A 57,671-nucleotide genomic window follows, 5' to 3' on the forward strand; every position below is an offset into this window, starting at 1 on the left:
TGTGCCTGGCACATGGTAATAGATTGGAATTGTGGAGGTGGGTAAATGAAAAAAATGATTATTTCGTGGAGCGGTGGGAAAGACAGCTGTTTTATTTTAGACAAACTTGTCAAGCAAGGTTACGAAATAGCAGGATTGTTAACGACAGCGCCAAAAGAGTATGGCAGAAGTTTTGGACATGCATTGCAGTTAAAGATTTTAAGAGATCAGGCAGAAGCACTCGCGTTGCCGATTTATTTTATTGAAAGTGATATGAAAAGCTATACGGAAGCATTCGTCACAAAATTGAAAGAATTGCGTGATTCGATCGGAATTGAAGCAGTAGGATTTGGCGATTTATATTTGGACGGGCACCGAGAATGGGGAGAAAAAGTCGTAGCGGAAGCAGGACTTGAAGCCGTTTACCCGCTTTGGATGAAACAAGAACAAGCATTAAGTGTGTTGAAAGAATTTACCGAAACAGGGTACGAAGCAATCGTGACGAGGGTTGACCCGAAACGTTTTTCAGAAGAGTATTTAGGCCGTCCAGTCAATCGTAAGTTTTATGAAGCCGTGCAACAGTTTCCGATTTGTCCAATGGGAGAAAGTGGCGAATATCATACGCTAGTCGTTGATGGACCGTTATTTAACAAGCGGATAAACTTATTGGAAGCGAACATTCGTGCAATGGAGACGACTTTGCTTTATGATATCGAATCGTATGAACTGAACAAAAAAGCTGTAGAATAGGAGCTGATGTTGAATGAGAGAGCTATTGCAGGAGTTAACGAAACTTTCCGGACCTTGTGGGTTTGAACATGATGTCGCCCGCTACATATATGAGCGTGTATCAAAGATTACAGATGATGTATCGATTGATGGAATCGGAAATGTCATTGCGAAAGTAAATGGAGCAAATGATGGGCCTTCACTCGTCGTTTCTGCTCACATGGATGAAATCGGCTTTATCGTTAAGAAAATTGAGAAAAATGGACTCATTCGTTTTGAAAAATTAGGCGGTCATGATGACCGAATATTATTAGCTCAAAAAGTTCAAATCAGAACAGAGAATGGCATCCGGTATGGCGTCATTGGGACGATTTCTGCTCACATGATGAAATATGATAACCCGGAGAAAGTTAGAAAGCACTCTGAGCTTTATATCGATGTCGGTGTAGATTCAAAAGCAGAAGTAACGGAACTTGGAATTCAAATTGGAGACCCCATCACTTGGGCAGCAGGAGAAATTGAATTTGGCAAAAATAGAATCATCGGAAAAGGGTTCGACGATCGAGTTGGCTGTGCCATTTTATTAAATGCATTAGAAGAAACAGATTTCTCAAACGTTTACGGAACTGTGTACGCTGTTTTTTCTGTCCAAGAGGAAGTCGGTTTACGAGGAGCGAAAGTCGCCGGCCAGCAAATTCAAGCAGATCTTTCATTAGCTATTGATACAACAGCTGTAAGTGATACACCCGAGGCAATGATGGACGACACGTTAGCACTTGGTAAAGGACCAGGAATTAAAGTGATGGATTTCAGTTTAATTGCCAGTGTTTCTGTGAGGAAAAAAATGATACAGGTAGCTGAAGAGCAGCAAATACCGTATCAACTCGAAGTGTTTCCGGGGATTGGTACTGACGGGGGAGCAATCAGTCAGTCACAGGACGGGGTTCCTACAGGTGTCATTTCGATTCCATCGAGGTATGCTCACTCTCCTGTAGAAGTTCTTGACCTTTCAGATATTGAAAACTCAAAGAATTTATTAAAGCAATTTATGTTAAGTATGCGCGAAAAAAGTGAGTTTCGCTTTATATAATTGAACCCAGATGAAGGAGGTGCTCTCATAATACTTTTGAGACACCTCTATTTCTTTTTCAACGGACAAGTGATTATGTGAATTTTCGCAATATACAAAATAAAAGATTGACCTATGAATTTATTAAACTATACAATCATAATGAGTAGTGTTTCTCGTTTTTTCTTTAAAAAATGGAGGCGATAATGTGGCAGAATTGATTAACTCAACCATTGGACAGCTTTTAGAAGAAGTAGCTAGAAAACAGCCGGAGCATGAGGCTGTCGTATATCCCGACCGCGGGCTACGGTATACATATCGAGAGTTTGATGACCGTTGCCGCCAAGTTGCAAAAGGGCTAATGAAGCTAGGAATTGAACGAGGAGAGAATGTGGCGATCTGGGCGACGAATCGGCCGGAATGGGTTACGACACAATTTGCTACAGGAAAAATGGGTGCAGTTCTTGTTACGGTTAATACGAACTACCGAACAGCAGAACTTGAGTTTCTTCTTAATCAATCAGATGCAACGACGATTTTCTTAATGGAGTCTTATCGCGATGCTTCCTATATTGATATGCTCTATGAAATTGCTCCAGAATTAAAAACATCAAAGCCAGGTCAATTAAATTGTAAGCGTTTACCGAAATTGAAAAATGTGATCTTTTTAGGAGAAGAGCGCCATCCGGGAATGTGGCTTTGGTCAGATATCCTAGAATTCGCAAATGAGGTAGATGATGCTCAGTTAGAAAAGAGAATGAATGAATTATCGAGCGATGATGTGATCAACATGCAATACACATCAGGCACGACTGGTTTTCCGAAAGGGGTCATGTTAACGCACTATAACTTAGTGAACAATTCTGCTAATATTGCTGAATGTATGAAGCTGACACGAGAAGATCGAATGTGTATACCGGTACCGTTTTTCCACTGTTTCGGATGTGTGTTAGGAATATTAGCTTGTGTCAATGCAGGCTCGACAATTGTTCCAGTTCAAGAATTTAATCCAAGAGAGGTTCTTCAAACCGTTCAAGATGAGAAGTGTACTGCATTGCACGGTGTCCCGACGATGTTTATCGCTGAATTAAATGATAAAGAGTTTGATTCATTTGATTTATCGACATTACGCACGGGAATCATGGCTGGTTCTAATTGCCCGGTTGAAGTGATGAAAGGGGTCATAAATAAAATGGGCGCAAATGAGATTACGATCGCCTACGGACAGACGGAATCATCCCCTGTCATTACGCAGACGAGAGTGAATGACTCGTTAGAACGAAGAACGAACACAGTCGGGCGCGCCTTGCCGAACGTAGAGGTGAAAATCGTTGAACCATATACAGAAAACGAAGTTCCTCATGGTGTTCAAGGAGAGTTAATTACAAGAGGGTATCATGTCATGAAAGGGTACTATAAACAGCCAGAAGAAACGAAGGCAGCGATTACCGAAGACGGCTGGCTCCATACAGGAGACCTCGCAGTTATGGATGAAGACGGATATTGTCGTATTACCGGCAGATTAAAGGAAATGATTATCCGCGGAGGAGAAAACATTTATCCGAGGGAGATCGAGGAATTCCTATATCAGCATCCGAAAATCTTAGATGTTCAAGTCGTCGGTATCCCTGATGAAAAATACGGTGAGCAAGTGTCAGCATGGATTCGCGTAAAAGAAGGAGCACATTTAACAAGAGAAGAAGTACTCGAGTTTTGCGACGGAAAAATTGCTCGTTATAAAGTTCCTTATTACATTGAATTCGTCGACGAATACCCAATGACTGCATCTGGGAAAATCCAAAAATACAAGCTGCGCGAAAAAGCCGAGCAACAATTTAAATTATCGTAAAATAAGTAAAAAATATCCAGGTGCCTGGCACCTGGATATTTTTTACATTCGTCCTGTGTGGTGGGGTCTAATGGTGAAAGTCTCGTTCTAATTAGCTTGTTGGAGCGTGTTCTTTGATCAAACGATGCCGTTCACGTAAACTAGTAATAAAGAAGTGGTTGAAGGAGAGACGAGCATGAGTTGGCACATTAAATCTTTTGAGGATCTAACGAATCTTGAATGGCATGAAATAATGAAAGAAAGAATGGCTGTTTTTGTTGTCGAGCAAGGGTGTGCGTACATGGACATTGACGGGCACGATCCGAACTCATATCATTTATTTTTTAAAGAAGACAATGAAATCGCAGCTTATGCAAGGCTCATGCCGAGCGGAACGATTTATCGAGAGGCATCGATTGGACGAATAATTGTTAAAAAAGAGCATCGCGGCAAAGGATATGCACGAGAAATCATGGAGCGAGGCATGAAGTTTTTAATAGTAGAAATGAAAGAGAGCGAGATAAAGCTACAAGCTGAATATTACATAAAAGACTTATACGCTTCATACGGTTTTCAAATCATCTCTGACATCTTCCTCGATGAAGGGATCGAACACGTAAATATGCTGTACAAAGTGTGAGGGGATAAGAGAGCTAGCAATAGTATACATGAGTTGCCTGCAAATAAACTCATGCAGAGTAAAGGAGTGGCAAACATGACATGGAAAATCAAATTTTTCGATGAACTGACGACGACTGAACTGTACAACATCTTAAAAGAACGGGTTCAAATTTTTATTGTTGAACAACAATGTCCGTACCCAGAAATTGATGACAATGATCAAGTCGCTTACCATATTTTTAACGAAAAAGACGGAGAGGTTGCAGCTTATGCTCGTGTTCTTCCGAAAGGGACGACATATGATGAAGCAGCAATTGGCCGCGTCATCGTAAAAAAAGAGTATCGAGGGCATGGGCTAGGCAATGAACTGATGGAGCAGGCGATGAATTTACTCACAAACCGATTAGACGAAACAGAAATTAAGCTGTCTGCACAAGATTATATCAAACATTATTATGCGGCATTCGGCTTTAAGCAAGTATCTGACGTCTATTTAGAAGACGACATACCTCATGTTGATATGCTTTATAAGAAGGAATGAAGAAATCTTAGAACTACTCCCCGGAAAAATTCGGGGCTATTTTTTTGAATATCGTATTGACTCTCACGTTGCGTGATACTTTATATTCATAAGTGAAGGGAGGCTGAAATGATGAAAGTGAAAGAAGTTGCAGATCTCGTTGGAATAAGTGTGCGCACATTGCATCATTACGATGAGATTGGGTTGTTGACTCCGGAACAAACAACTGAATCAGGTTATAGAATCTATTCTGACGAGAATCTCGAGACATTGCAGCAAATTTTATTTTTTAAAGAGCTTGGCTTTCCTTTAAAAAAAATAAAGCAGATTCTCGATCGTCCGTCATTTGATAGAAATGAAGCATTAATTATGCACAAAAAAATGCTGATTGAAAAACGTGAGCGAATCGATAAAATGATTGCGACGATTGATAAAACGATTCTGCACTCGAAAGGAGAAGTAACAATGACAAATAAGGAAAAGTTTGAAGGCTTTGATTTTAGCGATAATCCTTATGAAGATGAAGCACGTGAACGATGGGGAGACGAAGCTGTCGATAACTCAAATAAAAAAATAGCGAACATGTCAAATGAAGAAAAAGCGAAGCTGCAGCAGGCTTGTAATGATATTTATCAAAAACTAGCAACGATTCGTCATCAATCACCAGAATCGGATGAGGCACAAATAGCAATAAAAGCATGGTATGACCTCTTAAATAACAATTTTGGAACGTATACGCTAGATGCATTTAAAGGACTCGGGCAAATGTATACAGCAGACGAACGGTTCACGAAAAACATTGATCAATTTGGTGAAGGGTTAGCCAAATTTATGAGTGAAGCGATGGCTGTCTATGCTGATAAAAACAAATGAGATAATGCCGTGGACGACGTTTGCGTCCACGGCATGTTTACATCATTTAAAATGGCTGGTCATTTTTCCATGACAGCAAAATTAAATACTCTTCCGGAAGGCATATTTACAATTTCTCCGACTGTAATATTTTGTTTTATTAAGTTGTTGCGGAACTCATCAAAATGATTTGAGAAGAACATTAAAGAAGGTGTACCAAGATTTAATTCAGGAGACATTTTAGCAACGAATTTTTTATCATGCAGGATGATGCTCGTTTCTGCCTCCATTGTTGGAGCAATTTCAATCCACCTCATCCCCTGGTCATTCATTTATTCAGAAATAACACGAAACCCTGCTTTTTCTGTCCAAAAATCCACTGCCTTATCTTGATTATTGACATACAACATAATTTGACCGACTTTACTAATCTCTTTTTTCACTCCATAAAATTGGGGTTTCAAATCTGATTTCCATTTGCAAAAAGAGCTTTCTAACGGATGGACCCTCATATCATCATCATAGTCTTTTTAAACCACAGGCTCTGCCTGTGTGAAAATAAACATTTAAGGGTTGTATTCGTTAGATCTCTTTAAAAGTAACGAATAGTTGGAAGGTGTATTGCTTGCTTTCACCCTAGGGCACATTTGCGACATCCGCTCTTACTTCACTTTGTTCGTAATCACGGTGTCTTCTAAGCCACGGACGAACGGTTGACTACTTCGATCAAGCTCGAAGGGATCTCAACTTGCCCGTTTTTCCGTAAGAAAGAGCATTGCTTCTTCGAAATACATCGATTTGTCTCGACGGATAAACGACAGAGCCATACTCGGTAGAGGAAGAGACTGTCGCACTGTACCTTCCACCTTTTGATGACACCTTTATTTGCGTGATGTTATTTATGATCATAAATGATGAATAATGATGGATACGAAATGAACATAAGTTTCTTTGATAACAAAAGCCCTATAATGCGATAAAATGAGCTAGGGTACAACTTCCCTGAACTCGTTTTTTCTATGAATTCGTATGTTATTTAAATGTCATCATTTATTCGAAAGAGCGCTAGGCGGTGACTCAGGCGGGGAAAGCAATCGTCGAAAATCCCCTAGGTGTACACAGTGTGACACCTAGGAAGTTGAGGCATTGCCCCGTCGAAAGCGTCCGGCTATAGCGATTTCGAAATCTATATGATTATGAAAAGAGATTCCCTCAAAAACCTTTTGGCACGGACCAAATTAAATTAAAACCGTCCGGTTTACGGGAGGATACTTATTTTGTAAAAGTCGTTCTTCTTTTCTGCAGTAATCTAAAATGAAAAGCTTAATCAAAAATTTTGTGATGCTGGTGCATCATCTTGCGATTGTTCCTTGATGAGCCTGCTTCCCTTTTTTAAAAAATAAAAAGCGATTAAAAAGCTTGCTGTAGCACCGTAGAAAAGAGCAGGATGAGAGAACAAATCCATAAGTAATCCGAGAAATCCGGGAGCTACGATCGAAGAAGCCATTGAAAATAAATAATACAACCCGGTGAAAAAGCCGATCTTCTCTTTTCCACCGAGGTCGGCGACTAACGGATAAGCTTGAACGTTAATACAAGCCCAAGCAATTCCCCCGATAAAAAGGAAGAGTTGCAGTAAAATGACACTATTGACCGCCGGAATCCAGGCATTTATCGAAGGAAGAAATGGAATGATGATAAATATGAGCGGTAATAATAAAAGTCCTGTCAGCATCATCGGGACCTTTCCGAATTTACTGCCTGCAAAGCCTGCCAAGATCGCAAAGATGACGAACGAAAGGCTGAAAAATCCGAGTGTAAACCCGGCAGTGCTTTCATCCATCAGCAAATGTTCGACTGCGTAGACAGTAAATTGAGCTTCGACACCAGCATAGCCGATAAAGTATATGAAAATGGCAACTAAAATGAAAAGGTGCCCTTTAAATTCAGGTTTCTTTAAAATCGTAAATACGTGAAAAATAGAATTTGCTGCTTTTACTTCATCGAGTTCCCCATCTGTTTTTCCTGAATAGGGAGGATTTCGATCTACTGTAAAATAGAGAAGAATGAAAGAGAAAAACAGTAAAAGGCCAGCAACTAAAAATGGATAAGAACGATCCATTCCATAAAGAGAAGATAATCCAAAAAGGGCAATGATCGCTCCGATTCCCCCCATAAAGTTAATAATTCCGTTGGCAGTCGAACGTTTCTCAGGTGGAGTATGGTCAGGCATTAGTGCAATAACAGGAGCTCTGTAAATCGTCATCGCAAGTAAAAAGATAATATCGACAATGAGAAGGAGCCACAACGCCATCGTTGCACTGTAGGGAATCAAAATAAAGAATAGCGCTGCGATCGGCATGCCTGCAACGAGGAAAGGCAGTCTATTCCCGATGCGAGTTTCAACGCGATCGCTCCACGTTCCGATTAAGGGGATGAGTAAGACTGCAAGTAAGTTATCAAGCCCCATAATCGCTCCCCTGATCGCTCTACTTTCAATATAATCTCCGAGAATAAGCGGCATGTAAGCATTGTAGAAAGTCCAAATTAACATTAAAGCGAAAAATCCAGTTCCTATGACAAATATTTTTTTATAAGAAAAAGGTCTGCCTGATGTCATGATACTCCACCTTTCAACACATCATCTTCATTAGTTAAACAAGGTGTTGCGCACGTCCACTGCTTTTTTCGGGTAATCTGTAATGACTGCATCACAGCCTCTACTCATTAATGCATGTAAATGACTTGCTTCATTAACTGTGAAAGGACGAATTGGCATATTTGCTTGTGCTGCACCTCGAATCAGCTCCGGTGCGGCCACCGGATAGTAGCAATGTAAGCTTTGTGCACCAACAGTCTTCGCATAATTCCAAGGTTCATAAAGACCTTCCATAAAGAGAATAGCGGTTTCAATTTCATTATTTAGTTTGTGCACTTTGGCTAAACTGTAATGGTTAAAGGAGGAGATGATGACGCGCTCGTTTAAGTCATATTTTTCGATGAGATCAAGAACAATTTTTTCAATATTAGGGTACCGTACGAGACCACTTTTAATTTCAATGTTTAATAGAAGCGGTGTGTTTACAAGCCAGCGAAACAATTCTTCTAAACTTGGTATCATAGCCCCAGAAAATGTAGAAGAAAACCAGCTTCCGGCATCGAGCTTTTGTAACTCATCGAAAGTGAAGTCTTTTACCCATCCTGTTCCATTTGTCGTACGATCGACTGTTTCATCATGTATGACGACAGGCACGTCATCTTCACTGAGCTGAACATCAATTTCCAATCCGTCAGCTCCTTCTTGAAGTGCTGCCTCGAAAGAATCCATCGTATTTTCAGGGTGTCTGCCTGAAGATCCTCGATGACCAAAAATAAGTGTTTTTCGTTTCATGTTATCTCACCTCAGACTATAAATATGTACTTTCTTCAACTATTCGAACAGTATAAAGACAAATCCTTCTTATTCGCTAAATATTTACAAAAACTTAACCGAAGTATCCAATATTCGATTCGATTATCCAATTAATGACCAAACTATCTACTTCGTTTTCTATTTATTCCCATGTGCCTGGCACCTGGGAATATGTGGGGATTTTATGCATGGTGCTGGGGCTTGAACCTTAGAGGGGAAAGAGTTGTAGTTTTAGCGGTGATAGGTCAAGTGATATCAAGCTATATTCAATGCTGATAACGTATCTTAGGTCCGAGCATATTTGTAGATCCTGGGATTACCCAGGGAAGAAGTATATGGAAAGTAATTTTATCAGACTTTATTTTAGAAGCAGGAAAATGACGATTTATGTTGAATAATTAAACATCTTTAAATGAATGCATTTAAAGGAGGAGACAAGTATTGATTTGGAAACCTAGGAAAATTCCTATAGTGATTTTGAAATTTGAAGCCTTAAAGCGAAGGACTCCACCAAATCATCCATACATTGAAGATGTGAAACATGAACTTGGACGTTGGCGGGCAGGTTTTGAAGGTGAAGAGTCATTAAACTATTATTTTTATCAACTCGATGATAACTTCTTAATATTGCAAGATCTTCGCATCCCCATAAACAGCCTTTATGTACAGATCGATGTACTAATTTTAACTCCCCACTGTTTTTTAATCCTAGAGATAAAAAATTTAAAAGGCCGTATTAATTTTGTATACACTTATAATCAGCTTATAAGAACAGTTGATGGAGTGGAGCAGATGTTTGACTGTCCAATTAATCAATCCATTATACACAAGGAATCTTTTACTGAATGGCTATCAAGTTATGGTTGTCCTTCAATACCAATAGAGTCAAAGGTTATTTTATCAAATAAGAGGACAATAATTGATAATAATGTAAATGATGAAATTGTAAGAAAAAACGTAATGAGAGGTCCGCAGTTGATACCATATGTTAAAAGTTTAAGGAAAAAATTTCCAGAATGTAAACTTTTAAAAAAAGAACTTATCGAAATTGCATCTCATCTGACAAAAATCCACGAACCTTTATTGCCAAAGCCTTCCGATTATAGAGTATCTACTGCAGACCTTATTACTGGTGTTCATTGCCCTAATTGTTTTGCCATTCCTATGGTGAAAAATAATAAAAGTGGTTGGTTTTGTAACCGATGTAACTATAATAGCAAAAATGCTTACTTATCAACATTAGTGGATTTTGCATTGCTTATTTCCCCATTAATTAGTAACTGTCAATTCAGGAATTTTTTTCATGTACAATCTCGCTTTGTTGCTCATAGAAGTTTAAACTCATTAAATCTCCCTATTATTCAATCAAATAAGAAAAATACTAAGTATGATCTTACTCCTTTAATATTAGAAAAAACTGAGAATCGCACATTGAGCGGCGAGAATCGCACATAGGGCGGTGAGAATCGCACATAGGGCGGTGAGAATCGCACATTGAGCGGCGAGAATCACACATAGAGCGGCGAGAATCACACATAGAGCGGCGAGAATCACACATAGAGCGGTGAGAATCGCACATAGGGCGGTGAGAATCGCACATAGGGCGGTGAGAATCGCACATAGAGCGGCGAGAATCGCACATAGAGCGGCGAGAATCGCACATAGAGCGGCGAGAATCGCACATAGAGCGGTGAGAATCGCACATAGGGCGGTGAGAATCGCACATTGAGCGGCCGGAGCCAAATGCTAAAACTAATGAATAAAACCCCATTTGCAAATAGCAGCAAATGAGGCGGGTAGACAAAGCGTTTAAAAGATATTTGGTGTGACGACACACATAATAGTCGACGGTTTATTCGATAAGTTTTTCCAAGTGTGCGGACGTTCGGACGGGAAGTGAATCGAATCACCAGCTGAAAGCTTGTGGACATCGTCGTCAATCGTATATTCGACTTCACCCTCAAGAATATAGTGGACCTCTTCACCGCTGTGTTGGAACATACGGTCCGTTGCACCAGGGTCAAGAACGACAAGTAGCGGTTCGAGGGTCCTTGTTGAAAAGTTTCCGCTTAAACGTATGTATTTTGCGGGTGAGCCATCGATTCGAAACGACTTTCGCTCACCCTTTAACGTCTTATAATTTGCGTTCGTCTCTGGTGTAAAGAAACTCGTAATCGGTACACCGAGAGCATCGGCAATTTTCTTTAAGGAACTGATAGCTGGAGAAGAAGTACCGCGTTCGATTTGTGATAAAAAACTGACAGACAATCCAGTGTGTGCGCTCAGTTCTTTTAATGTGAACCGTCGGCTCGTTCTCGTATTTCGAATTTGTTTGGCTAATTCTGACTCAGACATATGAAAATTGTCACTTCCTTTTTACGTTCCTTCACGGATGTTGAAGGGTTCCTCTCCCACTTTCTAACGGATAATGACAGGCTACATAATGATCAGGCTTCAACTCTCGAAATTCAGGAACTTCTTGTTTACATTTTTCATCCGCAAAAGGGCAGCGAGTGTGAAAACTGCATCCAGAAGGAGGGTTTACAGGACTTGGAATATCTCCTTTTAGAATAACACGTTCCCTCGTATCGCGCACTTCTGGATCGGGCACAGGAACAGCTGTTAACAGCCCTTCAGTGTATGGGTGCATCGGATGTGAAAATAAGTTTTCGCGAGTAGTCAGTTCGACGACTTTACCTAAATACATAACGGCAATCCGATCACTTATATGTTTAACAGCTGGCAGCCCATGAGCAATAAAAACGAGTGTTAAATCAAATTGTTTTTGTAGTCTTTTTAGTAAATTTAAAATTTGTGATTGGATTGATACGTCAAGAGCTGATACAGGTTCATCACAGACGATCAGCTTCGGGTTTAGAGCGAGTGCTCTAGCAATCCCAATCCTTTGACGCTGCCCACCGCTAAATTCATGAGGGAAACGCTGTGAAAACTCCCGACTCAAGCCAACGACATCCATCAGTTCAAATACTCTTTCCTTTAATGCCTCACCTTTGTGAGTCTGATGAGTCCGTAAAGGTTCAGCAATTAGTTCAAATACTCGCATACGAGGGTTTAATGATGAAAATGGATCTTGGAAAATCATTTGAATATCTTTTCGCTTTTGACGGAGCCTTTCCCCTTCGAGTTTCGTTAAGTCTTCCCCTTCAAAAACAACTTTACCTTCTGTTGGCTCAAGTAATCTCATAATTAAATTTCCAGTTGTCGACTTCCCACACCCGGACTCTCCAACAATTCCTAACGTTTCCCCACGGTTTACTTTCAAGTCAATGCCATCGACTGCACGTAAATATTCCCGTTCTTTTTTAAACCACCCTTCTGTGACGTCAAAATATTTTTTTAACCCTTCCAGCTCTAATAACGTTTCTGAATCAAGATTTTTGTGTTGTTCGTTCGTTTCCGTTTTTTGCGTACTCATCTGACATCACCTCCTCATCGTATAACCAGCAACGAACTTCACTGCCATCCTCTAACGTATCGAGTTGAGGTTCATGTAATACACAGTGATCCATTGCATGAGGACACCTTGGGTGAAATCGGCAACCATTTGGCATATCAGCTGGTGTTGGAACTGTTCCTTGAATCGACGTCAACTCTTCATTTAAATCTTGTATTTTCGGGGTACTATCTAATAACCCTCTCGTATAGGGGTGTTTAGGATCTTTAAATAATGAAAAAACATCGGACTGCTCGACAACTTGCCCTGCGTACATGACGATAACGCGGTCAACTAATTCAGCAACGACACCGAGGTCATGGGTAATTAAAATGATCGCAGTATCCATATCTTTGACGAGACCTTTCATTAACTCTAAAATTTGTGCTTGGATCGTCACATCTAAGGCAGTCGTCGGCTCGTCAGCAATTAATAATTTTGGATTACAAGACAAAGCCATCGCAATCATGACACGCTGGCGCATTCCACCGCTTAGAGAGTGGGGGAATGAGCTGTAAACTTTATCTGCTCGAGGAATGCCAACCTTTTTGAGCATCTCAATACTCATTTTCTTAGCAGTCGCTTTATCGACATGTTGATGTTCCAAGATCGCCTCGCGTAGCTGATTGCCGATCGTGAAGACCGGGTTTAGCGATGTTAATGGCTCCTGGAAGATCATCGCGATGTCATTTCCACGAATTTTTCTCATTTGCCGGTTCGTATACGTTGCTAAATCTTTATCTTCGAAGGTGATCTCTCCACCAACAATTTTTCCAGGTTTCTCTATAAGTCCCATGATCGAAAGTGAAGTGACACTTTTACCGGAACCTGATTCACCAACAATCGCAACGAGCTCTCCTTTGTTCACTTGAAAGGAAACACCGTCGACAGAAGGGACGACGCCATTTTCAGTAGAGAAATGTGTTTTTAATTCATTGACATTCAATAGTTGTTTTTCATCTGACATGTTAGCCCTCCTTTAGCGTCCTTGTGACCTTGGATCAAGCACATCCCGTAGCCAATCTCCGAGGAAGATAATTCCAAGAACAGTAATCGTAATGGCTAACCCTGGGAAAGTAGCTAACCACCAGTTTGTCGCTAAATAATCCCGACCATCTGACAACATTGATCCCCAAGAAACGTTAGGAGGCTGGACGCCCATCCCTAAGAAGCTGAGGGATGCTTCCAAAATGATCGTTGTTGCAACACTTAACGTTGAAATCACGATGAACGTTGAAAAGACGTTAGGCAAAATGTGCTTACGAATAATCGTTACGTTTTTCGTTCCGATCGATTTGGCTGCTTTCACGTATTCTCGTTCCTTCACTGAGAGCACTTCTCCACGGATCAGACGAGCATATATGACCCAATTTGTTACACCTATCGCAAAAATTAACGTCATAATTCCAGGATTTAATACTGCTAAAATCACGAGAATAAATAAAATGTTTGGAATCGATAAAAAGGCATCAACGAGTCGCATTGTCACGGTATCAACCCAGCCGCCGTAATAGCCTGACATTAACCCAGCTCCCATACCGAGAATGCCGGCGACTACTACTGAGAAAACACCGACTAAAAGGGAAATTTCTGTACCGTAAATGATTCTGCTTAATATGTCACGACCGAGATTGTCAGTCCCGAGTATGTGAGCAGACGTCCCATCCTCAGTCCAAGAAGGGGGAGCGAGCATATTCGCATAGTTTTGTTCATTTACATCGTAAGGAGCGAGTTGATCGGCAAAAATACCGACAATAACGACTGAAAATACGATGATAAAGCCAACTGTTCCGGTTTTACTGCGTAAAAGCAGTTTGATCCATCTTATGAATGGTGATGTTTGTTTATATTTCGTCTTCGTTTTCGGAGGAACAGTTCCTCCGGAAACGGATTCTGGAGTCATTTGCTGGCTCACAATAACGCCCTCCTTTTCTTAATATTTAATTCTAGGGTCCAATAGCCTGTATAATATATCAGCGATTAAATTGATCACAATGACGAGAAGAGCAATAATAAATACAGCTGCTTGGACGATGGCCATATCACGAGCATTGACCGCCTGAACTAAAAGTTGTCCGATTCCTGGCCAAGCAAAAACTTGTTCCGTAACGATAGCGCCGCCGACTAATGTAGAGGTTTGCAGAGCCATAATCGTAACGACAGGAATTAAGGCATTTCGAAAGGAGTGTTTGTATGTGACGATACTGTTCGCTACCCCTTTTGCTTTTGCTGTTCTGACAAAATCTTGTTGCAAGATCTCGATCATATTTGAGCGAGTTAATCTCGTCATTTCTGCTGCAACCGCCGTACCTAACGTAATGGCGGGCAAAATAATGTGCATGATCGTTCCTCGACCAGAAACCGGGAAGATTTGAGAATTGACTGCAAGTACTAAAATAAACATAATCCCAAGCCAAAAGTTTGGCATTGCTTTTCCTAAAACAGAAGATCCCGTTATAAATAAATCGACAAACGTGTTACGTCGTGTTGCTGACCAAATTCCGAGTGGAATGGCAATGATCGTCGCAAACAACATCGACGCAGCTGCTAACTCGAAGGTGGCAGGTAACCTCTCTAAAACGATTGACATGGCATCTTGGTTGTAACGGTAGGATTCTCCGAAATCACCTTGCAGTGCGTTCCAAAGAAATAATCCGTATTGAACGTGGAATGGTTCATTAAGTCCTAATGCTTCCTGAACTCTTGCGATATCTTCTGCAGAGGCTTCTTCTGGGAGCATGAGGGTAACTGGGTCACCAGCGATATAAACGAGACTAAAGACAATGAATGTCATAATAATTAAAACAGGAATGATTTGCAGGAACCGTTGAATTAAAAAACGTTTCAATGTTGTTCACCTCCAGAGGTGGAATATGTATTTGCTCTTGATTTTATTGGGAAGGACCATGCTGAAATAGCATGATCCTTCGATTTTTGTTCAGTTTTTCCTGATGTGGTCTTATTGCTGTCTGTTAATTTCATTTGCGTAATACATTTCGTCTAAACGCGGGTCAAAATCTACTAAGTCACTGACTCCATAATTCATATCAATAGAGTGTAAGTAAATGTGCGGCCGTTCTTCAGCGATAATTTCTTGTGCTCGCTGATACTGTGACAAACGCTCATCTGGATCCATATTCACTTCTGCATCGAAGAACAATTCATCGAATTCTTCATTTACCCAGTCCATTCTGCCTTCATTCAATGGGGACTCAGAGTAGTAATGGTCTAAAGCTTGTGCTGCATCAAATAGAGATGTTGCGAGCCCTAGCAGCATTAACTCTTCATTTGTATTCCCTTGATAATGCTCCATGAACTGACTCCACTCAAGGAATTGCAAGTCTAAGTCAATACCGACTTCACTTAACATTCCGACGAGAACTTCTGCAATGTCAGAATCCATTAAATAACGGCCTTGTGGAGCTTGCATTGTAATCTCAAGTCCGTCTTCATAGCCTGCTTCAGCTAGTAATTCACGAGCTCTCTCAGGATCATAAAGATAAGTATCGAACAAATCTTCATTTGCTCCGACATTTCCAGGCAGTACACGAGTTCTTGTCGGTGTACCAGAACCTTGCATCACTTGTTCGGTAATCGCTTCATTATTGATCGCTAAGTCAATCGCTTCTAATACGCGAGGATCAGATGTCGCAACACCTTCTGTTTGTCGAGCGATAATGAGCATCGTTCTGTTTGATGCTGCGTTAATATGTCTTGTCCCTTCGTTATCATCGATACGACTCCATTCGTTTGGAGGAACATCAGTCACAACGTGGGCATTTCCTGTTAATAATTCACCAACTCGTGTAGATGTTTCAGGAATTGCTCGGAAAACGACTTCTTCCCATTCAGTGAAATCTTCACCTAAGAAATAGTCATCATATTTTTCTAGCACGACACGGTCATCTCTTCTCCATTCAACATATTGGTAAGGGCCGGATCCAACTGGTTCACTTAAGAAGTGATCCATGCCATTTTCTTCAATATAATCTTTCGGTAGTATGCCTGCCCCAGTTTGAGCAAGACGATTTAAGATCGACGGCTGCGGTCCGTCAGTCGTCATTTGGATCGTAAATTCATCAAGCACTTCAATTTCGCCGAGCTGTGTGAATCGAGCGTGTTCTGATAACGTATCGTCATGAATGACACGGTCAAATGTGAATTTAACGTCTTCAGCAGTTAGCTGATCTCCGTTATGGAAGTACACATCATCGCGAATTGTAAATTCCCAAACGTCATCTTCAATCGCTTCATAATCTTCAACGAGATGTGGTTCAACTTCCATTGTGTCTTGATTTCGTTTAAATAAGTAATCAAACATGTTTACGTGCACGGCTTCAGTAGAAGTGTTACCGTGGTCATGAATATCCCACGATACCATGTCCGTTCCCATTGCGATGACTAATGTACTGTCATCCAATAGTTCCTCAGCCTCTGCCATATCGTCGTCAGTTTGTGAAGTCTCCTCGTCATTTCCATCGCCATTTTCATCGACAGGTTCTGAACTTGAGTCTTCTTCACCACCACAAGCAACGAGTAAAGCTAATGTACATCCAGTAATGAAACTAAGTCCCCTTTTAAATGTTTTTTTCATCCAATTATCCCTCCAATTTACAGTATTTGTACACTCAAGTGTACAAAGTGAAGTATAACTTCAACTGAATAAAACCTAGCGTAACATGATTTTTTAGAATTGCAAGACTATTTATGAAAATCGAATAGTATGAAAATAGGTCCTTTAGTAGGATGATACGTTGATACATCAGGGGGAGAAGGTGATTGCATAATAAATAAAATTTTTTTAATAAAATAAATATTTAGTTGGGTATTTGTAGAAAAAAGTAGAAAAAGCAAGTGGAATATAAAAGGAGGAGATATCCCATGTACCTACATGTCTTTAAAGTACTTCCAAGTATATTCCAGGTGCCTGGCACCTGGAATATACTTGGAAAACTAGAGGGGCATAGAAATGGCTGTCTTACACATGAAGACAGCCGAGGGAAATATTCTTAGTCGTTTGTGGTGGCAGTTAAACTTACTGCAACACTCTCTGTACCTTTCATTTCGTCAGCAATTTTTTTATTTTGTCGATTTAAATTTTCCACCGTAGCACTTACCTCCTCTATACTAGCAGAAGCTTCTTCAATAATTGAAGCGAGTTCACTCGTTGACTCCTCAACACTTGTGGAATTTTCTTTGACAGTCTCAGCTAATTGTTCGAAGGTAGAAAATTGCTCATTTAATGAACGTAAATAGTTGGCAAGTTCAGTAAAGTCATCATTAACTTGCCCGGCTTTTTCTAAGTTTTCGTTAACCATCTTACTGTTCACATTCATTTTTTCTAAAGCAAATTCGTTTGTTTTATTTACCTCTCGAAGGTTCGTTGTAATTTTTTCTGCGGTCATATTTGTCGTCTCTGCTAGTTTTCTAATTTCATCAGCTACGACAGAAAATCCTTTACCAGCGTCGCCAGCTCTGGCAGCTTCAATAGAAGCATTTAAGGCTAATAAATTTGTTTGTTCACTGACATTAATAATGTCTTGAGAAAATGTGTTTGTTTCGTTAATTTTGTTTGTTAACGAACGGAACGCATCACTTAATTCTTCAATGTGTGAATGGAGTTTTTCCATATTAGAAGATAAGGTAGCTGATTGATTATTTCCAGAAGCAGCAACCTCTGTTGAATTTTCAAATTCATCTTTTAATAACTTCGTTTGTTCCAGCATTCGTCCCATTTGTACATTGGTATCTTGAGAATATTGAGAAATACCACTGATTCTTTCACTTTGTACTGCGCTCCCTGATGCTACTTCCGTTAGGGCTGTTGATATTTCTCCTTGTGAGTGAACATTTTCTTGGACTCGCTCATTAATGCTAGAAATTCTTTCGATCATTTGACTGACACTTGCTTCTAGTCTTTGTTGTTCACTTTCTTTACGGATTGCTTCATTTTCACTTTCAATTAACAAGTTTTCGATATGGTCAAATTGTTTTGAACTAAGATAAATTAATACGTTTGCAAGAACACCAGTTAGCACGTATAAAAGTAAAATTGATGCAAAGTTTTCTTGTAAAATCATCGTATCAACCGTAGAGTGATACGTATTTAAATATAAACCGACTCCTCCTAAAATAAACCCAATCCAAAATACAGTTCGATACATATGAACAGTAGCTAAAATTAATAAGAAGAAAAAGATTAATGTTGTAGTTATCCCGCCACCGAAAATAAATATCGAGCCAATGGAAAAAATATAAACTGCCGCAATGACAATGAATGGAAATAATTGTTCCTTTTTAAACAACGAATGAATTAAAAAGTAAGCTCCAATCAAAAAGACTAGTTCCGAACCGTATAAAAGACTTCTCGCAACATCATTTTGAGATAAGGTTAAAATAAAACCACTTAATAAAGAAATTGAAAAAGTAATTAAGATTAAAACGTTCTTCTTTTTTACGTCACGAACTTTTAAATTTTTAACTGCTTCCATAAAACTTCCCCCCTGAAAATAAATAATCGGTGCTGGATTCTATATACTTTAAATATCGACGAAACCGTGACAAAAGTTTAGTTTACAAAGTTTTACCTCGAAAGCAATTGTTATTAAGGTGTATCACTATATAGAGACGGATATGAAGGCTGCTCAGCTATTTGCGTACGAAAAAATCGTTCGAACTCAGGGGGAGAGTTCGAACATATTGTTAAACGAAGTAAAAGACGAATCCTGAAATTGTTGACATACTTAAAACCGAAATGACAAACGCAACAATTAATTGTTTTTTAAAGATAGATTTTAATAATACTAATTCTGGTAAACTTGCACCAGCTGAGCTGATCATCATCGCCATTACTGGTCCGAGAGCCATCCCATTAACGATAAGTACTTGTGAGATCGGGATCATACTTGATAAACGGATGTACAAAGGAATACCGACAACTGCTGCGATTGGAATGAGCCACCACGCATCACCGCCAAAATGAGCACTAATAAATTCTGCAGGAACGACTCCATGAATGATTGCTCCTACTCCAGCACCTATAAGTAAATATGGATATACTGTTTTCATTAGTCCCCACGTTTCTGCCCACGCAGCTTTCCAGGAAAAGCCTTTATTTTTTCGTTCATAACCTGTCATCACAACCTTCTTTACAAACCTTTTCACTCCTAGCTTTTCTAACGTTAATCCGATGATTAATGAAAGAGAAGCGGTAATGATGATATATATAATGGTTACTTTCCAGCCCATGATGACCGACATAATCGTAAGTATCGTTGGATCCAACACTGGAGAAGCAAATAAGAACACCATGACAACACCGAAACGAACTTGGTTTTTCAATAAATTTACGACAATAGGTATCGTTGAGCACGAACAAAACGGGGTAATAAAGGCAAAAAAGAGTGCAATGAAACTGGCGAAAATCGGATTGGAATTTTTTAAACGATGTTCCAGCTTCTCATAAGGGATGTATGCTTGCACAAGATTAAGTAAAAATGAGACCCCGACAAATAAAATCGTTAATTGAGCTACAATCGTAACAAAATAGATAATCGTTTCTTTCATATAAATCGTCTCCTTTTTTATTTATAAATCAAAATAATTTGATATAAACATCAAAAAAAATTGATTAATAAAAGTAAATAATTGCCCAGCAGGAACAATTACTTTGCTGGGCGGAATAGGCAACAGAGTTGTTCAGAAAGTAAATGATCAATTACGTCGGTATTAACTCGATAATAGTTCCAAGTTCCTCTTTTTTCACGCAAGATAATATCTGCATCGAGCAAAATTTTTAAGTGGTAGGACAATTTTGATTGGGGTAAATCGAGTATGTCTGTCAAATCACACACACATACTGAGCCTTGTTTACACAAAATTGATAATAAGTGGAGCCGTTTTTCATCAGCTAAAGCTTTAAATCGTTTTTCATAAAAAGAGAAATCAGGCGTTTCTTGATTCACTTCAATTGGAATTGTTAGTTTCATGTTATGCTCACCTGCTAAATCAATATTTTTTGATGTTTGACTTTATCATACTACCAGCTTTTACTAAAATCAAGTCCGGAAAACCATTTTTTTTTTGATTATATTCTTTGTAAACCACGTAAACCACAGGCTCTGCCTGTGTGAAAATAAATCTTTAAGGGTTGTATTCGTGAGATTTCTTTAAAAGTAACGAATAGTTGGAAGGTATCTGCTTGCTTTCACCCCAGGGCACAAGTGCGACATCCGCTCTTACTTCACTTTGTTCGTATTCACGGTGTCTTCTTTGCCACGGATGAACGGTTGAGCTACTTCGATCAAGCTCGAAGGGATCTCAACTCGTCCGTTTTTCCGTAGGAAAGAGCTTTACTTCTTCGAAAATACACCGATTTGTCTCGACGGATAATCTGCAGAGCCATACTAGTAGAGGAAGAGACAGTCCCAGTACCTTCCACCTTTTGATGGCAACTTTATATGCGTTATGTCATTTATAATCTTAAAAGATGGATACGATATGAACATAAATATCTTTGATAACAAAAGCCCATTCCCATTTAAATGAGATAAAAATGAGCAGAGATAAATTTCCCACAACGTTTTTTCTTCTATTAGTATGTCATTTAACTATCATCATGTACTCGAAAGAGCGCTAGGCGGTGACTCAGGCGGGAAAAGCAATCGACGAAAATCCCCTAGGTGCATACAGTGTGGCACCTAGGAAGTTGAGGCATTGCCCGCTGAAAGCGTCCGCCTTATAGCGATTTCGAATTCTATATGATTATGAAAAGGGATGTCCTCAAAATTCTTTTGGCACGGACCAAATGAATAAGGTCCCTTAAGGGACTCTGGTGGTAAAGTGCCCTTATAGGGCGAAATGAAAACCACCCGTTTTACGGGCGGATACTTATTTAACAAATAGTTAGAGGAACAGATACTATTACGTTGAATTTATACAATTGAAAAAGAAAAAAGTGGGGGATTCATGTTGGACATAAGATTAATCGATCAAATGGATGCAGAAGAATACAAGAGATTACGGCTGCAAGCGCTGAAAACGAATCCAGAAGCATTTGCCTCAAGCTATGAAGAAGAGTATGACAATTCAGTAGAGTTTTATCAGAATGGGCTTCAATCCAATTATTCATACAGCTTTGGTGCATTTGAGGAAAATAAACTAGTCGGGACAGTGTCAATGATAAGAGAAACAAAACAAAAGATGAGTCACCGGGCAAATATTTTTGCGATGTATGTCACTCCGGCAATGCGCGGGTACGGACTAGGAAAAAAGTTAATGCAAAAGGCAGTCGATCAAGCCAAACAATTAGACGGAGTGGAGCAAATCTATTTAACAGTTGTCACAAAAAATAGTGCGGCGAAACGGCTGTATGCTTCATTAGGATTTGAGACATTTGGACATGACAGGCAAGCATTATACGTTAATGGTACATATTTAGATGAAGAACTTATGGTTTTATTTTTGTCCGACTAAATTTTTTTAAACCTATGGATAATAGATAAAGGTAGCACGAAAATATAAGGGTTTCGAGGATAACACAATTCGCTTGCTGAGAATCTTTTAACGAAAAGACTTATAATTGCTGATGAATGATAGGAAAGGAGGAGGAGAGACCATTTCTCTCGCCTTCTTTTTTTGGTTGAAAACCTTTCGAACTATGATGATGCCTATTTTTGCAATTCAAAAAAAGAATGGTAGAATGTATAACTGGAGTTTGACATCTTTTGATAGATTACTAGGATTTTAATAAAAGGAGGCGAGCCCTTCGCTCTAGCTGTAAGGGATAAGTTTTGCGAAAAAAGAATCCAGAGAAAAATTCATGGACGATTATGTTATCAACTGGTCCACAATCGTCGGTGAAAAAATTTAAATTTTCAAAAAGACTTTTTTACACTAGCCTTACCTTCGTATGTTTCTTATTGATCACGGTTGTTGGCCTTACATATTTTATTAACGATTTGACGGCAACACAATCAAAGCTGCATACCAAAATTGAGCAGCAACAAACAGAAATGGAAGAAGTACAAAATGAGAATCTCGCACTATATGAAGAAGCATCAGCTGTACAGGAAACGATTGAAGAATTTAAGGAATTCGAAGCGCGTCTTAGTGAAATGAATTTGGAGATGCCTGTCGATCTAGAAGGCTCAGATGGAAGTGGAGGAATTGAACTTCCAGAAGGATCTACTGCTGAAGAATATAGCAGTGAGGTGTTTGATAATTTATTGGAGCTACGTGATCAGCTGCCAGAACTGATGGATGATTTTGAGAGCACAATGGCATCACTCATTGAATACGAAGAACAATTACGTACAGTGCCTACGCTTTTTCCTGCTGAAGAAGGACGAATTTCTTCAGAATATGGTAACAGAAGAGACCCTATCACACAGTGGACACGTTTTCACTCTGGTACTGATATTGCAGCCCCTCTTGAAACGAGAATTTATGCAGCAGCTGACGGGACGGTCACCCATGCCGGTAGACATGGCGGTTATGGAGAAACAGTCATTATCGATCACGGTGAGACGTATGAAACATTATATGCCCATTTAAATTCAATTGAAGTTTCAGTCGGTGATGAGGTGAAAAAAGGTGATGATATTGGCGGTATGGGAACGACAGGACGCAGCACAGGTGTTCACCTTCATTACGAGATTAAAAGAAATGGGGAGCATATCGATCCGTATTTATACATGACCTTCCATCAAAGAGAAGAAGATGAATAATTAAACGCTTAGAGGAGAGAAAGTGACATGTTTTCAAATAAGAAAGATGAAAAGAAATTAAATGAAATATCAACTGTGGTCGGCGAAGAAACAACTTTTACAGGTACACTGGAGGTGAATTCGAGTATTCGTATTGACGGAAAAGTGTTTGGAGAAGTGAAGTGTTATGGAGATGTTACTTTAGGCAAGGAAGGATATGTTGAAAATGATTTGAAAGCGCGTAATTTATTTTTAGCTGGAAAAATTCAAGGAAACGTCAAAGTAGAAGGTAAAATACATATTTATGATTCAGGCAGGTTAGACGGGAAAGCAGAGATGAGCACGATCATTATTGATGAAAATGGCTATTTTAACGGTGAGAGCAAGATGCACGTTGATACTGATCATACCGGAAAAACCGGAGGAGAAAAGGCGAAGAAAAAAGAGGAAGCAAATATAGAGCAGCCTCAACCATAAAGAGTTTTAAGGCCCCCTCACATGATGAGGAGGTTTTTTATTTAGGTTTAAGAGGAGAAAAATGGGTATTTGTGCAATTATCAAGGAAAAATGAACCAGATTGACACTCCCATGTCTAAAGGCGGGCTACGACCTTCATGGGATTTCTCGTCCAGAAAAATCTGTAAATCTTGGACGACATACGGAAGAAAGAATAGCATCTAGCAACAAAAGACGAGGTATTTCTAATCATTTTCCTCTATTGAAAAAAATTGTATTGACTTCGTTTTCGAATGAGCACTATAATTCATGAGGTATTTATAAAAACGTCTAAAAATGGGGTGTTCACATGAAGAACCGTTTATATAAATTAACTGTAATTTTTGTTGCTTCGATCGTGCTCGGTTTTGCTTTTAATGTGTTCCTGCTTCCTCATGAAGTGTTAACTGGTGGAGTTACAGGACTCGCTATGGTTTTCGGACTGTTATCTCCTATTAATACTGGAATATGGATCGTTATTCTCAATATACCGATCCTCGTTATTGGCTGGAAGAAGCTAGGGAAAGAATTTATAGCAAATAGTTTTTTCTCTGTATTCGTTACATCCGTCTCAATGCTATATATTCCAGTCGTTAGAGTGACTGAAGATGCGCTGCTTTCCTCTGTTTTTGGTGGTGTGATTGCCGGGATTGCGATTGGACTCATTGTTAGATTTTACGGCTCAACTGGCGGGTTTGATGTGATTGGTCTCTTGTTAACAAAAAAACATGATATTCCCTTAGGAGGTCTAATCTTTGCATTAAATAGTGGTGTCGTCTTTATTTCAGGCTTTGTTTTTGCATGGGAATTAGCGCTGTACACAATGGCATCAATTTATATAACCGGGATTGTCATTGACCGTATTCATACGCGTCACATAAAAGTAAGCTTAATGGTTGTTACCGATCGTGGCGATGAACTGAAAAGTGAACTGCTTAGCAATTTAGTTCGTGGAATTACGGTTATCGAAGGGCAAGGCGCATATTCAAAAGCAAGGCGGGAAGTGCTGTATACTGTCATATCAAGGTATGAGCTTGCCACAGTCACAGCCCTAATTAAAGAAGCCGATCCAAATGCCTTTGTCAGTGTAAGCGAAACGCTAGAAGTAATGGGTAACTTTAGAAGAGAATGATTACACAAAATTGTCGGGAACCAGGTCCCGCACAATTTTGTGTAATTTTGTGTGAAGAATGTTCTTCGGTAAAATTCGAGGGCATTCTTCTTTTTTGTATAATCAGAAAACATATGGACATTTGAAGAACGTCGACTATTGGTGATAAACCATTTTTTTTTGCAGGAATTTTTATGTGAATGACGTATAGGTTAAACAATGGAGAAAAGGAGCAGATAAATAATGGGAGAAATAAAAATTAACGAACTTAGCACTGAGCAGGAGGTGGTGTCAGCATATCCAGTCATGAGCCAATTAAGGTCACATTTATCTGAAGAAAAATATGTTGAGCTTGTCCTTGATGCACAGGCAAATGATCAGTATAAAATGTTCGCTTTATATGAGAGTGGAGAGATTGCGGCCGTGACCGGGTTTAAGCCAATGATTACACTCTATTACGGTCGGTTCGTCTGGGTATGCGACTTAGTTACGGACAGTGTGAGACGTTCAAACGGCTATGGTGAAAAATTGCTGTCGTTTGTTCATCATTGGGCAAAAGAAAACGGCTATGAAAGTGTCGCCTTATCTTCAGGTTTGCAGCGAGAAGATGCCCACCGTTTTTATGAAGAGAAAATGGACTATAAAAGAGTCAGCTATGTTTTTAAAAAGGAAGTAAAATAGATGTTTTCTGAATTAGGTCATTCGTGAGGTAAGACGTCCCGTTCTGCACAACAAAATATTGCCATTTTTATAAGGTTATGCTCAAGTAAAAGTTAAAAATTCACGCGAAGGAAGAGGCGGGGAGCTTCATGATACAGATTAGCAAGGTTATACCGAAAACAGACGGATTTGAAGAAGCGGTACACGAATTTTGGAAGCAATGGGGAAATGAGAAAAACTACGATCTATACTATGATTGCATCGTTCATTCAGCTGATGCTGAAGATGCGATTCCGAGTTTTTATGTAGCGAAGAAAGACGAGAGGATTGTCGGCACATATGCACTCATTCGCAATGACTTCATCAGTCGGCAAGATTTATTCCCATGGCTTGCTTGTTTGTATGTCTCTCCTGAATGCCGCGGCCAGCAGCTTGGCAAACGGCTTCTTGGTCATGCGTGTGAAGAAGCCGCGAACTATGGCTTTCATCACCTTTATTTAAGTACAGATTTAGAAGGGTATTATGAAAAATACGACTGGACACATATTGCAAAAGGGTATGGTGTAGGAGGAGGAAATATTAAAATTTACCAAAAAGCGACGAGGTGATCCGTTGTAAGAGGTGACCAAACGATGACCTATTTCATTCAAATAATAACTCAAGAGCAAGCGGAAGAGATCGCCTACAACTGGCATTATGATGGGATGTACACCTTCTATGATTGGAAGCAGATGAAGAGGATTTAGATAAGGAAAGCAGAGGAGACGATTATTACGCTGTTTTAGAAAAGAAAGAATTGGTCGGTTTCTTTAGTTTTCACAAACTAGAGCATGAAATCATTGATAGTGGATTAGGTATGCATCCTCATTTCACTGGGAAAGGGAATGGTGCTTGTTTTGTCAAAGCTGGCTTAGCATTTGCTGAAAAATTGTATTCTCCATCCAAAATCACGTTATCTGTCGCAACGTTTAACGAAAGGGCGATCAAGGTCTACGATTACATTGGTTTTAAGCCGATAAGAACGTATTTCCAAGAAACAAACGGCGGAAATTATGAATTTTTAATAATGGAAAAAAAGAAGGAGCTATTGTGATGAAGTTGTACCGAGTCATTTTGCCAGTTTCGAATATTGAGAAGGCAACAGCGTTTTACGAGACCATTTTAGAAATGCCCGGTAAAAAGGTGTCAAATGGCCGACATTACTTCAATTGTGATGGAACTGTGCTCGCTTGCTTTGATCCACAAGCTGATGGTGACAGTTTTCAAGCTGTCCCGAACCCAGACCATATTTACCTTTCTGTTAACAATTTAGAACATACATAGTCACTCGTGAAAAATTCAGAGGCACCCTACGTGGAAAATGAGATTCAAACTCGTCCGTGGGGAGAAAGATCCTTTTATGCAAAAGATCCTTTCGGGAACCCACTCTGTTTTGTTGATGAAAAAACGATGTTTACCGGAGAAAAATAAATTTTTTTTCGTCGATTTGTAAGAAATCACTCTAGCTTTTCGTTATCGTTAATAACTTGTAAATAAAGGAGTGTTTTTTAGTGGCGATCATAGAAAAGGTAGATACGATCTGTTTAACTGTACAACAACTGGAGAAAGCAACTAGCTGGTATGAGGAAGTGCTCGGCTTAACTGTCGGATTTAAAGGGGAAGGATACTGTATTTTAAACATTCCGGGCGGAGGAATCCCGTTGACTCTTGAAGAAAAGAAAGGGGATAAAGCTGAAGGGTACAGCACGTATCCGATCTTTTTCACGAAAGATATTGAGTCCTCTTATACGGCATTAAAAGAGAAGAAAGTTAAAATGAGTGAACGTCAAAGTGACGGGACGAATCATTTTTTTGACTTGTATGATCTGGATGGTAACCGACTGCAAATATGTTATTGGACATAAATGACAACAGCTGGATGAGGGGAAAATGATGCTAAAATACACGATTTGTTTTTTAAAAAGGGACGATGAGATTTTACTCCTAAACCGAGAAAGAGCACCGTGGATGGGGAGATGGAACGGTGTCGGTGGTAAACTGGAGCGAGGCGAATCGCCTAAAGAATGTGCGTTACGTGAGATCGAAGAAGAAACAGAAATTGTGTTGACGGATATTACGTACAAAGGGGATATTATGTGGGATATAGATAATTCCTACTCTGGCGGAATGTACGCGTTTGTCGCGGAACTGCCAGTAACGCTTGACTTTCCAACACCTCGAAAAACAACTGAAGGTATTTTAGATTGGAAAAAAATAAAGTGGGTACTCGACCCGAAAAATGATGGCCTTGCAAATTTAAAATATTTTTTGCAGAAAATGCTTTATGAAGATGAGCGATATATCCACCATTTCACATATGAAAGTGATGATGTTCTCAACTTTTCATCAGTGCGAGTGGAACCGGAATGGAGTGGGGCGAGTAAGTGAATAAGAAAATCCATATTGTCGGCTCGGTTGGGAGCGGGAAGACGACATTAGCAAAGTCGCTATCACATGAATTCAACATACCTTATTATGAACTTGATAATGTCGTTTGGAGAAGAAGTGAATTAGGGGATATTCGTAACCCTCCTGAAAAATGGGAGGAGTCTTTGCGCAACATCGTTTCAACAGATAAATGGATTGTAGAAGGTGTCCATAATGAACAGTGGGTGCGCCCAAGCTTAAAAGAGGCAGATGTGATCCTCTTTTTAAATCTACCGCACCGGACGCGGAGAATCCGAATCGTTTCGAGATTTATTAAGCAAAAGTTTGGGCTCGAACCATCTCACTATAAACCGACATGGACGATGTTCTTTAAGATGTTTAAGTGGGATAAGCAATTTGAGCTGAAAGGTAAACCGAGAATTCTTGATGGAATGTCCGACTGTAAAGGGAAATTAGTCATTTTGCACAGCCGAAAAGATGTTACAAAGTATATGGATGCGTTAAAAAAAGAGTAAATGTCAAGCTCTCTCCATCGTTTTCAACATACAGGTCGCTGATCTTATATTGGAGAGAGACTAGGCACTTTGTTATTGAGTCATCTTCTCTGTTAAAGGGTAAGCGTATATAATTATAATCTCTCGATCGATGTCTATCCGTAAATAGTGTTTACATTCACGAGTTGCCGCACGGATGTGGTGACTTCGCCGTTCCCGCAGGACTCGGGGGTTTTAGTCGAAGATCTAATCTAGCGGTTTGCCTTGACGGACAGGACGTCCTAATGGTGGAAATGTGACAGGACGTATCGTTTTGTTTTGTACGGCCAGTTTTCTTCGTCGATAACCAAGAGCGATTGCACTTTTCTTATAAAGGAGTCACACTTGATCCGTGTTCATTTTCATCATTGATTGCACTTCAATAAAGCCGAGTTTTTTATAAATTTCTTTAGCGAAATTATCTTCAAAAACATTTAATCGAACCTCTTTATACCCTTGATTTTTTAGGTCTTTAACCGCTTCTTTCACCAAAACCTTCGATAATCCGTTCCCTCTATATTCTGGAAAAATGAAGACATCATAAATAAATCCAAAGCGATGATCTGTCATGTAGTCGATATTTTCTCCAATCAGCGTCCAGCCGATCATGGATCCATCATGATCTCGCAAAACCATATATTGAGCTCCCATAATTAATAGAGAAGATATAATGAACTCAGCTTTTTCTTGAGTAATGATATTACTTCCGTTAGCCATCCCTTCATTGGCGGAATCTGCCACCTTCGATAAAATAAGTGCTCGTTCCTCATCCGTAGCTAAATGTAGCATTCAATCCCTCCTATACGTCAGTCCTATCATATTCACGTCATACACGATCGTGACATCCAAATGATCTTAAAGCCAACTCATTCCCACATATTCCCATGTGCCAGGCACATGGGAATATGTGGGAAAATAGATAAAGAATAGATGGGAAATAAATGGTGATCGGGTGGAGAGTAATTTGGGTAAAGAGTGTAATTAGTGGTTGGGTTGGAATAGAAAACAGGATAAAAAGCTAGAACCGTCAAGAAAAATTTCGTGGACCTTGGCGGAAGATGAGGAGTGACTTAGGAGAGTTTTAAATTTTCAAAAAATTAATTGACAAAGAAAACGTTCAAAAGTAAAATGACATTAAAGATTAAACGAAACCGGTTTAGTAAATAGTCATAATGATGTTCCTCAACATAGTTTCTTAGGTTTGCAAGCTGACAGCAAGTTTATTTTCGTCTGCGCTCTATTACGTCAGGGAGGTGAAGCTGAAAAATTTTTTACCACTTTTGAAAGCGGTTTCGTAAATGACATTTTTTGTTTTGAAAGCGTTTACTTGTTGGACTGAAAAAATTAGGGGGGAAGAAAATGAAAAAGTATTTACTAGGATTAGCGTCCGTAATGTTAGCTTTAGGATTGGTAGCTTGTAGTGGAGATGATGACAGTGAAGCAACAGCAGATAATGGTGACGACACTGACACTGATACTGAAAATGGTGGAGGGAATCCAGATGCAGATGTAGAATTATCGTTCTGGCTATTTGGAGCAACGGGATATCCTGACTTGGCAGAAGAATACATGAATGAAAACCCTCATGTAAACATTACGTTCCAGGAAATTGATATGGAAGACCATCATAACAACTTATTTACCGCATTATCAGCTGGGAGCGGAGCTCCGGACATGGCAGCAATTGAAGTAGCTGAAATTGAAAGGTATCGAGGTGCCGAAGATCAATTTTATAATCTATATGATTTAGGAGCAGATGAATTAGCAGATCATTATCTTGATTGGGTTTGGTCAATAGGTCAAACGCCGGAAGAAGATTATTTATTTGGGCTGCCAACGGACATTGGACCGACTGTTATGTTCTATCGAGCTGACGTTTTTGAAGAGGCTGGATATGATTCAGCTCCAGAAGCTGTAGAATCATTGATTCAAACATGGGATGACTTTAAAGATGTCGCAGCGACCATATACGAGGAAACTGGAAAACCAATGACTGACAACCCTGAACTAATTTTTAATGCATTAAGAGATCAAAGCCCGGAATTGTACTTCAATGAAGAGGATGAACTTTTATTAGAAACATCTGATCATATTCGCAATGCTTATGATTATACGGTTGACATGATTGAATCGGACCTCGTTGGCAGCTATGAACTGTGGACACCTGAATGGGGCTCCGGGATGTCAGATGGTAGCTATGCAACTTTATTAGCTCCAGCATGGATGCAAGGGGTCATTAAAGATAATGCACCAGATGAGTCGAATTGGCGCATCGCCACTTTACCAGAAGGAGCCGGAAACTGGGGCGGTTCTTGGATTGCCATTCCGTCACAATCAGAAAACGCTGAAGAAGCTTATGAGTTTTTAAAATGGTTATTATCCCCTGACATGCAGTTAAAAGCGTTTGAACATATGGGATTATTCCCATCCACACCAGCTGTTTATGAGATGGAAGAATTCGAAAACTACACGGATGATTATTTTGGCGGACAACATACTGCACAAATCTTTGCAGAAGCAGCCGAGCAAGTCGAGCACAATTATACGGGACCAAATTATTCAGCAGTAAACGATGAAATGGTTGATGCCCTTTATAACGTTTATGACGGTGGAGACCGAGATGGTGAGTGGAATAGTATGATGGACCGTATTGAGCAAAGACTTAACCGTTAAACCTCATATAAAAAAGGGGGAGCAGTATCCCCCTTTTTATTCTAAGAAAAGGGGTGGATAAATGTGCAGACGAATACGAACCTAGAGGCAGATACAAAATATGCCGCACCTAAGAAACCGAAGCGTCAAAAATTTAGTCAGAAAACGAGAAACATGCTTTCAGGCTATTTGTTCATTTCACCGTTTTATTTACTTTTTGCTGTATTCGGATTGTTTCCGATCGTTTTTAGCTTTTATTTAGCATTTTTTCGCTGGGACGGTTTAGGAGATATGACTTATGTAGGTCTGAATAACTTTACGATCATCTTTCAGGATCCGTTGTTTTGGAAGTCCGTCTATAACACGATTATTATCGGCTTAATGGGGACCGCCCCTCAATTAGTTGTTGGGTTGTTATTAGCTTATGCGCTAAACTCTGCGCTTGTCCGCTATAAAAGTGTATTCCGCGTAGCCATCTTTCTACCATATGTCACATCCATCGTAGCAGTCGCAATCGTCTTCAGTGTCATTTTCAGTAATCAAGAAGGTGGACTCGTCAATTCCTTTTTAGGTCTGTTTGGTGTTGAACCAATTACGTGGACACGCTCAGAATGGGGAGCGAAAGTCGCTATCTCCGCGATGATTTTTTGGCGCTGGGTAGGGTATAATACGATCATTTATTTAGCAGGGATGCAAAGTATTCCAAACGATCTTTATGAGGCGGCAAAAATAGATGGAGCTTCTGTTCGGCAACAAATTTGGTATATTACGATACCGATGTTAAAGCCGTTCATCTTTTTTACCGTCTTTACTTCTACAATTGGAGCGTTACAAGTATTTGCTGAGCCACAAATTTTCCAAGGCAGGGGCGGCAGAGAAGAAGGAATTACGATCGTTTTATACCTTTATAGAGAAGCATTTGCTAGTAACTACTTCGGTACCGCATCAGCAACTGCAATTGTATTATTTTTAATGATTATCGTTTTGGCAGTGACAAATCTATTCTTGGCTAATCGAATTGGTCGGACACCAAGGAGGGGCACATGATGGAAAAGAAAAGTTCTGCAGAAGTCGGTGTGAAAAAATACTCTTTTTCAAAAATTACTGTTTATACGATTCTTATTTTGTTTGCACTCTCTTCCATTTTCCCTTTTTACTGGATGTTTGTCATGGCGACCAATCCTAACCGAGTGATCAATGAAACACCGCCGGCGATGTTGCCAGGAAATATGTTAGTCGAAAATTTTCAAAATGTCCTTGACAGTATTCCGTTTTTTGGAGCGTTATGGAATTCTTTTATCGTAGCAACGACAGTAACGATAGGTGTGTTGTTTCTATGTTCATTAGCAGGATTTGCATTTGCGAAACTGCAATTTCCAGGTAGAAATATTTTGTTTATCTTTATTTTAGCAACGATGATGGTACCACCTCAGCTAGGGTTAATCCCACAGTATTTCATCATTACGGAGCTTGGCTGGCTAAGCTCGCTGAAAGCGATTATTGTACCAGGGTTCATGAATGCATTTGGGATCTTCTGGATGCGTCAATACATACAATCCGCGATTCCAGAAGAATTAATAGAAGCGGCACGAATTGACGGCTGTTCGAACTTCAGAATTTATTGGAATATCGTCGTCCCAACGATTTTACCCGCATTTGCAACATTAGGGATTATCGTTTATATGACGATTTGGGGAGACTATTTATGGCCATTAGTCGTTCTACAAGATCAATCGAACCACACGATTCAAGTAGCACTTCGCTCACTTATGGACGATCGTGTTCGAGATTACGGAATGATCCTTTCGGGAACATTCTGGGCGACATTGCCTTTAATCATTGTCTTCTTATTTTTTAACAAACTGTTTATTAAAAGTATTACAGATGGGGCAGTCAAAAACTAAAGTAGGAGTTCACAATGAAGTTGACAATCAAAGAAATTGCCGAAATTGCTGGAGTTTCGCAATCGACCGTATCGAAGATTATCAACAATTATGACGGCGTTGCTTTGAGAACGAGAGAAAAAGTAAAAGTGATCATCGAAGAAAATCGTTATCGTCCCTCTTATTCGGCAAAAACATTGGCAGGCAATCTAACCAACTTTATTGGCGTCATTTACGCCGGGAAAGTCAATGCAGGGTTCAATCATCCATTTTTTGTAGATGTGATCAATACATTTAAAAAAACAATCGGTCCGATGGGGTATGATCTGATCTTTTTTTCAAATGAACTATTTCATCAAGAAAAGGAAGATTATTTAGCGCGCTGTAATCACTACCAAGTCGATGGCTGTATTGTCATTAGTGGTGAAGAAGTGGAACCGTCGATTTTTGAAATCGATAAAAGTGAGATCCCTTGTGTCGGGATTGATTTACAACTTTTTGGAGATTCGTCAACATACGTCATGACAGATAACGAGCAAATTTCAATTGCTGCAGTCGAGCACCTTTATCACAACGGCTATCAAAAGATCGCATTTATTGGAGGACATCATACGTCGCTCATATCGAGACTGCGTTTGGAAAGCTTTATGGAAACGATGAATAAATATGGCCTCGACGTAAGAGAAGAGTGGGTTTTAGAAGGGGATTTTTTTGAGGGAAGCGGTTATCAACGAATGATGGATTTGCTTGAAGGAAAGCAGATTCCAGAAGCAGTGTTTGCTAGTTCAGACTTGATGGCACTTGGAGTGATGAAGGCGATTAGTGATAAGGGGCTTAACGTCGATGATTTTGCGGTCATAGGGGTAGACGATATTTTAGCGGCACAGTACGTAAAACCGTCGTTATCATCCATTCGTCAGGATCAAATGTTGATCGGAAAGATAGCAGCGGAAATGTTAAATGATTTGATCGTTCATAACCATCGAAGAAACCCTGTGCTAATTGAACCAACGTTAGTCGCTCGGCACTCAACGAAAAGAAAGATTACTAGCGTATAAGTTTAAGAAACATTTTCAAAACAGAAATATGACAAGGGCTTACATTATAGGAGGGAAAGTCATGACAATCATTCAATTTCCGGAAAACATAAAGTGGGGGGCTGCAACAGCTTCCTATCAAATTGAAGGAGCGGCGAACAAAGATGGAAGAGGTCTATCCATTTGGGATACATTTGCAAAAACACCAGGTAAAGTTTTGAATGGCGACCATGGTGATGTAGCTTGTGACAGTTACCATCGTTATGAGGAAGATATCGCCTTAATGAAAGAGCTTGGAATTGATATGTACCGACTTTCGATTGCTTGGCCGAGAATTTTTCCAAAAGGAAAGGGTTCCGTTAATCAACTAGGATTAGACTATTATCATCGCGTCATTGATTGCTTAATTGCGAATGGAATTGAACCGATGGTCACGCTATACCATTGGGATCTACCGCAGGCGCTCCAAGATGAAGGCGGCTGGGACAATCGCGAAACGATCGATGCTTTCGTTCATTATGCTGAAACCGTTTTTCAAGCATTCAACGGGAAGGTGAAACATTGGATTACATTGAATGAACCGTGGTGTTCATCGTTTCTATCAAACTTTATTGGAGCCCATGCACCGGGTAATCAAGATTTACAATTAGCTGTAAACGTTGCTCATCATTTAATGATCGCGCACGGAAAAACGGTGAAAAAGTTCAGAGAGTTAGATATTGACGGTGAAATCGGTTATGCACCAAATGTTGAATGGAATGAAGCATACAGTAATAAGGAAGAGGATATTAAGGCGTGTAAACGAGCGAGTGCTTGGTTTATAGAATGGTTTTTTGATCCAGTATTTAAGGGAGAATATCCATCTATTTTAGTCGATTGGTTTAAAAAGAAAGGTGTTCAAGTAAACATTGAAGATGGTGATATGGAAGCGATTCATAGTCCGATAGATTTCCTTGGGATCAATTACTATACGGGCAGTGTGAGCCGTTATAAGGAAGGGGAAGGCTTGTTTGATCATGAACGTGTCGATAAAGGGTATGATCAGACAGACATTGGATGGAATATATATCCTGAAGGCTTTTATCATGTGTTAGTCTATATTAAAGAAAAATATGGCGATATTCCAATTTACATTACAGAAAATGGTTCTTGCTATAATGATGAGCCAGTTGATGGGAAAGTGAATGATACAGGGAGAATAGATTATTTAAAACAGCATCTCATTTCCTTGCATCGAAGTATTGAATCCGGTGTGAACATTAAAGGTTATTTAACGTGGTCGTTACTCGATAATTTCGAGTGGGCGGAAGGGTATAGTAAACGATTCGGAATTGTCCATGTTAATTACCGGACGTTAGAGCGGACGAAAAAAGAGAGTTTTTATTGGTATCAAAAGTTTCTTGAAACAAATTGGATCAAGCTTTAAAAGGACCTTGTAAACAAAACTGGGCTATCGTAAAAAAGTTTCTAGGCAAGCGAATTATGCTTGCCTAAAAACTCTTATGCTTTAGTACAAGTCTTAATGGCGAAAGCTTTAGTTGCAGTTATACGTTCATCCCAAATGTTTTGCGAATTCTGGTAATATAAAAAGTAGTGCTTTGAATGAATGACATTCAAGGGCACTACTTTTTTTCGTTTGATACAAATTTAGCTGCTCCACATGATTGGCGAACGACTAATTCTGGGTCGACGAATACTTTTCGTTCAACCTGTTGGTCTGAAATTAGTTGCTGAAGCATTGTGGCGGCTAATTCACCGATTTTTTCTTTGTTTTGTCTCATTGTCGTTAAAGGCGGATCGACGTATTGTGCGGCATGAATATCGTCAACTCCGATAATGGAATAGTCCTCAACATTTAACCCGTGCTCTCTAATCGCACGCATAATGCCTAAAGCCATTAAATCTGATCCGGCAAAAATTGCTTTCGGATGCTCCTTTAAGTGGAGAATTTCGTTCATTCTGACGTAGCCACTTTCTTCAAAAAAGTCCCCTTTTTTTACCCAATCAGTTCGAGTAGTTAAGTTTCTTTCGGTGATAATTTGTTTGAAGTACTGTTCTCTCAATCTGGCAACTTGAGAGGAGTCCTCCCCACCAATGTAAGCGATCTGTTCGTGACCAAGTCGTTTCAAATGTTGAATTCCCTCTGAAATGATTTTGTAGTTATCACTCATAATGTAACTTGAGTTATTACCAAAAAGTTCTAAATCGACACCGACGCAAGGAATCTCACTTTTGTCTAATTCATAAACGGTCGGTTCAACGTCGCCCCCACTAATGATGATGCAGCCATCTACGTTGTAATGGAGGCACCTTGCCAAATAATCTTCGTTTTCTTTATGGAACTGTTCATTTGAAAAAAACAAAAGGTCATATCCCATTTGACCGATCGTTTTTTTGAACATATTGACAACTTCAACGAAAAAATGGTGATTGAAATCAGCATTTACTTTCCCAGCGTAGATGACACCGATAACCATCGTTTCATTTGTCGCAAGCGTTTTAGCAGAATAGGATGGGCGATAATTATATTGTTCCATAATCTTTTTCACTCTTTTTTTTGTTTGCTCTCCGACATCATCATAATTGTTAATGATTTTTGAGACTGTTGCCCTTGAAACACCAGCGAGTTTGGCAATTTCCTTGATTGTCATTTTCATGTTCATTCTCCTCAGAATTTTCTATCATATCGCCAATTTTTATCATACCATAAATTTTTATGAAAGATGACAATGAACAATGATGGGAATTGTGACAACTCATCAGTTGTTGGAAATTATTTCTTTACTTTTAATACTATACATGGGTATAGTATTAAAAAAGGAAGGGGTAGATGAAATGAATCAATATCATGTAGGAATTCTATTATTTGACGGCGTTGACGCTCTTGATTTTGCTGGTCCGTATGAAGTGTTTAATTTAACGACATTTTCTAGTGATGATGTCAAAAAGCTGTTTATGAATCAATTGATGCCAGAACAAAAGCCATTTATCGTCAGTACAGTATCAGAGGATGGAAAAACAATTGAGGTGCATAATGGTTTGAAAGTCGAGCCTGATTACAGTTTTCACGATGCTCCTTCCTTTGATGTCGTTGTCATCCCTGGAGGTCCTTATGAAATGATTAAAGCAGTTTCTAATAACCAAACGATTATTTCATGGATTCAAGATCAGAAGGAGGAATCACTTGTGGCATCTGTATGCACAGGTGCATTATTCTTAGCGAAAGCAGGATTATTAAAAGGAAAAAAGGCGACAACAAATCGAGCAGCTCTTGACCTTTTAGAAAGAACGTACCCGGATGTCCAAGTTATTCGAGAAGTGAAATACGTCGATGAAGGCAATGTCATTACTGCAGCTGGTATTTCTTCCGGGATGAATATGTCTTTACATATTGTAAAGAAGCTATTAAATCGAGAAGCTGCTGAACGTACCGCGTATACAATTGAATTTGAAGAAAATATATAGGAATAAAATGAAAAAGACCTTACGTCTTGTAAGAATCGTAAGGTCTTTAAGTATGGAGTAAAAGCATTTGCAATAGGACATATGTTTTAAAAAATCATCATCACAGAGCCGATGATCGTTAAAGCGATAAAGTGATAACCAATTGTAATGAAATAGACGTGCAAAGCATTTTTCGAATTCGTACCGATTCCGAAAACAAAGTCTTTTGCATAGGCAAGAGAGACCATTACCCCGATAAGAGCACCAATTAATGCTCCGTCTCCGATCGTTTCAGCCCCAGTAACGTGAAGTAAAACAGCTAAAGCAACTGATGTCGCAATAGTGACGGCTGATAACAAACCTATCGGAAACTTAGGAGAGTCAATTTTGAGTAGTTCCACCCAGCGGTTTCCAAATAAGAACGGGGAATAATAAATCATGCCAATAACCATATACAAAATGATACCGATTAAAATTTGCCAAATCAAATCTATCTCCTCCTTTCAAACAGTCTACTATATTTTTAAAAGAGTTAATATATTTGGTTAGGTTTTCCATGGTCTATAAAATGTCTATTTCTAAGTAATCATAGATTTAACCTAACTTTTGTACAGGCTGCTCTACGTGAACCTTTTGACGTTTCTTCATTGAATATCCAAGCGTCACAAACATCGAGAGCCATAAAAAGATCGCAAAAGGTGCATATTCAAGTACAGGTACTTGAATAATTGCACTGCACAAAATCGCCAATAAGCTCCAAGGAATAAGTCCTGCAAAGACGACGGTTGAATCTGCAATGACCCTTGCTAAATGTTCCTTGTTAAAATGAGCTTGCCAGTGTGGCAGAAGTGAGCGGCCAGTCAAAATAATCGGGAATGATTGGTTAGGGGAGATTAATGAGACTCCCGCGGCTACACCAACTGTTTGAGCTGTATTTTTCGCAAGTGACGTTTTGTTTGTGAAAATTCGGTGAATGTATGGCTGAACCATTCCTGTATCCTCGATCATTTGGCAGTATGCTCCGACGAGCAGAATGAAAATGATAAACGATGCCATACTTTGCAGCCCGTCAAAGGATGAGATCCCAAAGATCATTGCGTGAACCCACTCACTTGCATGTTCACCACGGAAAATAAGAATGATACCAGCAGTAGCAATACCGAGAGAAAAACAAAGCTTCATATTTTTTCCGAGTAAAATCATGACGAGAAGTACGAATGGTGGGATCAAAGAAATAAGTAAACTTCCCGGATGTAATATGATCTCTTCCGTTGCTATTCCAGTCGTCATATTTTTATCAATACTAATGTCTAATAATAAAAAGATAAGTGCTGTAATTCCAGCAGTTATCACCATCGTAGGAAGGATTGTTTGAAAGTGTTTCTTTGTATTTAACTCTACAGAAAAAGCTAACAGCTGAAAGGAGCTTGATAAAGGTGATGTTCTGTCACCGACAAATGCACCAGAAACGAGAGCACCAGCAACTATTGTAAGTGGTAATCCGAGCATTTCTGCTGTTGCGATTAGTGGAACTCCGACAATGCTTAAGCTGCCTACTGCAGAACCGACGATGAGTGACATCATCGTCGCAATGAGAAATGTCATCACGAAAAAGTATTTAGGTGCAATAAGTGAAAGAAATAGCTGATTAAGATCGGTAATTGTCCCAGATAAAAACCATGTTGGCAGGATGATGCCAATAAATGCGAGGAGCCATGCGACATTTTTGTTTCTGACGACGCCAGTCCACGATGAACGGAGTAAATCGTTATATGTATAGCCATTTTTCTTCGAAAATAGTACAAGAAGAGCAAGTCCGGGAAGGATTGCACCTACGAGCGAAAAATCAACTAATATAGCTGTCATTAAAGAACTGACGGTAACTCCGAGAACAAGTACTAACTCAAAAATAGAAAAACGTTTATTCATCTAGAAACCTCCGAAACGAATAAGGGAATATAAACTACGAACTAAGTTTAACATGAAAAGCCAAGTGCCAGGCACCTGGAAAATGATTCCTAGGTGCCTGGCACTTGGAAGTAATTGGATTCAATTAGTTAGGAAAGTAAATGAGAAAAGTGGTAATAAGTAGATGTGTTAAATTGTTGATGTTTGAATAGATCTATGTGACTTTATGTCGGGGAGAGATTGAGATTATAATATGGATGATGGATAGAAAATAATACGTGTGGAGAAAGGGGGGGCATGATGAAATATGTAAATAAAGGTACTGTATTTTTGTCTCTACTTGTAATCAGCGTTCTAGCTGTTTTCATGACTTTTATCTTTATTGAAAAGGAATCAGATACATATGATTGGCTTATACACGACGATGCAATCGAGTTTATAGAGACTGGTGATGATTTTGAAAATCAATCTTGTGGACAGGTTAAAAATGCTACACAGGGGAGTTTCCGTTTGCCAGTCACTGAAGCAGATGAAACGATCGAAACATATTTAATAGATGATCATTTATCCGTAGAATTAGATTTTGGTACGTGCTCGACATATGGAATGACTCACATTTTATCGAGACATGCACCAGAGCATTTCATCGGTGATCCGACACCTGTTCAATCGTTTTTTGATCCAGGGTTGTCCATCGAACAATATGAAGAAATCATTGACGATATTATTGCTGAAAATGAAGAGGAAATAATGGATCAGGGCTTTACAGAAGACGGTGTAGTCGTTTATGGAGATATTGATGAAGGTTCCGTGCGCCTCGTCATAAAAGGCGGAAAAGTCATTACGATGTATCCGGATGGCTGGGGACTCGGTGATCACCAATAAGGATAAAGGCTGAGTTATTTTACACTCAGCCAGTTTATTTCATTAAACTGTTTCTCTTTCTATTAATTTAACGAAAATTTCTTCATGAGTATGCTCTTGCTCACCCCCATCCTTTCCTATAGCTTGGTGAAATAACTTTTTTCCTACTTCTATTAACGGAATTTCTAATGTCGTAATGTTCATTATTTTTGCGATCGGCTGATTGTCAAATCCCATTATAGCAAGGTCATCTGGAACTTTAATATGGTGCTTTTGACAGCACGTTAACACCCCTGCGGCAACTTGATCACTCGTTACTAATAAAGCAGATGGAGGTTGACCCATTTCTAATAATCGTTCAACGACACGCTCGCCATCTACAAAATCGTAGCAGTCGTAAAAAACATAATGTTGTTTAAACGGTTCATTTATTTCTTTTAAAAAATCACGATAAGCGGATTCTCTTTGCGTACTATTTGTACCTGATTTTCGACCTAAGCAATAGCCGACTCGTTGATGACCTCTTTTGTGTAAATACGTTAATGCATGGATAAAGCTTTTGTAGTGGTCAATGAAAGTTGATGATACTTCCTTTCCTCTAGCATCTTCACATAGAATGATCGGACCATACGCTTCAAACTCTTCGATGATGTCCCAATGACATATTCTTGAGCAAATAATAAGTGCATCAATTTGTTTATGTTTTAACATCATAAGTGCATCAAGCTCACGATCCTTTTCATAATTCGTTTGTATTAACACGAGGTGGTAGTTGTTCTTAACCGCCTCATTAGCAATACCTTCAACGAGAAGGCCGAAATATGGGAGGTTCGTAAAAGGAACGACGACACCGATTAGAAATGTTTTTCCTTTACTTAAATGAACAGCGTTTATATTAGGCTGGTAGTTATACATCTTCATAGCTTGTTCTACGGCTTCCTTCTTCTCTTTACTAACATACGGATGGTTATTTAATACGCGTGAAACCGTCGTTACAGAAACGCCAGCTGTTTTGGCGATATCTTTTATGTTTGCCATCGACTCACCTACTTCTAAACATCTTTTTTTTGCTCTCAAGTATGTTTCACATCTTTAGCTGAATGGACAAAGAAAAGGAGTACTATGAAACAGTCAGTCTACTTTATGATCATGTGTAAAATTACTCTACGCTATCCAATTCTCCTTTATCTACTAGACTAAACTAAATACATAACTTTTCACAAGGTGCCAGGCACCTGGATATGATTCCCAGAATACCCGCTACTTTTTTATTTCAGTTTTTTTGGTGGGAATAAATACCGTGTAACGAAATAGCTTGAAATTGAACATTGCAAAATTTCAAAATACATTATTGACATGTTCGTTATTACGAACTAAAATAAAGTTTATACGAAAGTAGTCGTTCACTCAAATAAATGATCCAACCCTTTTGTTCGTTATAGGGAACGATAAGGCTAGAAGGAACGAACTTACAAAATGAGTAGGTGAATAGCTTGGACCAAAAATCTTCGAAAGAAATCGAGATTAAAAAGATCGTAGAAGCGCTCAAGAAACGCTTCTGGATTATTATATTATTTACGTTAGCAGCAGGCGGCGCAGGTTTTGCATACTTCGAACATACGAAACCAACCTTATTATATGAAGCCTCATCCACGGTTATCATTCAAGAAGAAAACGTAAATATGGAAACATTAAAAGTATTAGTTAAAGAACCAATTGTATTAGAGCAAATTATTACGGAATTAGAACTTAATCAGACGGCTGAATCTTTGAGTCAGCACATCATAATTGAAGATATCAATTCTTCTCAAGTTATAAGGTTTACTGCGATTGATACAACCCCAGATAAAGCGGTGTCGCTTGCAAATACGACAGCTAACATTTTTCCGGAGGCAGTAAATAATACATTAGGGTACAACAATATGGAGGTCCTTTCCGAAGCTACAGTTGACCAGTCTCAACATCCAATAAACGTTCCTTCAAATCGGATGATTTATGGAAGTATTATCATTGGCCTGATTACGGGGGTAGGTATGGCACTGTTATTAGACAGTTTAGATAATAAACTGAAATCAGTTCGTGAAGTTGAAACTCTCCTTGAAACCCCAGTTTTGGGAACTGTTTCAAAGGTTAGTAGAAGAACGACCATTCAAAAAAAAGAAAAAAGAGCTAATCTTTCGAAAAGGAGTGAGACGATTGGTTAGTAAAGCTTTAAAAAAAAACGTAACTTCCTTTTATCAAAATCCGGAATCGACAATCTCTGAAGAGTTTAAGCGAATTAAAGTAAATATCGAGTTTGCGGCATTTGAAAACAAATCCAAAACAATTTTAATCACTTCTCCAAACAAAAGTGAAGGAAAGACTATGATTACGGCTAAGTTAGCGATTACTTTATCAAGAGAAGGGAAAAAAGTTTTATTAATTGATTCATCGATTCATAACCCAACGCTTCATAAAGTTTTTAAAATTAAAAATAACGAAGGTTTGACAAATGTTATTGCAGGCCAGCGAAAGTTGAAGGATACGATTAACCAAACGATGATTGATGACCTGAAAATATTAACAGTTGGACAAATTTCATATAACATAGAAAAGTTGTATCATTCGACTTCAATGGATGAAGTGTTAACAGAAGCTGTTAAGGATTTTGATTTTGTTTTAATAGATTCATCACCGGTACATGAAGGAAACATGACTAAAATCATTGCAAATAAATGTGATGGTGTCATCATGGTTGTGAGAAGTCATAAAACGGAGGATATATTAGCACAGGAAGCTAAAAAGGTGCTGGAAATCTCAAAATCCAAGCTGATAGGGATTATCTTAAATGCTAAACCGAGATCAATGTTTAAGTATTTTAGAAACAAATAATTTTTTTTTAACCTTCATATTCGTTATTAAGAACATTTTGTTCGTTATAGTGTTTTTGTCGGAGTGATTTTTGGTGATGTCTCCTTGCCTTTATCTAATGGAGGCACTCGGCCATGCTGTGGGTGAAAACCTTAGATGCGCGTCATCGAAAGTGTGGTGTGAGGATGGGTTAAATGCCCAAATTTGCTTTGTTTTTTACCAATAGAAGTCAAATACTTTGATGGGTAAAGAGGCTAAAGGATATAATCTCTTTTGCACGTTCATAATTTATTTACATGAAAATAATTTGAGAAGGGAGAAGGGCAATTGACATATCAAAAAAGGCTTCCTCTACTAATATTCGTCGACTCACTTATCGTAGTGACCGCCTTCATTATAAGTATATTTTTATTACATCATTACATTGAACTAATCTTATTTTTCGCTACGCTAGCCATTTTACTTATTTGCTATCATACGTTCTCATTTACTTATAAACTTTATAAAAAAGCATGGGAGTATGCCAGTATCGGGGAAGTACAAATGATTATAAAAACGGCTGTTATTTCAATTATGATAACTGGCGTTATGCAATTAGCACTTTTCCAACAACTTCATTTTCGATTACTGTTTATTACTTGTTTACTTCAAATTGCACTAATAGGAGGATCTCGCCTGTCTTGGAGAATGATGAGGGATAAAATACTTAATCAAAAAAGAACGAAGAAAAATGCGTTAATTGTTGGTGCGGGTGCTGCAGGAACAATGATCGCTAGACAATTAAAAAATAACAGTGAGTCTGGATTAGATCCCGTTGCTTTTATTGATGATGATATAAAGAAACAAAAGCTCGACATCTTTAATATTCCAGTTATCGGTGGAACGCAGCAAATTAAATCAGCTGCTCAAATGTACAATGCTGACATGATTATTATCGCGATCCCTTCTTTAAAAAGAAAAGAGTTAAATAACATCTATTTGGAATGTGCAAAAACGAAAGTGAAAACTCAAATATTACCGATGATTGAAGACTTGGTCACTGGAAAAGTATCTGTAAACCAGTTTCGTGAAGTTGAAGTTGAAGATTTATTAGGAAGGGATCCCGTTGAATTAGAATTTGAAGCAATATCAGAGTCAATTACAAATAAAGTCGTTTTAGTAACTGGCGCTGGAGGGTCAATCGGTTCCGAAATATGCCGGCAAATTTCAGAATTTAAACCTAAGACACTTATTCTGCTCGGCCATGGTGAGAATAGTATTTACAGTATTGAAATGGAATTGAGAGAAACATTCGGATTCAATTCAATGAAACTCGTAACTGAAATTGCAGATATACAAGATTACGAAAAAATAATGACGGTTTTTAACGACCATAAACCTCATGTTGTTTACCATGCTGCAGCTCATAAACATGTTCCATTAATGGAACGAAACCCAGAAGAAGCACTGAAAAATAATGTGATTGGAACAATGAATGTTGCAAAAGCAGCAAGTCTAAATGACGTTGAAACATTTGTTATGGTTTCCTCTGATAAAGCAGTTAACCCAACGAGTGTGATGGGAGCAACAAAAAGGTTAGCGGAAATGGTTATCCAATACATGGATACTGGGAGTAAAACAAAGTTTACTGTCGTCCGTTTCGGCAATGTTTTAGGAAGCCGTGGGAGTGTTATCCCACTTTTTAAAAAGCAAATTCAAAAGGGCGGACCGATTACCATCACCCATCCAGAAATGGTCAGGTATTTTATGACGATTCCAGAAGCTTCTAAACTTGTCATTCAAGCAGGGAGTTTGGCAAAAGGAGGGGAGATATTCGTATTAGATATGGGGGAGCCAGTTAAAATACTTGATTTAGCAAAAAATTTAATTAAACTCTCAGGTCATTCAGTTGAAGAAATCGGCATCCAATATACAGGGATGAGGCGGGGGGAGAAGCTTTATGAAGAATTGTTGAATGCAAATGAAATTCACGATCAGCAAATCTACCCTAAAATTTATATAGGAAAGAGTTCTAGTATTCTTATTGAAGAGATTACAGAGTTGATTGCCTCGTATTCATTATTTAATAAAAGTGCTTTAAGTAAACGAATTGTTCAGCTTGCGAACAAAGGTATTACAGAAAATGAGAAAAATGGAGCCGTTCTATCAGTCTAATATATTTTGATTACGATTGAAGGGAATAATTGATGACAATTCTTTATCTCAACCTTGTCGTTGTGTTTGTTTTTTCATTTGCTGCAAGATACTTTAAAGATTCGCAGCAGCTAAGTGAACACACAAATGTTCGAGCAAGTCTTTATTTTATGCTCATTGCAATGGCGTCTTTAGTTGTCGTAGCTGGTCTTCGAAATAATATCGGAGATACGTATGTTTATCGAAATATATATGAAACAAATGAATTTACGTGGGAATATATTCAAAGCCAAAAAGATATCGGATTTGGCGTATTACAGATGCTTTTAAAAAACTTTTCCGATGATGCTCAACTATTAATCTTTGTGACGGCATTAATTACAAACGTTTTGATCGTGTTTGTTTTATATAAATATACGAAGCTTTTTGAGATTAGTATGTTTGTCTATATTGCTTCGGGGATGTATTTAGTTTCAATGAATGGCGTTAGACAATATTTAGCTGCAGCGATCATCTTTGCTGCAACGAAATATCTCTTCGATGGCAGTTTTAAAAGGTATTTACTTACCGTTTTACTTGCATCAACATTTCACCAAAGTGCACTCGTCCTTATTCCAATTTATTTTATCGTAAGAAGAGAGGCGTGGACAAAGACATCCGCTTTGCTTATCTTATCATCGGTATTAATAGTTTTAGGATACAATCAGTTTTCCGAATTATTATTTTCTCTTTTAGGAGAAGGAGGTTACGGGGAATATCGTGATTTTAATGAAGGGGGGGCAAACATTATAAGAGTAGGTGTGAGTGCTGCACCACTCATTCTCGCTTACTTAGGAAGAGAACGATTTAGAGAGTTGTTTCCTAAAAGTGATTATATCGTAAATTTAGCGCTATTAGGCTTGATTTTTATGGTTATCGCGTCACAAAACTGGATTTTTGCTAGATTTTCTATTTATTTTGATTTATATAACCTTATCTTAATTTCATGGGTTGTACATTTATTTACAAAAAAGGATCAAAAATTCATTTATTATACGATCCTAGTCTGTTACTTCATTTTCTTTATTTATGAATATGTTTTTACACTAAATGTTGAATATAAAAGTGATTTCTTACAGCTTTGACAATGATCACATCATCTTCTTTAACGAATGTGAGGAGGGGAAGCGTGTGAAACGTGTTTTCGATGTCATTGTTTCATTGGTTTTATTAGTCATTTTATTGCCATTAATACTAATCATCGCTTTTACGATCCGTTTGAAGCTGGGGACTCCGATCATTTATAAACAGATGCGCCCAGGCTTAAAACATCAACCTTTTTATTTTTATAAATTTCGAAGTATGACTGATGAAACAGATGGGAAAGGGCATTTATTACCGGACGAACAACGGCTAACTAGATTAGGAATGTTTCTCAGGAAATATAGTCTCGATGAATTACCCCAGCTTTTAAATGTATTAAAGGGAGATCTGAGCCTTGTCGGTCCTAGACCGCTGTTAATGGAGTATTTACCTTTATACTCAACTGAACATCGACATCGACACGATGTGAGGCCAGGTATAACTGGTTGGGCACAAATTAATGGGCGCAACGGGATCTCTTGGGAAGAGAAATTTAACTTAGATGTTTGGTACGTTCATCATCAATCGTTTACTCTCGATCTGAAAATATTAATGTTGACCTTGGTTAAGGTCATTAAATCAGAAGGAATTAATCAGCCAGGAAATGTGACGATTGAGAGATTCAGAGGGTACACATCAAAGGTAAATAGCGGTCATGATTAATCAAGTCATCGTGATCGGTCAAGGAGGACATAGCAAAGTTGTTCATGATGTAATTAAATCGACTCCGTACTTAGAGGTGGCAGGATTTTTAGATGATAAATATGATGAGCTCGGTTTTAGAGGTAAGTACGTGTATGGCCCTGTTTCAGCTGCAATCCAGCTAAAACAGTCATACAGAAACATTTATTTTTTTATTGCGATAGGCAGTAATCGAGTGAGAGAAAAGATTTTCAAAAAACTTAACTTACCTTCAGAGTCCTATCTGTCATTGGCACACCAATCAGCTGTGATAAGTTCGAGTGCGAAAATAGGACACGGATCAGTGATTATGGCCAACGTCGTCATAAATGCTGACAGTCAAATTGGAAACCATTCAATTATTAATACAAGCTCTGTCGTGGAGCATGACAGTGTAGTTGAAGACTTTGTCCATCTTTCTCCATCTGTAACTTTATGCGGATCTACAGTCGTTCGGAATGGAGCTCTTGTAGGGGCAGGATCGAGTGTCATTCCTGGAATCCAAATTGGAGAATGGTCTGTTATAGGTGCCGGTTCATCGGTTATTAATGATATATCACCTTATTGCACAGCAGTCGGGGTACCTGCTCGGGAAACAGCAAATCAAAGAATGCAGAGGAACTGAAGTGATAAGATGAATAAAATGAAAATTTGCTTTGTCACAACAACGTCAATTACGATTAGAAGTTTCTTAATTGGTCAGGCAGATTATTTAAGTAAGCATGGCTATGATGTAACAGTTGTATGCGATGATGACAGTTTGCTAAGGGAAGAACTCCCAGAAGAGGTTCATTATACTCCGATCAAAATGAGACGGGGGCTTGATGGAATCGGAGCTTTGAAAACAATATACCTCCTATATCAGTTATTCAAAAAAGAAAGGTTTGACATTGTTCAATACTCGACTCCAAATGCTGCTTTATATGCAGCGACGGCTTCTCGTTTAGCACGAATCCGCGTCCGCTTATATTGTCAATGGGGGATTCGCTATGTCGGGTTTACAGGTTGGAAGAGAAAATTATTTAAACTACTTGAAAAGACCGTATGCAGCCTTTCAACAACGATAGAGCCGGATAGTAGAGGGAATTTGTTATTTAGCCGAGCTGAAGGGCTATATTGCGACAAGAAAAGCAGAGTAGTCTGGAACGGCAGTGCAAATGGTGTGGATTTACAAAAATTTGATATTACAAAAAAACACGACTGGAGAGCCGAAATTCGTAAGAAGCATAAGATTGCAGAGACGGATTTCGTACTTGGTTTTATAGGAAGGCTTAATAAGGATAAAGGAATTGATGAACTTTTATCGGCATTTAAACGTATTTCTATGAAATATCGAAATACGAAGCTTTTGATGGTCGGTTCAAAAGACCGGAACAGTAGTTTAGATGAAGAGCTTCTTTTCTGGTCGGAGAACAATGAATCAATTATTTACAGCGGATTCACAACTGAAGTTGAAAAGTATATTGCCACGATGAACATTTTTATTTTACCGAGTTATCGCGAAGGATTTGGGTCGGTTGTGATTGAAGCGGAAGCGATGGGAATACCTGTCATTGTTTCGGATATCCCAGGTCCAATTGATGCCATACAAGAAGGTGAAACGGGACTGGTTGTACCGAAAGCAACGGTAGATCCATTGGTTCAAGCAATTGAAACACTCATGACAAATAATGAGATGTATTCACGTTTGAGTAAAAATGCGAGTGAATTTGTTCAACAGAGCTTTGAACAAAGGAAGTTGTGGAAGTATATTTTAGAAGACAAAAATGCACTTTGTAAAGAACATGTTTCGCCAAAGGAGGGGCTAAATGGATAATATGAAACCGAAAGTATCGATTATTATGGGAATATATAACTGTTCCTCAACATTAAAAGAATCGATACATTCACTTCTAGAGCAAACGTATACGGACTGGGAACTCATCATGTGTGATGACGGATCAACGGATCGTACATTTCATATTGCAAAAGAATATGCAGATGAGTACGAGAATATCACGCTATTAACGAATGAAAAAAATCGGGGCCTCGCATTTTCGTTAAATCGCTGCCTTTCTATTGCCAAAGGAGAATACATTGCCCGACAAGATGGAGATGACCGCTCCTTACCGACTAGGCTCGAGAAAGAAGTCACTTTATTACATGATCATCCTGAATTTGACATTGTCAGTACAGGGATGATTTTTTTTGATGAAACGGGCTATTGGGGAGAAATTCGATCTGTTGAAAAACCAGAACCAATTGATTTAGTTGTGCAATCGCCATTTTGTCATGCACCTTGCATCGTTCGCAAGGAAGCTTTGTTGCGTGTAAATGGATACAGCTTCAAACGTCTGACACATCGTGCAGAAGATTATGATCTCTGGTTCCGTATGTACGCGAATGGTTCACGCGGCTATAACATCCAATCCCCACTTTATGAGGTGAGAGACGACCGTCAGGCAATTAGTAGAAGAAAGTACATGTATCGAATAAATGAGGCATACGTACGCTTTCAAGGTTATCGACGTTTAAAACTACCTGCGAAATGCTACTTTTATGCGGTCAGAACATTAATCATTGGTCTGATTCCAAAAGGAATATATAAGCGAATGCGAAGAAAAAAATACTCGCTGTCTTAAATATAGGTGTTGTGTTTTTCATGTCAAACATCAAAATGTGGAGGTGCTTGTTTCGTGGAAAAAACCGATAAAACTAAAATTTACCTCTCTCCTCCTCACCTTAGCGGATACGAGTTGAAATATATCAATGAAGCGATTGAATCGAATTGGATCGCACCGGTTGGACCGCACGTTGATCAGTTTGAAAAAGAAATCGCACATTTTGCTGGAACGAAAGAAGCTGTAGCCTTAAGCTCAGGAACGGCAGCTATACATCTAGCTCTCTTATTGTTAAACGTAAAGAAAGGTGACTATGTATTCTGTTCAAGTCTCACATTTGTAGCAAGTGCAAATCCAATTTTATATCAAGGGGCTCAACCAGTGTTTATTGATTCCGAACGTGATTCTTGGAACATGTCACCACAAGCGTTGGAGAAGGCTTTAAAGGATGCTCGCACTACAGGGAGCCTTCCAAAAGCAGTGATCGTTGTTAATCTGTATGGACAGGTCGCAAAAATGGAAGAGATTGTTGCAATATGTAATCAATATAGTGTGCCAATGATAGAAGATGCTGCTGAATCTCTTGGTTCTACTTATAAAGGACAGCATGGCGGCACATTTGGATGCTTTGGCATTTATTCTTTTAATGGAAATAAAATTATTACGACTTCAGGTGGCGGCATGCTCGTTTCGAATAATGTAAAGGCGATGAAAAGGGCTAGATTTTTAGCGACTCAAGCAAAGGATAGAGCTTCACATTATGAACATAGTGAAGTAGGTTTTAACTATCGAATGAGTAACTTACTGGCTAGTGTAGGCAGAGCACAGCTGCAAGTGATAGAGGAAAGAGTCCAGGCAAAGAGAGCAGTGTTTAATCGGTACTATCAAGAACTAGCTGACATCCCCGGTATTCAATTTATGCCTGAATTACGTGGTACTAGATCAAACCGATGGCTGACGGTCTTGACGATTGATGAACGATCCGGGTTTACAAATGAAGTATTATTAGGGTCACTGGAAGCAGAAAATATAGAAGCAAGGCCTGTTTGGAAGCCATTACACATGCAGCCGTTATTTAAAGGGGCTGCTTTTTATCCTCACAGTGAACTTGAACATGTTTGTGAGAAATTGTTTTATAAGGGAATATGCCTTCCTTCCGGTACAAATATGACTGAGCAGGAGCAAAATAGAGTGATTGAATGTATTAAAAGTCATGTGAAGGTCACCACTCCTTAGTCGAATCAGTACTGATTAACATATAAGGAGAAGTTTGTATGTATGATAGAAAACAAATAAAAGTGTTGCATGTTGTCGGGAAAATGAACCGGGCTGGAACGGAAACAATGTTAATGAATATGTTTAGACAGCTTAACCGTGATGAAGTAACCTTTGACTTTATTTTATACAGCCAAGAGGATGGCGATTATGATAACGAAATTAAACAGTTAGGCGGAAATGTCATCAAGCTGACGAAAACAAACTCGATTTTACAGTTAGTAAAGGTCATGAAACGCCACGGCCCATATGATGTCATCCATTCGCATACATTGTTTCATTGCGGGATTGCAAATGTTGCAGCTAAACTAGCAGGGATAAACGTACGAATTGCTCATGCTCATACAACATTAGATAACAGCAATCAGCTATCAAGAAAATGGTATATGACCTTAATGAGGTATCTCATTGAGAAATGTTCGACGCACTATTTGGCTTGCAGCAAAGAAGCAGGTCATTATTTGTTTGGAGAAAAAAACGTCAATAAGCCAAAATATGCTCACTTTCCAAATTTAATTGACTACAGTTATTTTTTTCAACATCGAGAAGCAGAAGTCCGGAAGTTTAAAGAGGAACATCATTTAGATGATTGTCTCGTCATCGGTCATATTGGAAGGTTTACAGAAGCAAAAAACCATCGCTTTCTACTGAAAATACTATCCTGTTTACTTGAACAGGGTCATAATGTTCGCTTAATGCTCGTTGGAGAAGGCGAACTTCGCCGCGATATAGAAGATCAAGCAAAAAAGAAAGGCGTTCATGAACAAATTGTATTTGCTGGGAAACGAGATGATATTCCAACGATGCTTCAAAGTATGGACATTTTTGTGTTTCCATCCATTTATGAAGGGTTCGGATTAGTTCTTCTAGAGGCGCAGGCAAGCGGGTTGCCTTGTCTCGTGTCAGAAGCGATCCAGCCGGAAGCAGACTTAGGAATTCAGTTGATGACTCAACTTTCATTAACAGAAGGAGTAGAAGTTTGGTGTGAGGAAATATTGGAGCATTCGCAACAGCGAGAAACCGACAAACACAAAATCTTAGATGCATTTGAAAAAAAAGAATACTCATTATCAACAGGGTTATTAAAGCTGTCAGCTATTTATCAAGAAAGTTGAATGGTTTTGGAGGCGCGTATGAAAAAAGTATTGATAGCTTCATTTGATTTGGAAGTTGGCGGAGTTGAAAGAAGTTTGATCAGTATGTTAAACAACTTTGATTATGAACGACATCTAGTAGACATGATGCTTTACCGTCATTCAGGTGACTTTATTCATTTGCTGTCACGAAACGTTCATTTGTTAGAAGAGGAAAAAGCTTATAAAACGTTCAGACTATCGATTCGTGAAACGATAAAAAGTGGAGCACTCATGATTGCGCTCGCGAGGATCTTTGCGAAGTATCGAGCACAGCGAAATCGATCACCTGAAACCGGTTATAGACAGATGCAATATATGTGGCGTTATTCCCTCCCTTTTTTACCTAAATCGAAAAAGCAATATGATATTGCGATTAGCTATTTGTGGCCACACTATTATGTCGCCGATAAAGTGAAGGCAAAGCAGAAAATCGCTTGGATTCATACAGATTTTTCAACTGTCGATACGGATAGGGCCATTGACCTTGCGATGTGGGAAAAATTCGATTTAATTGTTGCCGTATCAGACGATTGCAAATCTGCGTTTATTAAAAAATATCCAGCTTTAAAGGAGAAAATCATCGTTATTGAGAATATTACTTCTCCAGAAATGGTTCGGAATTTAGCAGAGGAAGTAGAGGCATGGCCGCTCACAAAAGATGAGCGTTTTAAATTGATAACAGTAGCGAGATATTCTTACGCAAAAGGTCTTGATCAAGCGATTTACGCAATAAAAAAATTAAAGGATAAAGGGTATACGAATATCGCTTGGTATCTCGTCGGATATGGTGAAGAGGAAGAGAAGCTGAAACAACTCGTTAGCGAACAAAACCTTGAAGACAGCTTTCTGTTTTTAGGAAAAAAAACAAATCCATATCCTTTTATGAAAGCAGCTGACCTATACGTTCAACCGTCACGATATGAAGGGAAGGCGGTTACGGTAAGTGAAGCGCAAATACTAGGGAAGCCAGTACTCATTACGAATTATCCAACTGCCAAAAGTCAAGTCCAGCATGGGGTTGATGGTTATATTTGTGATTTATCTGTAAACGGCATCGTTGATGGAATTGAACAATTGTATACGAATCATCAGTTAAGAAACTTGCTCGGTACGCATTGTAAAAGTGTTGATTTTCAAAATAGCAGGGAACTAGAAAAGCTTTATGATGTCATATGAGGAGGAACAATTATGGAATATAAAGTGAGCATTATTGTTCCTATATATAATGTTGAAAACTATATTCACCGATGTATTCAAAGCCTTGTGCTGCAAACATATGAGAATTTAGAAATTTTATTAATTGATGACGGCTCACCTGATCAGTGTGGGGAAATTGCTGACGAATATGCCACGAGAGACAGCCGAATAACGGTTTTTCATAAAAAGAATGGCGGTTTATCAGACGCAAGAAACTATGGTATGCGATATGCAACTGGAGAATTTATCCTTTTCGTAGACAGTGATGACTGGCTTGATCATCAAATGATTGAAAAAATGGTTAACTATAGTTTGAAGTATAAAGCTGAGGTTGTTCAGTCGGCTTTTTATTATGCATACGATGATCATTATCTTTATGACAACCGCTACTATTCAAAAGAAGATGAACCAGTAGTGCTAAATCACCATGATCTTATGGCAGAGCTAGTGATCAATGAAAAAGTGAAAAATTTTGCTTGGGGGAAACTTTTTAGAGCTGAATTAATTTTAGATATACCATTTGAAAAAGGTGTATTATTTGAAGATGTTTTTTGGGCTCATCAAGTTATGGAGCGAGTAAAAACGTATGTTATTTTGCATGAGCCGTTATGCTATTACTATCAACGGAGCGGCAGCATTGTATCGAATTATTCAACTCGAAACTTAGATATTTTAAAAGGACTGAAGATGAGGCACGACTTTATTCAAGCCAATTATCCAGAGCTCATAAACGAATCATACAAAGTCATTTTAAAAACTCATTTAGAACATTATCTTTTACTGTTTTTGAATCGAGATAAAGATCCGAAAGCGCTTCATCGGAAAAAAATTGAAAGGTATATCGAGTATAACGGTCCAGCTTTCAAAAAAGCTGTAAATCATGATCGCGATTTAACGAAGCAGCTACTATTTTTTCAAGTTCACCCTCTTTTCTTTATCGGATTTAAAGGGGGAAGAAAAGTATTAAGGAAACTGAAATTATTATCTGGACCAGTAAAACTCCAACGGTTAGATCATTAGATCCATTTTACAAATGGAAGAAACGGTTTTTCGTGGGGATGGGGGCGATGATCATGCTGACAATCGAAACAGTCAATGATCAGGAATTAAAACAGCGAATAAAAAATAAAACAATTGACATACCTCGTCACGATCAAAAGGTCGTGATTCATGACATTGAACCTCTTTCTTTAATTCGTAGTGAAAGACTCGATATTATCGCTAAATATATTTATGCGTGGTTTATCGAAAATAAAATCCAGAGTGATTGGGGCTTAAAATTATACGATGAACATATTCGCGTCTTGAATAATTATGAAGAAGGGGACGGATCAGGAAAAAAAGGGTTATCGAATTACCTTTCATCTTTTCATTCAACACTTGAATCTATGAAAGAGAAAGGGTTCAACTCCGATGAATCGTTGATTCCGATTGGTGAAAATCGAATTCCACTTGATGGTGCACATCGAATAGCGGCTGCCCTTCTTTATGATCAAAAAGTGAAAACAGTCACAATTAAACAAGAAGAACCAAATTATAATGACTCATTTTTTGTAGATAGAGGACTCGACGCTTTGGAAAGTAAATATTGTGATGCGATAGCTTATGAATATTGTAAGAAGAAACCTCATACGCATCTGTTTATTTTATTTCCTCATGCAGATTTTGAAGGAGCAAAAAAGGTTCTTGAAAAATTTGGATCAATTATATATGAAAAAAAAGTTTTAGTAGGAAACGAAGGTCCGAGAAATTTAATCATTCAACTGTATATAAAAAACGGTTTTCTTTACCATTCTGATAATGCATGGATTGAACAAAAAATAAAAGATTGTTTTATTGGAAAAGGAAGACTGCGAGTTTATTTAATTGAGACACAGCATTTGTATAAAATGAACCTCGAGTTAATGAAACTACACTATTTCAAAAGGAATATGTTTTATGTGACAAAAGATCATGAAAAAACGACAGAACTCGCACAACTTTTTTTCAATGAAAATAGTCTTCATTTTTTAAATAATGGGAGACCGTATCAAAACGCTTCATTAATGAAGAGGTTTTATGAATTTAAACGACTTATAAGCGATTCGAGCGTAAGTAATGAGGAATGTTACTTAGACAACAGTACGGTGTTAGCAGCTTATGGAATGACAGCAGAAACGAATATAGAGGTTGTGCCGCGCAAAATGGACGCTTCGGTTTTTAACGAACACCGAATGAGTGAGTCGGTTTTAAGTAGGTGTAAGAACGCAAATGACCATTGTATAACGGGAGATGATATTTTATTTAATCCAGAACATCATTTTTATTTTTATGGATTAAAGTTTGCATCGTTAAATGTCGTGAAAAAAATGAAGCTTCATCGTCGAGCTGAAAGAGATAAGAGAGATGTATGGAAAATGAGGCGTCGCTTTTTTACTGGCAATGTGTTATTTAAATGGCGAATCGCGATAAGACCGATTATCCAACAAATAAAAATCATTGTCCGGAATATTCGAAAGTCCATGAAAAGTATTAGTGGGAAATCGTTTCACATCTAAACAAAAGGATTAAATTTACTAGGCAGGGGATTGGTATGATGAAGAAAAACGTATTATTTGTCATCGATTCACTGGATTGTGCAGGCGCGGAAAAAAGCCTCGTCACGTTACTTCAGCTGCTAGATTACTCGAAATATTCTGTTGATCTTCAGCTTTTTGCACATGGGCATGTCCTCGAGGAACTTGTACCTGAAGAGGTCAACATACTAAAGCCATTTGAGTATACGACATTTACGAACATGAATGTAACGAATGCGATTGCCCATTCAATGAAAAAGAAAAACATGAACATGATCTACAGAAGATTACGCTACTCCATACAACTGAGGAAAAAGCAATATAACAATCGTCAGAAAGCACGGCTGTATTGGGAAAATGCATCAGCAGTAATCGGAAAAAATCAGAAGCATTATGACGTGGCGATTGCTTATGCCCAAGGGGTTCCGACTTTTTATGTAGCAGAGAAAGTGAAAGCAGATAAGAAATTAGCGTGGGTAAATGTAACTTATCGTTTGGATGACATTGATAAACAATTCCAGAAAAAATATTATGATCAATTCGATAAAGTCATTGCAGTATCACATTCTACAAAGGACATTTTTCTTGAAACATTTCCTTGTTACGCTGATGTCATTGATGTTGTTTATGATATTAATAACGCTCAGTTTATTTCGAGAATGGCGGAAAACGGAAAAGGATATGATGACCAGTTTGATGGAATTAGAATCTTAACCATTGGGAGACTGGATCACCAAAAAGGGTATGATATTGCGATTGATGCTTGCAAAAGGTTAAAAGAAATGGGCGTTCATTTTAAATGGTATGTACTAGGAAAAGGTCCTCTCCAAAAGGAAATTGAAGACGAGATTCGCAAGAAGAACCTTTCGGAACATTTTATTTTGCTCGGAGTAAAAGCAAACCCATATCCTTTTATTAAACATGCTGATATTTACGTACAAACATCGATGTTTGAAGGATTTGGTATTGCGATTGCAGAAGCGAGAATGCTGAATGTTCCTGTCGTTACGACAGAATTTGATGCTGTCTATAATCAAATGGTAAACGAAAAAAATGGGCTAGTCGTGAAAATGAACGAAATAGCGGTTTGTGAAGGGATCACCCGATTAATAAATAGTCAATCATTAACTGCTAGTATTATCGAATATCAAAAATCTGAAAAGAAAGGGAATCTTGAAGAGATTGACAAAGTATATGAGTTACTAGGGTGAAGCGACAGTATACAAAGGCGGGCAGATAAAATGAAACAAAGAATGATGTTTATGGTGATCAATATGAATGTCGGTGGAACAGAGAAGGCGTTATTAAATTTAATCGCTGAGCTGCCAAAGGAGCAATATGATATCACAATCTATATGCTGGAAAAGCAAGGTGACTTTTTACACGACATTCCTTCCCATGTTCATGTCGATTACGTTAAAGGATATCGTATGATTAAACCATTGGTGACAGACTCGCCAAAAAACGTGATCAAGAAACTGGTCAAAAATAGACAATTCGTAAAGGCATGGAAGATGCTGTTTTTATATGTGTTTGTCAAGGTGAAAAATGATAGGCGAATCTTTTTTAAATCGATACTGAAACAACAACAAGCTTTAACAACTAAATATGATGTTGCAGTTGCTTATGCGGGTCCGATGGATCTCATAAGCTTTTTTGTTGCGCAAAAAATAAAAGCGAAAAAGAAGATTCAATGGATCCATTTTGATGTGACGAAAATTTCTTTTGACCGCCACTTTAATAATGAGCTTTACAAACAATTTGATCACGTATATACCGTTTCAAGAGAAGCGAAAGAAAAGCTGGTTGACATACTGCCCTCTATAAAAAGGAAAATTGATGTCTGCCCCAACCTCGTTTCCCCTCATTTAATAAAGTCTTTAGCAGAAAAGGGTAAAAAATTAGCATCCTATCAAAAAGAAGTTAATATTTTAACAG

55 protein-coding genes and 2 pseudogenes (1 of these 57 only partly in view) are annotated in these 57,671 nt (G+C 38.6%); 40 read left to right on the plus strand and 17 right to left on the minus strand.

Annotated elements, in window-relative coordinates; genetic code table 11:
- Nucleotides 1–45 precede the first annotated feature (45 nt).
- The 6 genes from CD001_RS08580 to CD001_RS08605 all read left to right on the plus strand — a co-directional run bounded on the left by CD001_RS08580 (nucleotide 46) and on the right by CD001_RS08605 (nucleotide 5,619).
- Complete coding sequence (locus tag CD001_RS08580; protein WP_096187104.1) at nucleotides 46–729, plus strand: Dph6-related ATP pyrophosphatase; 684 nt, start codon at nucleotides 46–48, stop codon at nucleotides 727–729.
- A gap of 13 nt (nucleotides 730–742) precedes the next feature.
- Nucleotides 743–1,798 (plus strand): M42 family metallopeptidase, encoded by a 1,056-nt coding sequence (locus CD001_RS08585; RefSeq protein WP_096187105.1) that lies wholly within the window; start codon nucleotides 743–745, stop codon nucleotides 1,796–1,798.
- A 187-nt stretch (nucleotides 1,799–1,985) separates the two neighbouring features.
- Entirely contained in the window at nucleotides 1,986–3,626 is a 1,641-nt protein-coding gene (locus tag CD001_RS08590) for an AMP-binding protein (protein WP_407081100.1), read from the plus strand.
- A 175-nt stretch (nucleotides 3,627–3,801) separates the two neighbouring features.
- Nucleotides 3,802–4,245, plus strand: coding sequence for a GNAT family N-acetyltransferase (locus tag CD001_RS08595; protein WP_096187106.1), 444 nt, complete (start codon nucleotides 3,802–3,804; stop codon nucleotides 4,243–4,245).
- A gap of 75 nt (nucleotides 4,246–4,320) precedes the next feature.
- Nucleotides 4,321–4,767: a GNAT family N-acetyltransferase gene (locus CD001_RS08600; RefSeq protein WP_096187107.1), complete on the plus strand. Its 447-nt coding sequence runs from the start codon at nucleotides 4,321–4,323 to the stop codon at nucleotides 4,765–4,767.
- 111 nt (nucleotides 4,768–4,878) lie between these two features.
- The gene (locus CD001_RS08605; protein ID WP_096187108.1) at nucleotides 4,879–5,619 is read left to right on the plus strand and encodes a MerR family transcriptional regulator; all 741 of its coding nucleotides are present in this window, start codon (nucleotides 4,879–4,881) and stop codon (nucleotides 5,617–5,619) included.
- Between the two features lie 59 nt (nucleotides 5,620–5,678).
- Here the strand turns inward: CD001_RS08605 and CD001_RS08610 are convergent.
- The 3 genes and pseudogenes from CD001_RS08610 to CD001_RS08620 form a co-directional block, all read right to left on the minus strand.
- Nucleotides 5,679–6,008, minus strand: a pseudogene (locus CD001_RS08610) (VOC family protein).
- A gap of 917 nt (nucleotides 6,009–6,925) precedes the next feature.
- On the minus strand, nucleotides 6,926–8,218 hold the full coding sequence (locus tag CD001_RS08615; RefSeq protein ID WP_096187109.1) for an MFS transporter: 1,293 nt from the start codon (nucleotides 8,216–8,218) through the stop codon (nucleotides 6,926–6,928).
- A 30-nt stretch (nucleotides 8,219–8,248) separates the two neighbouring features.
- Nucleotides 8,249–8,989, minus strand: a complete 741-nt coding sequence (locus CD001_RS08620; protein ID WP_096187110.1) for a glycerophosphodiester phosphodiesterase — start codon at nucleotides 8,987–8,989, stop codon at nucleotides 8,249–8,251.
- Between the two features lie 462 nt (nucleotides 8,990–9,451).
- Between CD001_RS08620 and CD001_RS08625 the strand changes: the two genes are divergently transcribed.
- Nucleotides 9,452–10,465: a nuclease-related domain-containing protein gene (locus CD001_RS08625; RefSeq protein ID WP_096187111.1), complete on the plus strand. Its 1,014-nt coding sequence runs from the start codon at nucleotides 9,452–9,454 to the stop codon at nucleotides 10,463–10,465.
- A gap of 354 nt (nucleotides 10,466–10,819) precedes the next feature.
- Here CD001_RS08625 and CD001_RS08635 read toward each other — a convergent pair whose 3' ends face one another.
- The 9 genes from CD001_RS08635 to CD001_RS08675 form a co-directional block, all read right to left on the minus strand.
- The gene (locus CD001_RS08635) at nucleotides 10,820–11,365 is read right to left on the minus strand and encodes a cupin domain-containing protein (protein ID WP_096187112.1); all 546 of its coding nucleotides are present in this window, start codon (nucleotides 11,363–11,365) and stop codon (nucleotides 10,820–10,822) included.
- A 31-nt stretch (nucleotides 11,366–11,396) separates the two neighbouring features.
- Nucleotides 11,397–12,446, minus strand: coding sequence for an ABC transporter ATP-binding protein (locus CD001_RS08640; protein WP_096187113.1), 1,050 nt, complete (start codon nucleotides 12,444–12,446; stop codon nucleotides 11,397–11,399).
- A complete protein-coding gene (locus CD001_RS08645; RefSeq protein WP_096187114.1) occupies nucleotides 12,400–13,431 on the minus strand; it encodes an ABC transporter ATP-binding protein in 1,032 nt (343 codons plus the stop codon). Before CD001_RS08645 ends, CD001_RS08640 begins: the two co-directional genes overlap by 47 nt.
- A 12-nt stretch (nucleotides 13,432–13,443) precedes the next feature.
- Nucleotides 13,444–14,379, minus strand: a complete 936-nt coding sequence (locus CD001_RS08650) for an ABC transporter permease (RefSeq protein WP_257009753.1) — start codon at nucleotides 14,377–14,379, stop codon at nucleotides 13,444–13,446.
- An 18-nt stretch (nucleotides 14,380–14,397) separates the two neighbouring features.
- Nucleotides 14,398–15,312 (minus strand): ABC transporter permease, encoded by a 915-nt coding sequence (locus CD001_RS08655; RefSeq protein WP_096187115.1) that lies wholly within the window; start codon nucleotides 15,310–15,312, stop codon nucleotides 14,398–14,400.
- A gap of 111 nt (nucleotides 15,313–15,423) precedes the next feature.
- A complete protein-coding gene (locus CD001_RS08660) occupies nucleotides 15,424–17,058 on the minus strand; it encodes an ABC transporter substrate-binding protein (RefSeq protein ID WP_096187116.1) in 1,635 nt (544 codons plus the stop codon).
- Between the two features lie 415 nt (nucleotides 17,059–17,473).
- A complete protein-coding gene (locus tag CD001_RS08665; RefSeq protein ID WP_096187117.1) occupies nucleotides 17,474–18,955 on the minus strand; it encodes a methyl-accepting chemotaxis protein in 1,482 nt (493 codons plus the stop codon).
- A 211-nt stretch (nucleotides 18,956–19,166) separates the two neighbouring features.
- Nucleotides 19,167–20,030 (minus strand): permease, encoded by an 864-nt coding sequence (locus CD001_RS08670; RefSeq protein WP_096187118.1) that lies wholly within the window; start codon nucleotides 20,028–20,030, stop codon nucleotides 19,167–19,169.
- A gap of 98 nt (nucleotides 20,031–20,128) precedes the next feature.
- Nucleotides 20,129–20,452 carry an ArsR/SmtB family transcription factor gene (locus CD001_RS08675; RefSeq protein WP_096187119.1) on the minus strand — a complete coding sequence of 108 codons (324 nt, stop codon included), beginning with the start codon at nucleotides 20,450–20,452 and terminating at the stop codon, nucleotides 20,129–20,131.
- Nucleotides 20,453–21,431: 979 nt separating this feature from the next.
- On the opposite strand from CD001_RS08675, the gene CD001_RS08680 reads away from it, so the two are divergent.
- The 11 genes and pseudogenes from CD001_RS08680 to CD001_RS08730 all read left to right on the plus strand — a co-directional run bounded on the left by CD001_RS08680 (nucleotide 21,432) and on the right by CD001_RS08730 (nucleotide 28,378).
- Complete coding sequence (locus CD001_RS08680; protein WP_306454065.1) at nucleotides 21,432–21,938, plus strand: GNAT family N-acetyltransferase; 507 nt, start codon at nucleotides 21,432–21,434, stop codon at nucleotides 21,936–21,938.
- A 317-nt stretch (nucleotides 21,939–22,255) separates the two neighbouring features.
- Complete coding sequence (locus CD001_RS08685; protein ID WP_096187121.1) at nucleotides 22,256–23,191, plus strand: M23 family metallopeptidase; 936 nt, start codon at nucleotides 22,256–22,258, stop codon at nucleotides 23,189–23,191.
- A 27-nt stretch (nucleotides 23,192–23,218) separates the two neighbouring features.
- Complete coding sequence (locus CD001_RS08690) at nucleotides 23,219–23,647, plus strand: bactofilin family protein (RefSeq protein WP_096187122.1); 429 nt, start codon at nucleotides 23,219–23,221, stop codon at nucleotides 23,645–23,647.
- 328 nt (nucleotides 23,648–23,975) lie between these two features.
- Entirely contained in the window at nucleotides 23,976–24,797 is an 822-nt protein-coding gene (locus CD001_RS08695; protein WP_096187123.1) for a YitT family protein, read from the plus strand.
- Between the two features lie 222 nt (nucleotides 24,798–25,019).
- Nucleotides 25,020–25,457: a GNAT family N-acetyltransferase gene (locus tag CD001_RS08700; protein ID WP_096187124.1), complete on the plus strand. Its 438-nt coding sequence runs from the start codon at nucleotides 25,020–25,022 to the stop codon at nucleotides 25,455–25,457.
- Nucleotides 25,458–25,585: 128 nt separating this feature from the next.
- On the plus strand, nucleotides 25,586–26,044 hold the full coding sequence (locus tag CD001_RS08705; protein WP_096187125.1) for a GNAT family N-acetyltransferase: 459 nt from the start codon (nucleotides 25,586–25,588) through the stop codon (nucleotides 26,042–26,044).
- A 24-nt stretch (nucleotides 26,045–26,068) separates the two neighbouring features.
- A pseudogene (locus tag CD001_RS08710) lies at nucleotides 26,069–26,529 on the plus strand (GNAT family N-acetyltransferase).
- Nucleotides 26,529–26,759 (plus strand): VOC family protein, encoded by a 231-nt coding sequence (locus CD001_RS08715; RefSeq protein WP_096187126.1) that lies wholly within the window; start codon nucleotides 26,529–26,531, stop codon nucleotides 26,757–26,759. Before CD001_RS08710 ends, CD001_RS08715 begins: the two are co-directional and overlap by 1 nt.
- A 227-nt stretch (nucleotides 26,760–26,986) precedes the next feature.
- Entirely contained in the window at nucleotides 26,987–27,340 is a 354-nt protein-coding gene (locus tag CD001_RS08720) for a VOC family protein (protein WP_179298669.1), read from the plus strand.
- A 25-nt stretch (nucleotides 27,341–27,365) separates the two neighbouring features.
- On the plus strand, nucleotides 27,366–27,863 hold the full coding sequence (locus CD001_RS08725) for an NUDIX hydrolase (protein ID WP_306454066.1): 498 nt from the start codon (nucleotides 27,366–27,368) through the stop codon (nucleotides 27,861–27,863).
- On the plus strand, nucleotides 27,860–28,378 hold the full coding sequence (locus CD001_RS08730) for a P-loop NTPase family protein (protein WP_096187129.1): 519 nt from the start codon (nucleotides 27,860–27,862) through the stop codon (nucleotides 28,376–28,378). Before CD001_RS08725 ends, CD001_RS08730 begins: the two co-directional genes overlap by 4 nt.
- Nucleotides 28,379–28,735: 357 nt before the next feature.
- On the opposite strand, the gene CD001_RS08735 is transcribed toward CD001_RS08730, so the two are convergent.
- The gene (locus CD001_RS08735) at nucleotides 28,736–29,185 is read right to left on the minus strand and encodes a GNAT family N-acetyltransferase (RefSeq protein ID WP_096187130.1); all 450 of its coding nucleotides are present in this window, start codon (nucleotides 29,183–29,185) and stop codon (nucleotides 28,736–28,738) included.
- Between the two features lie 570 nt (nucleotides 29,186–29,755).
- On the opposite strand from CD001_RS08735, the gene CD001_RS08740 reads away from it, so the two are divergent.
- The 5 genes from CD001_RS08740 to CD001_RS08760 all read left to right on the plus strand — a co-directional run bounded on the left by CD001_RS08740 (nucleotide 29,756) and on the right by CD001_RS08760 (nucleotide 35,394).
- A complete protein-coding gene (locus tag CD001_RS08740) occupies nucleotides 29,756–31,069 on the plus strand; it encodes an ABC transporter substrate-binding protein (RefSeq protein ID WP_096187131.1) in 1,314 nt (437 codons plus the stop codon).
- 153 nt (nucleotides 31,070–31,222) lie between these two features.
- Nucleotides 31,223–32,095, plus strand: coding sequence for a carbohydrate ABC transporter permease (locus CD001_RS08745; protein WP_096190534.1), 873 nt, complete (start codon nucleotides 31,223–31,225; stop codon nucleotides 32,093–32,095).
- Nucleotides 32,095–32,952, plus strand: a complete 858-nt coding sequence (locus CD001_RS08750) for a carbohydrate ABC transporter permease (RefSeq protein ID WP_096187132.1) — start codon at nucleotides 32,095–32,097, stop codon at nucleotides 32,950–32,952. Before CD001_RS08745 ends, CD001_RS08750 begins: the two co-directional genes overlap by 1 nt.
- Before the next feature lie 14 nt (nucleotides 32,953–32,966).
- On the plus strand, nucleotides 32,967–33,989 hold the full coding sequence (locus CD001_RS08755; protein ID WP_096187133.1) for a LacI family DNA-binding transcriptional regulator: 1,023 nt from the start codon (nucleotides 32,967–32,969) through the stop codon (nucleotides 33,987–33,989).
- A 61-nt stretch (nucleotides 33,990–34,050) separates the two neighbouring features.
- A complete protein-coding gene (locus CD001_RS08760; RefSeq protein ID WP_096187134.1) occupies nucleotides 34,051–35,394 on the plus strand; it encodes a GH1 family beta-glucosidase in 1,344 nt (447 codons plus the stop codon).
- Between the two features lie 196 nt (nucleotides 35,395–35,590).
- Here the strand turns inward: CD001_RS08760 and CD001_RS08765 are convergent, their stop codons facing one another.
- On the minus strand, nucleotides 35,591–36,625 hold the full coding sequence (locus tag CD001_RS08765; RefSeq protein ID WP_096187135.1) for a LacI family DNA-binding transcriptional regulator: 1,035 nt from the start codon (nucleotides 36,623–36,625) through the stop codon (nucleotides 35,591–35,593).
- Nucleotides 36,626–36,803: 178 nt separating this feature from the next.
- Here CD001_RS08765 and CD001_RS08770 point away from each other — a divergent pair, with 178 nt between their 5' ends.
- A complete protein-coding gene (locus tag CD001_RS08770; RefSeq protein WP_096190535.1) occupies nucleotides 36,804–37,433 on the plus strand; it encodes a DJ-1/PfpI family protein in 630 nt (209 codons plus the stop codon).
- An 86-nt stretch (nucleotides 37,434–37,519) separates the two neighbouring features.
- Here CD001_RS08770 and CD001_RS08775 read toward each other — a convergent pair whose 3' ends face one another.
- Nucleotides 37,520–37,900, minus strand: a complete 381-nt coding sequence (locus CD001_RS08775; RefSeq protein WP_096187136.1) for a DUF1761 domain-containing protein — start codon at nucleotides 37,898–37,900, stop codon at nucleotides 37,520–37,522.
- A 106-nt stretch (nucleotides 37,901–38,006) separates the two neighbouring features.
- Complete coding sequence (locus CD001_RS08780; protein WP_096187137.1) at nucleotides 38,007–39,341, minus strand: Na+/H+ antiporter NhaC family protein; 1,335 nt, start codon at nucleotides 39,339–39,341, stop codon at nucleotides 38,007–38,009.
- Nucleotides 39,342–39,617: 276 nt separating this feature from the next.
- On the opposite strand from CD001_RS08780, the gene CD001_RS08785 reads away from it, so the two are divergent.
- Nucleotides 39,618–40,205, plus strand: coding sequence for a hypothetical protein (locus tag CD001_RS08785; RefSeq protein ID WP_218839245.1), 588 nt, complete (start codon nucleotides 39,618–39,620; stop codon nucleotides 40,203–40,205).
- A 42-nt stretch (nucleotides 40,206–40,247) separates the two neighbouring features.
- Here CD001_RS08785 and CD001_RS08790 read toward each other — a convergent pair whose 3' ends face one another.
- Nucleotides 40,248–41,222, minus strand: coding sequence for a LacI family DNA-binding transcriptional regulator (locus CD001_RS08790; protein WP_096187139.1), 975 nt, complete (start codon nucleotides 41,220–41,222; stop codon nucleotides 40,248–40,250).
- A 455-nt stretch (nucleotides 41,223–41,677) separates the two neighbouring features.
- Here CD001_RS08790 and CD001_RS08795 point away from each other — a divergent pair, with 455 nt between their 5' ends.
- The 15 genes from CD001_RS08795 to CD001_RS08865 form a co-directional block, all read left to right on the plus strand.
- Nucleotides 41,678–42,388, plus strand: coding sequence for a YveK family protein (locus tag CD001_RS08795; RefSeq protein WP_179298670.1), 711 nt, complete (start codon nucleotides 41,678–41,680; stop codon nucleotides 42,386–42,388).
- Nucleotides 42,381–43,055, plus strand: a complete 675-nt coding sequence (locus CD001_RS08800) for a CpsD/CapB family tyrosine-protein kinase (protein WP_179298671.1) — start codon at nucleotides 42,381–42,383, stop codon at nucleotides 43,053–43,055. The genes CD001_RS08795 and CD001_RS08800 overlap by 8 nt, the downstream gene beginning before the upstream one ends.
- Before the next feature lie 306 nt (nucleotides 43,056–43,361).
- Entirely contained in the window at nucleotides 43,362–45,188 is a 1,827-nt protein-coding gene (locus CD001_RS08805) for a nucleoside-diphosphate sugar epimerase/dehydratase (RefSeq protein ID WP_096187142.1), read from the plus strand.
- Between the two features lie 32 nt (nucleotides 45,189–45,220).
- Complete coding sequence (locus tag CD001_RS08810; protein WP_096187143.1) at nucleotides 45,221–46,291, plus strand: EpsG family protein; 1,071 nt, start codon at nucleotides 45,221–45,223, stop codon at nucleotides 46,289–46,291.
- Nucleotides 46,292–46,337: 46 nt separating this feature from the next.
- Nucleotides 46,338–46,952, plus strand: a complete 615-nt coding sequence (locus tag CD001_RS08815) for a sugar transferase (protein ID WP_096187144.1) — start codon at nucleotides 46,338–46,340, stop codon at nucleotides 46,950–46,952.
- Nucleotides 46,945–47,595, plus strand: coding sequence for an acetyltransferase (locus CD001_RS08820; RefSeq protein WP_096187145.1), 651 nt, complete (start codon nucleotides 46,945–46,947; stop codon nucleotides 47,593–47,595). The genes CD001_RS08815 and CD001_RS08820 overlap by 8 nt, the downstream gene beginning before the upstream one ends.
- Nucleotides 47,596–47,604: 9 nt before the next feature.
- Nucleotides 47,605–48,786, plus strand: a complete 1,182-nt coding sequence (locus CD001_RS08825) for a glycosyltransferase family 4 protein (RefSeq protein WP_096187146.1) — start codon at nucleotides 47,605–47,607, stop codon at nucleotides 48,784–48,786.
- Nucleotides 48,779–49,591, plus strand: coding sequence for a glycosyltransferase (locus tag CD001_RS08830; RefSeq protein ID WP_257009755.1), 813 nt, complete (start codon nucleotides 48,779–48,781; stop codon nucleotides 49,589–49,591). The genes CD001_RS08825 and CD001_RS08830 overlap by 8 nt, the downstream gene beginning before the upstream one ends.
- Nucleotides 49,592–49,645: 54 nt before the next feature.
- Nucleotides 49,646–50,806 (plus strand): aminotransferase class I/II-fold pyridoxal phosphate-dependent enzyme, encoded by a 1,161-nt coding sequence (locus CD001_RS08835; protein ID WP_096187147.1) that lies wholly within the window; start codon nucleotides 49,646–49,648, stop codon nucleotides 50,804–50,806.
- Nucleotides 50,807–50,844: 38 nt separating this feature from the next.
- On the plus strand, nucleotides 50,845–51,960 hold the full coding sequence (locus CD001_RS08840) for a glycosyltransferase family 1 protein (protein ID WP_096187148.1): 1,116 nt from the start codon (nucleotides 50,845–50,847) through the stop codon (nucleotides 51,958–51,960).
- An 18-nt stretch (nucleotides 51,961–51,978) separates the two neighbouring features.
- Nucleotides 51,979–53,157 carry a glycosyltransferase gene (locus tag CD001_RS08845; protein WP_096187149.1) on the plus strand — a complete coding sequence of 393 codons (1,179 nt, stop codon included), beginning with the start codon at nucleotides 51,979–51,981 and terminating at the stop codon, nucleotides 53,155–53,157.
- A 12-nt stretch (nucleotides 53,158–53,169) separates the two neighbouring features.
- Nucleotides 53,170–54,198, plus strand: a complete 1,029-nt coding sequence (locus CD001_RS08850) for a glycosyltransferase family 2 protein (RefSeq protein WP_096187150.1) — start codon at nucleotides 53,170–53,172, stop codon at nucleotides 54,196–54,198.
- A 53-nt stretch (nucleotides 54,199–54,251) separates the two neighbouring features.
- Nucleotides 54,252–55,715, plus strand: a complete 1,464-nt coding sequence (locus tag CD001_RS08855; protein ID WP_096187151.1) for a hypothetical protein — start codon at nucleotides 54,252–54,254, stop codon at nucleotides 55,713–55,715.
- Between the two features lie 35 nt (nucleotides 55,716–55,750).
- Nucleotides 55,751–56,944 (plus strand): glycosyltransferase, encoded by a 1,194-nt coding sequence (locus CD001_RS08860; protein WP_257009756.1) that lies wholly within the window; start codon nucleotides 55,751–55,753, stop codon nucleotides 56,942–56,944.
- 30 nt (nucleotides 56,945–56,974) lie between these two features.
- A protein-coding gene (locus CD001_RS08865) for a glycosyltransferase (protein ID WP_096187153.1) crosses the window boundary here: on the plus strand, nucleotides 56,975–57,671 show its 5' portion. It continues 500 nt past the right edge of the window; the window shows 697 of its 1,197 coding nt (coding positions 1–697); it begins with the start codon at nucleotides 56,975–56,977; the stop codon falls past the right edge of the window.

Source organism: Evansella halocellulosilytica (assembly GCF_002335745.1).
Classification (GTDB): domain Bacteria; phylum Bacillota; class Bacilli; order Bacillales; family Salisediminibacteriaceae; genus Bacillus_CA; species Bacillus_CA halocellulosilytica.

Excerpts from the sequence above, each read along its gene's own strand:
- CD001_RS08580 (WP_096187104.1), top strand. The coding sequence starts at position 46 with ATGAAAAAAATGATTATTTCGTGGAGCGGTGGGAAAGACAGCTGTTTT.
- CD001_RS08585 (WP_096187105.1), top strand. The coding sequence starts at position 743 with ATGAGAGAGCTATTGCAGGAGTTAACGAAACTTTCCGGACCTTGTGGG.
- CD001_RS08595 (WP_096187106.1), top strand. The coding sequence starts at position 3,802 with ATGAGTTGGCACATTAAATCTTTTGAGGATCTAACGAATCTTGAATGG.
- CD001_RS08600 (WP_096187107.1), top strand. The coding sequence starts at position 4,321 with ATGACATGGAAAATCAAATTTTTCGATGAACTGACGACGACTGAACTG.
- CD001_RS08605 (WP_096187108.1), top strand. The coding sequence starts at position 4,879 with ATGAAAGTGAAAGAAGTTGCAGATCTCGTTGGAATAAGTGTGCGCACA.
- CD001_RS08615 (WP_096187109.1), bottom strand. The coding sequence starts at position 8,218 with ATGACATCAGGCAGACCTTTTTCTTATAAAAAAATATTTGTCATAGGA.
- CD001_RS08620 (WP_096187110.1), bottom strand. The coding sequence starts at position 8,989 with ATGAAACGAAAAACACTTATTTTTGGTCATCGAGGATCTTCAGGCAGA.
- CD001_RS08635 (WP_096187112.1), bottom strand. The coding sequence starts at position 11,365 with ATGTCTGAGTCAGAATTAGCCAAACAAATTCGAAATACGAGAACGAGC.
- CD001_RS08640 (WP_096187113.1), bottom strand. The coding sequence starts at position 12,446 with ATGAGTACGCAAAAAACGGAAACGAACGAACAACACAAAAATCTTGAT.
- CD001_RS08645 (WP_096187114.1), bottom strand. The coding sequence starts at position 13,431 with ATGTCAGATGAAAAACAACTATTGAATGTCAATGAATTAAAAACACAT.
- CD001_RS08660 (WP_096187116.1), bottom strand. The coding sequence starts at position 17,058 with ATGAAAAAAACATTTAAAAGGGGACTTAGTTTCATTACTGGATGTACA.
- CD001_RS08665 (WP_096187117.1), bottom strand. The coding sequence starts at position 18,955 with ATGGAAGCAGTTAAAAATTTAAAAGTTCGTGACGTAAAAAAGAAGAAC.
- CD001_RS08670 (WP_096187118.1), bottom strand. The coding sequence starts at position 20,030 with ATGAAAGAAACGATTATCTATTTTGTTACGATTGTAGCTCAATTAACG.
- CD001_RS08675 (WP_096187119.1), bottom strand. The coding sequence starts at position 20,452 with ATGAAACTAACAATTCCAATTGAAGTGAATCAAGAAACGCCTGATTTC.
- CD001_RS08680 (WP_306454065.1), top strand. The coding sequence starts at position 21,432 with ATGTTGGACATAAGATTAATCGATCAAATGGATGCAGAAGAATACAAG.
- CD001_RS08690 (WP_096187122.1), top strand. The coding sequence starts at position 23,219 with ATGTTTTCAAATAAGAAAGATGAAAAGAAATTAAATGAAATATCAACT.
- CD001_RS08695 (WP_096187123.1), top strand. The coding sequence starts at position 23,976 with ATGAAGAACCGTTTATATAAATTAACTGTAATTTTTGTTGCTTCGATC.
- CD001_RS08700 (WP_096187124.1), top strand. The coding sequence starts at position 25,020 with ATGGGAGAAATAAAAATTAACGAACTTAGCACTGAGCAGGAGGTGGTG.
- CD001_RS08705 (WP_096187125.1), top strand. The coding sequence starts at position 25,586 with ATGATACAGATTAGCAAGGTTATACCGAAAACAGACGGATTTGAAGAA.
- CD001_RS08715 (WP_096187126.1), top strand. The coding sequence starts at position 26,529 with ATGAAGTTGTACCGAGTCATTTTGCCAGTTTCGAATATTGAGAAGGCA.
- CD001_RS08725 (WP_306454066.1), top strand. The coding sequence starts at position 27,366 with ATGATGCTAAAATACACGATTTGTTTTTTAAAAAGGGACGATGAGATT.
- CD001_RS08735 (WP_096187130.1), bottom strand. The coding sequence starts at position 29,185 with ATGCTACATTTAGCTACGGATGAGGAACGAGCACTTATTTTATCGAAG.
- CD001_RS08740 (WP_096187131.1), top strand. The coding sequence starts at position 29,756 with ATGAAAAAGTATTTACTAGGATTAGCGTCCGTAATGTTAGCTTTAGGA.
- CD001_RS08745 (WP_096190534.1), top strand. The coding sequence starts at position 31,223 with ATGCTTTCAGGCTATTTGTTCATTTCACCGTTTTATTTACTTTTTGCT.
- CD001_RS08750 (WP_096187132.1), top strand. The coding sequence starts at position 32,095 with ATGGAAAAGAAAAGTTCTGCAGAAGTCGGTGTGAAAAAATACTCTTTT.
- CD001_RS08755 (WP_096187133.1), top strand. The coding sequence starts at position 32,967 with ATGAAGTTGACAATCAAAGAAATTGCCGAAATTGCTGGAGTTTCGCAA.
- CD001_RS08760 (WP_096187134.1), top strand. The coding sequence starts at position 34,051 with ATGACAATCATTCAATTTCCGGAAAACATAAAGTGGGGGGCTGCAACA.
- CD001_RS08765 (WP_096187135.1), bottom strand. The coding sequence starts at position 36,625 with ATGAAAATGACAATCAAGGAAATTGCCAAACTCGCTGGTGTTTCAAGG.
- CD001_RS08770 (WP_096190535.1), top strand. The coding sequence starts at position 36,804 with ATGAATCAATATCATGTAGGAATTCTATTATTTGACGGCGTTGACGCT.
- CD001_RS08780 (WP_096187137.1), bottom strand. The coding sequence starts at position 39,341 with ATGAATAAACGTTTTTCTATTTTTGAGTTAGTACTTGTTCTCGGAGTT.
- CD001_RS08785 (WP_218839245.1), top strand. The coding sequence starts at position 39,618 with ATGATGAAATATGTAAATAAAGGTACTGTATTTTTGTCTCTACTTGTA.
- CD001_RS08790 (WP_096187139.1), bottom strand. The coding sequence starts at position 41,222 with ATGGCAAACATAAAAGATATCGCCAAAACAGCTGGCGTTTCTGTAACG.
- CD001_RS08810 (WP_096187143.1), top strand. The coding sequence starts at position 45,221 with ATGACAATTCTTTATCTCAACCTTGTCGTTGTGTTTGTTTTTTCATTT.
- CD001_RS08820 (WP_096187145.1), top strand. The coding sequence starts at position 46,945 with ATGATTAATCAAGTCATCGTGATCGGTCAAGGAGGACATAGCAAAGTT.
- CD001_RS08825 (WP_096187146.1), top strand. The coding sequence starts at position 47,605 with ATGAATAAAATGAAAATTTGCTTTGTCACAACAACGTCAATTACGATT.
- CD001_RS08830 (WP_257009755.1), top strand. The coding sequence starts at position 48,779 with ATGGATAATATGAAACCGAAAGTATCGATTATTATGGGAATATATAAC.
- CD001_RS08840 (WP_096187148.1), top strand. The coding sequence starts at position 50,845 with ATGTATGATAGAAAACAAATAAAAGTGTTGCATGTTGTCGGGAAAATG.
- CD001_RS08845 (WP_096187149.1), top strand. The coding sequence starts at position 51,979 with ATGAAAAAAGTATTGATAGCTTCATTTGATTTGGAAGTTGGCGGAGTT.
- CD001_RS08850 (WP_096187150.1), top strand. The coding sequence starts at position 53,170 with ATGGAATATAAAGTGAGCATTATTGTTCCTATATATAATGTTGAAAAC.
- CD001_RS08855 (WP_096187151.1), top strand. The coding sequence starts at position 54,252 with ATGCTGACAATCGAAACAGTCAATGATCAGGAATTAAAACAGCGAATA.
- CD001_RS08860 (WP_257009756.1), top strand. The coding sequence starts at position 55,751 with ATGATGAAGAAAAACGTATTATTTGTCATCGATTCACTGGATTGTGCA.